51 protein-coding genes (1 of these 51 only partly in view) are annotated in these 56853 nt (G+C 67.8%); 27 read left to right on the forward strand and 24 right to left on the reverse strand.

The window, feature by feature from the left end; genetic code table 11:
- Positions 1 to 213: 213 nt before the first annotated feature.
- The gene (locus Q0Z66_RS02310; protein WP_298037270.1) at positions 214 to 795 is read left to right on the forward strand and encodes a recombinase family protein; all 582 of its coding nucleotides are present in this window, start codon (positions 214 to 216) and stop codon (positions 793 to 795) included.
- 145 nt (positions 796 to 940) lie between these two features.
- Here the strand turns inward: Q0Z66_RS02310 and Q0Z66_RS02315 are convergent, their stop codons facing one another.
- From Q0Z66_RS02315 to Q0Z66_RS02335, 5 genes are all read right to left on the reverse strand, one after another.
- Complete coding sequence (locus Q0Z66_RS02315) at positions 941 to 1516, reverse strand: hypothetical protein (protein WP_298037271.1); 576 nt, start codon at positions 1514 to 1516, stop codon at positions 941 to 943.
- 11 nt (positions 1517 to 1527) lie between these two features.
- Positions 1528 to 2871, reverse strand: coding sequence for a hypothetical protein (locus tag Q0Z66_RS02320; protein ID WP_298037273.1), 1344 nt, complete (start codon positions 2869 to 2871; stop codon positions 1528 to 1530).
- A gap of 211 nt (positions 2872 to 3082) precedes the next feature.
- On the reverse strand, positions 3083 to 3382 hold the full coding sequence (locus tag Q0Z66_RS02325; protein WP_298037276.1) for a hypothetical protein: 300 nt from the start codon (positions 3380 to 3382) through the stop codon (positions 3083 to 3085).
- A 334-nt stretch (positions 3383 to 3716) separates the two neighbouring features.
- The gene (locus Q0Z66_RS02330) at positions 3717 to 3920 is read right to left on the reverse strand and encodes a hypothetical protein (RefSeq protein ID WP_298037278.1); all 204 of its coding nucleotides are present in this window, start codon (positions 3918 to 3920) and stop codon (positions 3717 to 3719) included.
- Between the two features lie 43 nt (positions 3921 to 3963).
- Positions 3964 to 5201 (reverse strand): IS3 family transposase gene (locus Q0Z66_RS02335; RefSeq protein ID WP_298037280.1). Its coding sequence is split into 2 segments (ribosomal slippage): positions 3964 to 4916 and positions 4916 to 5201, totalling 1239 coding nucleotides; the frame shifts between segments, so codons are not numbered across the junction.
- A gap of 16 nt (positions 5202 to 5217) precedes the next feature.
- Between Q0Z66_RS02335 and Q0Z66_RS02340 the strand changes: the two genes are divergently transcribed.
- Positions 5218 to 5586 carry a hypothetical protein gene (locus Q0Z66_RS02340; protein ID WP_298037282.1) on the forward strand — a complete coding sequence of 123 codons (369 nt, stop codon included), beginning with the start codon at positions 5218 to 5220 and terminating at the stop codon, positions 5584 to 5586.
- Positions 5587 to 5761: 175 nt separating this feature from the next.
- On the opposite strand, the gene Q0Z66_RS02345 is transcribed toward Q0Z66_RS02340, so the two are convergent.
- Complete coding sequence (locus Q0Z66_RS02345) at positions 5762 to 5941, reverse strand: hypothetical protein (RefSeq protein WP_298037285.1); 180 nt, start codon at positions 5939 to 5941, stop codon at positions 5762 to 5764.
- Between Q0Z66_RS02345 and Q0Z66_RS02350 the strand changes: the two genes are divergently transcribed.
- The 6 genes from Q0Z66_RS02350 to Q0Z66_RS02375 all read left to right on the forward strand — a co-directional run bounded on the left by Q0Z66_RS02350 (position 5940) and on the right by Q0Z66_RS02375 (position 16065).
- Positions 5940 to 7142 (forward strand): ATP-binding protein, encoded by a 1203-nt coding sequence (locus tag Q0Z66_RS02350; protein WP_298037288.1) that lies wholly within the window; start codon positions 5940 to 5942, stop codon positions 7140 to 7142. The genes Q0Z66_RS02345 and Q0Z66_RS02350 overlap by 2 nt on opposite strands.
- A complete protein-coding gene (locus Q0Z66_RS02355; RefSeq protein WP_298037291.1) occupies positions 7139 to 7759 on the forward strand; it encodes a response regulator transcription factor in 621 nt (206 codons plus the stop codon). The genes Q0Z66_RS02350 and Q0Z66_RS02355 overlap by 4 nt, the downstream gene beginning before the upstream one ends.
- A gap of 102 nt (positions 7760 to 7861) precedes the next feature.
- Complete coding sequence (locus tag Q0Z66_RS02360) at positions 7862 to 8563, forward strand: DUF4822 domain-containing protein (RefSeq protein ID WP_298037293.1); 702 nt, start codon at positions 7862 to 7864, stop codon at positions 8561 to 8563.
- A 95-nt stretch (positions 8564 to 8658) separates the two neighbouring features.
- Positions 8659 to 9894, forward strand: coding sequence for an ankyrin repeat domain-containing protein (locus tag Q0Z66_RS02365; RefSeq protein ID WP_298037295.1), 1236 nt, complete (start codon positions 8659 to 8661; stop codon positions 9892 to 9894).
- A 114-nt stretch (positions 9895 to 10008) separates the two neighbouring features.
- A complete protein-coding gene (locus Q0Z66_RS02370; RefSeq protein ID WP_298037298.1) occupies positions 10009 to 10644 on the forward strand; it encodes a LysE family translocator in 636 nt (211 codons plus the stop codon).
- Between the two features lie 213 nt (positions 10645 to 10857).
- Positions 10858 to 16065: an endo-alpha-N-acetylgalactosaminidase family protein gene (locus tag Q0Z66_RS02375; protein WP_298037300.1), complete on the forward strand. Its 5208-nt coding sequence runs from the start codon at positions 10858 to 10860 to the stop codon at positions 16063 to 16065.
- 60 nt (positions 16066 to 16125) lie between these two features.
- Here the strand turns inward: Q0Z66_RS02375 and Q0Z66_RS02380 are convergent, their stop codons facing one another.
- The 9 genes from Q0Z66_RS02380 to Q0Z66_RS02420 form a co-directional block, all read right to left on the reverse strand.
- Entirely contained in the window at positions 16126 to 17721 is a 1596-nt protein-coding gene (locus Q0Z66_RS02380; RefSeq protein ID WP_298037301.1) for a GDSL-type esterase/lipase family protein, read from the reverse strand.
- Between the two features lie 119 nt (positions 17722 to 17840).
- The gene (locus Q0Z66_RS02385; protein ID WP_298037303.1) at positions 17841 to 18863 is read right to left on the reverse strand and encodes a VOC family protein; all 1023 of its coding nucleotides are present in this window, start codon (positions 18861 to 18863) and stop codon (positions 17841 to 17843) included.
- Positions 18864 to 18932: 69 nt separating this feature from the next.
- Positions 18933 to 19733 (reverse strand): phospholipase, encoded by an 801-nt coding sequence (locus tag Q0Z66_RS02390; RefSeq protein WP_298037306.1) that lies wholly within the window; start codon positions 19731 to 19733, stop codon positions 18933 to 18935.
- Between the two features lie 171 nt (positions 19734 to 19904).
- Positions 19905 to 21188, reverse strand: a complete 1284-nt coding sequence (locus tag Q0Z66_RS02395; protein ID WP_298037308.1) for an alpha/beta fold hydrolase — start codon at positions 21186 to 21188, stop codon at positions 19905 to 19907.
- A gap of 42 nt (positions 21189 to 21230) precedes the next feature.
- Complete coding sequence (locus tag Q0Z66_RS02400) at positions 21231 to 22031, reverse strand: ABC transporter ATP-binding protein (protein ID WP_298037309.1); 801 nt, start codon at positions 22029 to 22031, stop codon at positions 21231 to 21233.
- Complete coding sequence (locus Q0Z66_RS02405) at positions 22028 to 23080, reverse strand: iron chelate uptake ABC transporter family permease subunit (protein ID WP_298037311.1); 1053 nt, start codon at positions 23078 to 23080, stop codon at positions 22028 to 22030. Before Q0Z66_RS02405 ends, Q0Z66_RS02400 begins: the two co-directional genes overlap by 4 nt.
- Positions 23080 to 24162 (reverse strand): iron chelate uptake ABC transporter family permease subunit, encoded by a 1083-nt coding sequence (locus Q0Z66_RS02410; RefSeq protein WP_298037313.1) that lies wholly within the window; start codon positions 24160 to 24162, stop codon positions 23080 to 23082. Before Q0Z66_RS02410 ends, Q0Z66_RS02405 begins: the two co-directional genes overlap by 1 nt.
- 7 nt (positions 24163 to 24169) lie before the next feature.
- Positions 24170 to 25114, reverse strand: a complete 945-nt coding sequence (locus Q0Z66_RS02415; RefSeq protein WP_298037315.1) for an ABC transporter substrate-binding protein — start codon at positions 25112 to 25114, stop codon at positions 24170 to 24172.
- Positions 25115 to 25199: 85 nt separating this feature from the next.
- Entirely contained in the window at positions 25200 to 26936 is a 1737-nt protein-coding gene (locus Q0Z66_RS02420; RefSeq protein ID WP_298037318.1) for an FAD-binding protein, read from the reverse strand.
- Between the two features lie 71 nt (positions 26937 to 27007).
- Here Q0Z66_RS02420 and Q0Z66_RS02425 point away from each other — a divergent pair, with 71 nt between their 5' ends.
- From Q0Z66_RS02425 to Q0Z66_RS02450, 6 genes are all read left to right on the forward strand, one after another.
- Positions 27008 to 27937 carry a LysR family transcriptional regulator gene (locus Q0Z66_RS02425; protein ID WP_298037320.1) on the forward strand — a complete coding sequence of 310 codons (930 nt, stop codon included), beginning with the start codon at positions 27008 to 27010 and terminating at the stop codon, positions 27935 to 27937.
- Between the two features lie 124 nt (positions 27938 to 28061).
- Entirely contained in the window at positions 28062 to 29381 is a 1320-nt protein-coding gene (locus tag Q0Z66_RS02430; protein WP_298037323.1) for an extracellular solute-binding protein, read from the forward strand.
- A 64-nt stretch (positions 29382 to 29445) separates the two neighbouring features.
- Positions 29446 to 30372 (forward strand): carbohydrate ABC transporter permease, encoded by a 927-nt coding sequence (locus tag Q0Z66_RS02435; protein ID WP_298037325.1) that lies wholly within the window; start codon positions 29446 to 29448, stop codon positions 30370 to 30372.
- Positions 30369 to 31301, forward strand: a complete 933-nt coding sequence (locus Q0Z66_RS02440; RefSeq protein WP_298037327.1) for a carbohydrate ABC transporter permease — start codon at positions 30369 to 30371, stop codon at positions 31299 to 31301. The genes Q0Z66_RS02435 and Q0Z66_RS02440 overlap by 4 nt, the downstream gene beginning before the upstream one ends.
- Positions 31302 to 31306: 5 nt before the next feature.
- Complete coding sequence (locus tag Q0Z66_RS02445) at positions 31307 to 32944, forward strand: beta-N-acetylhexosaminidase (protein ID WP_298037467.1); 1638 nt, start codon at positions 31307 to 31309, stop codon at positions 32942 to 32944.
- Complete coding sequence (locus Q0Z66_RS02450; protein WP_298037329.1) at positions 32941 to 34152, forward strand: ROK family protein; 1212 nt, start codon at positions 32941 to 32943, stop codon at positions 34150 to 34152. Before Q0Z66_RS02445 ends, Q0Z66_RS02450 begins: the two co-directional genes overlap by 4 nt.
- Positions 34153 to 34161: 9 nt before the next feature.
- Here the strand turns inward: Q0Z66_RS02450 and Q0Z66_RS02455 are convergent, their stop codons facing one another.
- A complete protein-coding gene (locus Q0Z66_RS02455; RefSeq protein ID WP_298037332.1) occupies positions 34162 to 34926 on the reverse strand; it encodes a siderophore-interacting protein in 765 nt (254 codons plus the stop codon).
- Positions 34927 to 35013: 87 nt separating this feature from the next.
- Here Q0Z66_RS02455 and Q0Z66_RS02460 point away from each other — a divergent pair, with 87 nt between their 5' ends.
- The 5 genes from Q0Z66_RS02460 to Q0Z66_RS02480 are packed head-to-tail and all read left to right on the forward strand — an operon-like array spanning position 35014 to position 39623.
- A complete protein-coding gene (locus tag Q0Z66_RS02460; protein WP_298037335.1) occupies positions 35014 to 36027 on the forward strand; it encodes an ABC transporter substrate-binding protein in 1014 nt (337 codons plus the stop codon).
- A 19-nt stretch (positions 36028 to 36046) separates the two neighbouring features.
- Positions 36047 to 37066: an ABC transporter permease gene (locus Q0Z66_RS02465; RefSeq protein ID WP_298037337.1), complete on the forward strand. Its 1020-nt coding sequence runs from the start codon at positions 36047 to 36049 to the stop codon at positions 37064 to 37066.
- On the forward strand, positions 37056 to 38075 hold the full coding sequence (locus Q0Z66_RS02470) for an iron chelate uptake ABC transporter family permease subunit (protein ID WP_298037339.1): 1020 nt from the start codon (positions 37056 to 37058) through the stop codon (positions 38073 to 38075). The genes Q0Z66_RS02465 and Q0Z66_RS02470 overlap by 11 nt, the downstream gene beginning before the upstream one ends.
- A complete protein-coding gene (locus tag Q0Z66_RS02475; protein ID WP_298037343.1) occupies positions 38072 to 38830 on the forward strand; it encodes an ATP-binding cassette domain-containing protein in 759 nt (252 codons plus the stop codon). Before Q0Z66_RS02470 ends, Q0Z66_RS02475 begins: the two co-directional genes overlap by 4 nt.
- 37 nt (positions 38831 to 38867) lie before the next feature.
- Positions 38868 to 39623, forward strand: a complete 756-nt coding sequence (locus Q0Z66_RS02480; RefSeq protein WP_298037347.1) for an ABC transporter permease — start codon at positions 38868 to 38870, stop codon at positions 39621 to 39623.
- A gap of 3 nt (positions 39624 to 39626) precedes the next feature.
- Here Q0Z66_RS02480 and Q0Z66_RS02485 read toward each other — a convergent pair whose 3' ends face one another.
- The 3 genes from Q0Z66_RS02485 to Q0Z66_RS02495 are packed head-to-tail and all read right to left on the reverse strand — an operon-like array spanning position 39627 to position 41569.
- Positions 39627 to 39836 (reverse strand): hypothetical protein, encoded by a 210-nt coding sequence (locus Q0Z66_RS02485; RefSeq protein WP_298037350.1) that lies wholly within the window; start codon positions 39834 to 39836, stop codon positions 39627 to 39629.
- Positions 39837 to 39845: 9 nt separating this feature from the next.
- Positions 39846 to 40784, reverse strand: a complete 939-nt coding sequence (locus Q0Z66_RS02490; protein ID WP_298037352.1) for a DNA-3-methyladenine glycosylase 2 family protein — start codon at positions 40782 to 40784, stop codon at positions 39846 to 39848.
- Between the two features lie 56 nt (positions 40785 to 40840).
- Positions 40841 to 41569 (reverse strand): winged helix-turn-helix domain-containing protein, encoded by a 729-nt coding sequence (locus Q0Z66_RS02495; protein ID WP_298037355.1) that lies wholly within the window; start codon positions 41567 to 41569, stop codon positions 40841 to 40843.
- Between the two features lie 333 nt (positions 41570 to 41902).
- Between Q0Z66_RS02495 and Q0Z66_RS02500 the strand changes: the two genes are divergently transcribed.
- The 3 genes from Q0Z66_RS02500 (at position 41903) to Q0Z66_RS02510 (ending at position 46466) form a co-directional block, all read left to right on the forward strand.
- A complete protein-coding gene (locus Q0Z66_RS02500) occupies positions 41903 to 42211 on the forward strand; it encodes a GNAT family N-acetyltransferase (protein WP_298037358.1) in 309 nt (102 codons plus the stop codon).
- Between the two features lie 104 nt (positions 42212 to 42315).
- Complete coding sequence (locus Q0Z66_RS02505) at positions 42316 to 43470, forward strand: exonuclease SbcCD subunit D (protein WP_298037360.1); 1155 nt, start codon at positions 42316 to 42318, stop codon at positions 43468 to 43470.
- Positions 43470 to 46466: an SMC family ATPase gene (locus Q0Z66_RS02510; protein WP_298037365.1), complete on the forward strand. Its 2997-nt coding sequence runs from the start codon at positions 43470 to 43472 to the stop codon at positions 46464 to 46466. The genes Q0Z66_RS02505 and Q0Z66_RS02510 overlap by 1 nt, the downstream gene beginning before the upstream one ends.
- A 33-nt stretch (positions 46467 to 46499) precedes the next feature.
- Here the strand turns inward: Q0Z66_RS02510 and Q0Z66_RS02515 are convergent, their stop codons facing one another.
- A complete protein-coding gene (locus Q0Z66_RS02515) occupies positions 46500 to 47453 on the reverse strand; it encodes an aldo/keto reductase (RefSeq protein ID WP_298037369.1) in 954 nt (317 codons plus the stop codon).
- Positions 47454 to 47571: 118 nt separating this feature from the next.
- Between Q0Z66_RS02515 and nadE the strand changes: the two genes are divergently transcribed.
- Together nadE and Q0Z66_RS02525 are read left to right on the forward strand one after the other, a co-directional pair.
- Entirely contained in the window at positions 47572 to 48390 is an 819-nt protein-coding gene (gene nadE / locus Q0Z66_RS02520; RefSeq protein ID WP_298037370.1) for an ammonia-dependent NAD(+) synthetase, read from the forward strand.
- 69 nt (positions 48391 to 48459) lie between these two features.
- Complete coding sequence (locus tag Q0Z66_RS02525; protein ID WP_298037373.1) at positions 48460 to 51933, forward strand: bifunctional RecB family nuclease/DEAD/DEAH box helicase; 3474 nt, start codon at positions 48460 to 48462, stop codon at positions 51931 to 51933.
- 91 nt (positions 51934 to 52024) lie between these two features.
- Here Q0Z66_RS02525 and upp read toward each other — a convergent pair whose 3' ends face one another.
- Entirely contained in the window at positions 52025 to 52657 is a 633-nt protein-coding gene (gene upp, locus Q0Z66_RS02530) for a uracil phosphoribosyltransferase (protein ID WP_298037376.1), read from the reverse strand.
- Between the two features lie 81 nt (positions 52658 to 52738).
- Between upp and tadA the strand changes: the two genes are divergently transcribed.
- A complete protein-coding gene (tadA, locus tag Q0Z66_RS02535) occupies positions 52739 to 53191 on the forward strand; it encodes a tRNA adenosine(34) deaminase TadA (RefSeq protein WP_298037381.1) in 453 nt (150 codons plus the stop codon).
- 18 nt (positions 53192 to 53209) lie between these two features.
- Here tadA and Q0Z66_RS02540 read toward each other — a convergent pair whose 3' ends face one another.
- Positions 53210 to 53518 (reverse strand): cation transporter dimerization domain-containing protein, encoded by a 309-nt coding sequence (locus Q0Z66_RS02540; protein WP_298037383.1) that lies wholly within the window; start codon positions 53516 to 53518, stop codon positions 53210 to 53212.
- A 77-nt stretch (positions 53519 to 53595) separates the two neighbouring features.
- Here Q0Z66_RS02540 and proC point away from each other — a divergent pair, with 77 nt between their 5' ends.
- Positions 53596 to 54435 carry a pyrroline-5-carboxylate reductase gene (proC, locus tag Q0Z66_RS02545; RefSeq protein WP_298037385.1) on the forward strand — a complete coding sequence of 280 codons (840 nt, stop codon included), beginning with the start codon at positions 53596 to 53598 and terminating at the stop codon, positions 54433 to 54435.
- A gap of 15 nt (positions 54436 to 54450) precedes the next feature.
- On the opposite strand, the gene Q0Z66_RS02550 is transcribed toward proC, so the two are convergent.
- Together Q0Z66_RS02550 and Q0Z66_RS02555 are read right to left on the reverse strand one after the other, a co-directional pair.
- Positions 54451 to 55122, reverse strand: coding sequence for a TrkA family potassium uptake protein (locus tag Q0Z66_RS02550; RefSeq protein WP_298037387.1), 672 nt, complete (start codon positions 55120 to 55122; stop codon positions 54451 to 54453).
- Positions 55115 to 56512, reverse strand: a complete 1398-nt coding sequence (locus tag Q0Z66_RS02555) for a potassium transporter TrkG (protein ID WP_298037469.1) — start codon at positions 56510 to 56512, stop codon at positions 55115 to 55117. The genes Q0Z66_RS02550 and Q0Z66_RS02555 overlap by 8 nt, the downstream gene beginning before the upstream one ends.
- Positions 56513 to 56640: 128 nt before the next feature.
- Between Q0Z66_RS02555 and Q0Z66_RS02560 the strand changes: the two genes are divergently transcribed.
- A protein-coding gene (locus Q0Z66_RS02560; protein WP_298037390.1) for a metalloregulator ArsR/SmtB family transcription factor crosses the window boundary here: on the forward strand, positions 56641 to 56853 show its 5' portion. Its footprint extends 204 nt past the window's final position; only the first 213 of its 417 coding nucleotides appear in the window; the start codon lies at positions 56641 to 56643; its stop codon lies off the right edge, out of view.

Consider the following 56853-nt stretch of genomic DNA (forward strand, 5'->3'; position numbering starts at 1 on the left):
TCGGTGTGCTCTAACCGTTGCTAATTTCCGCCAAAGCGTTGGGCGGTGCGTGTGCGTTGAGGTGTCGCACAACCCTACGATTACGAGACGTCTCACGTGTGCGACCTCGACGCCACGTGATTTCGCAAGAGTTCTCGTCTCGCAACCATGTCTCACAACTTCGTGGTGCATGCGAAGTACTAATCTTTGGTTACGAGACACCGAGGAGGTCAAATGTCGAAACTGATCGGCTACGCGCGAGTCTCAACGCGGCAACAGTCCACAGACCGTCAAGAAGTTGACCTACTGGCCGCGGGCGTCCGTCGTGACGACCTCTACGTTGATCACGGAGCATCTGGCGCTCGAGCATCGCGCCCCCGATTTGACCAAGCACTCGCTGCTCTTCAAGACGGCGACACTCTCGTCATCACCACTCTCGACCGCCTGGGAAGATCCACACAGAACATGCTCGCCCTGGCCGAGCTCCTACGGGATCGCGGCGCCGGCCTACGCGTCCTGAACCTCGGCGGCGGCGACGTCGATACGGCAACTCCGATCGGCTCCATGCTCTTCACCATCATGGCTGCCCTCGCCCAAATGGAACACGAAATCAAACGAGAACGCGTGCTCGACGTTGTGAGCAAACGCCGAGAGGCGGGCCTCCCCCTCGGCGGCCGGCCCCGCCGTGTCACCGATAGCCAGATCCGTAGCGCCCTTCACCTCGTGAAAAACGGGGATCCAGTCACACAGGTAGCTCGAGATCTTGGCATGTCCCGAGCCACCTTCTACCGACGAGCGCGAGAACTTGCCGACTGATCTATCTGTCACAACCGAAAGCGACATGCGCGATGAATCGGAACCCCCAGCCTGCGGCGTCGGTGCTCTCAGCGCGTCAAAAAACAGCCCGGGCATGCCCCTTCTCAGGAAGAGGGCATGCCCGGGCTGGGCAGGCGAGATCTCGTTAGCCCCCAGGCGGGCCCAGTAGTACGAGCTGCTCTTCAGACAAGAGCGAGTTGTGCTGCTTGAGCCAGCCCTCGGTATCGACGTACCACGCGCCCGTTTCGACGGCTGTGATCCACAGTTCAATTCGCTCAGTGACAGTAATCCACGGAATCGTGAAGATCCCTTCGCCCCACACAGTGCGCAACGTTGGCGAGTCAGGCGCATCAGGGTCGGTCGAGTCGATCAGGAACGGATCCTGCATGGTCGAGCAAAGCATGACGAGGTTCATTTCGTCGAACTCGATCTGCTCAAGCTCCGCCGCCGCATCGGCAGCTCCCTTCCCAGACCGAATCGCCCCGGGAAGGGGAGGAAAGCTGCCATAGGGCACAATCGTTGACGCCTGCGAGGTGCGCTGGCCGCTCGGGACCGACGTTCCACCACGCCACGCCCATACCGCACGAACGTCTTGCGAGAACCGGAACCCTGCTTCCGCTTCGATGGCGTCGAGCTCTTGCGGGGTGAGCCCGTCAGCGAAATCGTTCCGGAATCCAATGCGGTCAAGTTCAGCTTCGTAGCGCCGCAGCGCGTCGGTCACACTCGCAAACGTCATTGCTCAAAGTTGTTACATACGCGGAACGTCGGTACGGAGCCGGCTGCCGCTGGAATCGGGATCGCAAGGAAGTCCATGGCCTGGCGGTCGCGCACCTTGCAGGCGGTGACAAAGGCACCATAGTAGGTCCCCTGCGCCATGTTCTGCAGATCGTTGATGGGTTTCAGCGACACAGGTGGTGCCGCGAACTGACCGCCTTGCGCTGTCGCATTGAACGGGTACTCATCACACTGCTGATCCGAACCCTTTCCGATGCAACGCGGGTCGCTCGTGTACCAGTCTGTGCGATCCCGATTCTCGTAGTTCAGCGCTACCCATGCTGGGTTCGTGGCGAGGGCTTCGATGTCATGATCGGTCGCCTCAGGGACGTCGCGACCGCTGAGGAAGATCGGCTTGCTTACGCACTCGTTATACGGATCGGTTCCCAATCGCGCGGCCGCGACTTGCTTCAAACACTCGTCCACGGCGACGGAAACTTGTTCATCCGTCAGTCCAGCGTTTCGCAGCTTCACGGACGATACGATTGCGGTCTTCCGCCAGATCGGGCCCAGCGAATCCTGATGTGCAGGTGGCGGGGTCGGAATCTGCGTCTCCGGGGCGACCGTGTTTACCCACGGCGGCGTCGCAACAACTGTCACCCCGTTGTTGATGGAGATGAAGTCCCGAGAGATCGTTGCGATCACGGCCCGACCAGTCGGCGTCGAAGCCAGGGCGCGCAGAACACTGAGCGTCGTCGCACCCGGAGCATTCGCAGCCGCCATGCAAGCGACGGTGTGGTTTGGAAGACTCGACGTCGACCGCGGCCCCGGTACCGTCGCCGTTGCAGCACACACCTCCAACGCCGTCACCGAACCCGCAACCAGCGCGGCAGCCAATGCCGTCTCATCGATCCCCTGGGTGATGGAGCTAATGCGCACGCCCGCGGGCTGTGGCGCCTCAATTGGCTGAGGTGACGAAGCGCCCCGAACGTTCGCAGCGAGCCCATTGAACCGGCCCGTCGTGACGTAGCTGTATTCCGTCGAGCCGCGCGCGTCCCGAAGCGTCGCACGCCATTGCTTGCCCGTCCCCTCAACCCAGATGTCAACCGAGTCATTCGCTCCGGGCGTCCATCCCCATCCACGCAGGCCTGCCACCGTGACGTTCTTAAAGTTGTCGCCGTTCATCATCCCGTACGAACTCATGGCATTCACCAGGTTTCGCATACTGAGGGACGCAGCGGAGTCATAGATTGTCGATGCCTGCGCCGCCACCGGCGACACAAGCCCGACAGAGAGAGCAACCACGACACCCACCCCGACGGCAACTCTCCGCCACGCAGCGCCGAATCGTTTCAACTTCATCAAAAATCTCCTTGCGAGTAGAGGTCGTCGGGAGCGTACCATCGATGTGCATATGACATATTCGACTCTGTGCAACAATCGGGACCGAGATCGCAGATTGACCACGCCGTTGCCCTCGACGGTTCGGTGGCCGTCGCCCCGCGACGAGCCTCGTCGACGGCGTTCCAGCATGTGCCGATCCAGGTTCTCCCAATAGGCGATCCTCAAACGGTCACTGTGCGAGACTCCTGAGGATGATCGGCACGAGTACGAGCGCGTCGCCAATCAGAACGATGAATGCAGCCACCGCAACCGCTTCTGGCAGAAGCACCCACTGTGCGCTCCTTGCGTGACCTGGGGTCCCGCACCTTCCCAACAGCGCCTTGGTTCGACGCTGGCAGCGAGAGAGCCCGTCCTTGTTCCATGCTCGGCATCGGGACAGTAGCCATCCCGCGACGGCGAGAGGGATCAGAAGCAGCACGATCGTGACCACGATGAATGCTGTGTTCACCGGAACGGCGTTGTTGCTCACCAGAGCTATCAGAATCACCAGGGCCAAAAGGTCGGCACCGGTAATGACTCCCCCAACCGTCGCCGGCCCGTTCTGCGCACTACGATCGCGTGACGACGTGTAGACCGATTTCGGTGCAGGGTGCCGTGGCGGTGTCTGCCACGCGGGCGTCGGTCTTGGGCTGCTGGTTGCGTATGGGCATACGGTGCCGGGCCGGTGGGTTCCGACACTGCACCTCGGTGTGTACTGACACATGTGGAGGTCTCCTGGATGTTCGAGGTCGCCCTACTCCTTGCTGCGGCCTTCGTCGTACTATGCGCGGCAGGTACGACATTCGAATCATCAGGGTGTGGTGTTACGTGCGTCCGTCCTCGAACTCACGCGGTTCGCACGCGCCGCGCCAGATCCAGCAGCGCAGCACCTCACCACCGACTGAGCATTCGACGCCAACGGCGTTATCCGTCCATCGCTTGATCTGGACGGGAAGTTGTACGTCGGCGTCACCGAATTGCAGCCAAGCTACGCCATCGAGGATCATCCCGTCCGGAACGATCGTCATCGGTTGTGCGTGCAGGCGCAATGAATCGGCCTGACTTTCGTTCCTATCGGGAGCCTTGTCCGGCAGGGGCCGGGTGGGCTGATTCCAGGCCAGCGTAATACGTGTGCTCGACCTCGACTGGGGTGCGCATGTCGAGCTCTCCGTGAAGGCGCTGGTTGTTCCACCACCACACGTATTCGAGCGTGGCGAGTTCGACTTGCTCGACCGTCCGCCAGGGGCCTCGTTGTCGGATGAGTTCGGTCTTGTAGAGGTTGTTGATCGCCTCGGCGAGGGCATTGTCGTAGCTGTCGCCGACGGTCCCGGTGGAGGGGACAGCGCCGAGTTCGACGATGCGGTCCGTGTAGACCATCGACATGTAATTCGATCCGTGGTCCGAGTGATGCGTCAGACCGGTTAGATCACCGCCGGCGTCCCACGCAGCCATATCGAGCGCCTGCATCGGCAGGATCTCCGCCTTCAGGGTCGCCGCGACGTTCCAGCCGACGATGCGCCTGGAGTAGACATCGGTGACGAACGCGACGTAAGCGAACCCGGACCAGGTGGCGACATAGGTCACGTCGCAGACCCAGAGTCGGCGAGGACCGTCAGCGGTGAACCGTCGATTGACGAGATCCGTCGGCCGCTGCAGCGCGGGATCGGACTTCGTTGCAAACACCCGCTTGGGCTTTCGGACTCCGCGGACGCCGGCGAGCCGCATGAGACGTTCGGTCTGATCCCGGCCGATGACCCATCCCTGGCGTCGCATCAGCGCATGCATCTTCCTGCGCCCGTAGACGCCGTAGTTCTCCGCATGCAGCCGGGCTATCTCGGGAACCAGCAGATCATCCTGCAACCGTCTGGCGGACGGGGGCCTCTTCACCGCGGCTCGATAGCCGCGCGAGGTGAGGAATCCTCTCACTGCTGGTCGCAGGACCTGGCAGATGAGCTCGACCCCGAAACGATCCCGGTGTTCGTTGATGAACCGGATCATCTCGTCGAGGGGTGGTCGAGCTCCTTCGCGAAAAAGATGCTCGCAGCCTTGAGGATCTCGTTCGCCTTCCGCAGCTCCGAGACCTCCTTCTGCAGCCGCTTGATCTCCGCAGCGGCCTCGGTCGTGACCCCGGGCTTCACCCCGGCGTCGACCTCGGCCCGGCGCTGCCACAGCCGCAACGTCTCCGAACTCATCCCGAGTAGCCCGGCCACATGGCGCACGGCGCTCATCATCGTCGGGTGGGACGGCCGTGTCTCCGCGAGCATCCGCAGCGCCCGCTCACGCATCTCCGGTGAATACTTCCTGTTCATCGTCTTCCATCCTTGCTTGAAGAACGGAACGAAAGTCAGGCCGATTCAGCCAGCACTACTGGAAGCTCGTAAAACAGAACCTGATCTGATGCCTACTGACGACCAAATCCGCGCAACCCTCGAGAACGCACGCACGATCGAGATCCTGGCCTCCGTAGAACATACGCGGTGGGCTCACTGGCAAAAATACGTGCACGACCAAGGTCAGCGTCAGCGCGATGGCTCGTTGCTGCTCCCAGCCGAACTAGTCGCTCGATGGGACAAGCAAATAGCCACCAGCTACCCAGATCTATCGGACGAGGAACAACAGAGCGACCAAGACCAGGTGCGTCGCTACTTACCCGCCGTCATCGAAGCGTTGACCAAAGCCAAAGACGACATCTAGCTCTGCGTTTTTAGCGACAGCCACCGTCGCGAATCACAGCGACCGCATGACACGCCGGTTGGAGACCTGCCGAAACCGCCTGCCGAAACCCAACGCGCCGAAAGGGCCGGCTCGACGTTTTCGGCAGGGTACGAGCGTGCCGCGCTCACCTCGAGGTTTCGTCGAATGATTGCGGCTACGTCGTGGCGTCGTTGTTGTCACGCACGAGCTGCCGGATTCGTAGAACGATGGCCGTAGCGAGCAGCACCATTGCGGCGACGGTCAACCACAGGGTCGGCGTCAGACCTCCGAGAAGAATCAGTACCGCGACCGTCAGGGCGAATGCGCCGACGATGCACGGTAGGTTGCCAGGCATGGGCACCGATTCTGCGACCGGTATCGCGCGCCGCTTGCGGGCGGTTGATCGTGCGGTCGATATCGGGTTCGCCATCTTGCTGGTTGTGTGCGGAATCCGATATTTCAGCAGGCATCCGCTCGAGGGCGTGGGCATCGCGGCGCTCGTGCTCGCCATCGGCGCCGGCGTGAGCTATGCGGTCGCCGTGATCGGCAAACGTGCGAGTGATGCGTCAACAGGCCTCGACGTGATCGTCTCCCGGCAGGGGCTCGGACTGCTCCTGGCTACGGGCTTCTGGCTGCCGCTCGTCGTGCTCGCACCGTCGTTCGGCTGGTGCGGGTTCGCGCTGTTCTTCGCCGTGCACCGGGTCATCCGCGGGCGCCTCGCTCTGGTGATCTCCGCCGTCATCGTCGTCGCGGTCAGTGCGGGCCTCTTCCTCATGTCGAACGGCGACGACCTCGGCCTCGTGCTCGGGCCGTTCTTCGGCGGCCTGATCCTCGCCTCCGCCTATGCGTCGCTCGACCGCGCGCTCGATGAGCAGCGGACGCTGATCGACCAGCTCGTCGAGACGAGAGCGCAGCTCGCGCGTTCGGAACGCGACGCCGGAGCCCTCGCCGAACGCGAACGCGTCGCGAGCGAACTGCACGACACCGTGGTGCAGCGCACGGCGACCGCGCTTCTCATGCTCGAATCCGACGGCCTCCGCCCCGGCGAGCAGAGCGCTGCGGTCAGCGGAGCCCGCGATGCGCTGCGCGAAGGGCTGATCGAGACGCGCCGAGTCCTGCACGGCCTGGCGGATCCGCGAACGGATGTGGTGTCGCTCACGGCGGCGCTGCGAGCGCAGTCAGCGGATGCCGGTGCGGAATTCTCCGTATCGGGCGTCGAACGCGACGTGCCCGAAAAGGTCTTGCACGCGCTCCAGCGAGTGGTGCAGGAAGCGCTCACGAATGCGAGCAAGCATGCGCGCGCAGCATCCATCCACGTCACCCTCACCTTCTTCGACGAGGAGGTCGGCGTCGATATCGCCGACGACGGCATCGGCTTCGACGCGGACGATCGGACGAGTCGGACAGAACCTGAAGGCCCGCAATCGGGAGGCTTCGGCATCCGGGCGATGCGCTGGCGCATCGAGTCCCTGGGCGGTGCGCTGACGATCGAATCGTATGCCGGCGAAGGGGCCGTCATCGCAGCCGTCATCCCGACGACCGGAGGAGAACAATGATCCGAATCCTGCTTCTGGATGACCACCCTGTGCTCCGCCACGGCGTGCGAGCGGTGCTCGACACCCAGGACGACCTCGAGGTCATCGCCGACGTCGGAACCGTCGCGGAGGCAGCCGCAGCCGCCGACGGGATCGACGTCGCTCTCGTCGACCTCGACCTCGGCGACGACCTGCCCGACGGCATCGATGCGATCCGTGCGATCCGGGCTGCGAACCCGAAGACGCAGGTGCTCGTCTTCACGGCATACGACTCCGACGCCGACATCGTGCGGGCTCTGGACGCCGGTGCCGCCGGCTACCTCGTCAAAGACAGCCGTCCGGCCGAACTCTTCCGGGCCATCCGCACCGCAGCCCGCGGCGCCGGGCAGCTCGACGGCCCGATCGGCGAGCGGCTCCTCGAGCGCATCGACCGGCCGGAAGAGGCGCTGACCGCCCGGGAGCTCGAGGTGCTCGCCCTCGCCGCGAACGGCCACTCGAACCGTGATCTCGCCCGCGAACTGCACCTCAGTGAGGCGACCGTGAAGACGCACCTGCACCATGCCTTCACCAAACTCGGCGCCGACAACCGGCAGGCCGCGATCTCCGTCGCCATCAAACGCGGCATCATCCGCCTCTGACGCTCAGGCTTCTGTCAGGCGGCTTCAACTGATCGGTTGATGTGCCTGTTCTTCCCGATTCCTAACGTGGAATGCATACCCGCTCCAGGAAGAAGGAAGACCATGACGAACCGCACGATCCTCACCGCATCCGTCCTCACCGCCGTCGCGCTCGGCGCCATCCCCGCCGGTGGCGCCTTCGCCGCCGAGCAGTCGGCCGCTCCGGTCTCAGCGTCTGTTGCAGCATCCGGATCCGACCTGCTCTCCGGCGCACCGTGGGAGACCACCGGCGCCGTCGACCAGGATGGCGAAGACGTCGCACTCACCGACGAGAACGTCGCGAACTTCGTCGGCTGGGCCTACTACAACACCGACGGCACGTTCACGATGTACAACCTCGACGACACCCCGAAGATGCAGGGTGACTGGGCCGTCTCGCCCGATGCCTCCGAGCGCACGCTCGTCGCGAAGGACGACGCCGGCGAGGTCATGTTCGAGCGGGTCGTGCCGATCACCGAGCTGACCGAAGACGTCTTCACCTACCGTGTCGTCCCCGACGAGACCGCCACCGACGTCTACTACGACATCATCCACACGCCCACCGACCACCCCGAGCCCGGAACGACCGCATCGGCCGATGAAGCCGAGACCGACGAGGATGCCGAGACCACCGCTCCGGCGGATGCCGACGCCGATGCCGACGGTGAGCTCGCAGACACCGGCAACGCCGGCCCGGTCGTCGCGGTCGTCGCCGGAGTGATCGCCCTCCTCGGCGGTGCGGCACTGATCATCACTCGCAAGGTGCGCCGCACCCGCACCAGCTGAGTGACCCAGCAGGGCCAGGCCGCGGAACACCCCCTCCCTCCGGCACCCCGCGGCCTGGCCCCTTCTCTCCCGTGCTTCTCGAAAGGACTCCGACCATGAACACCCGATTCCTCCTGGCGACGGCGACCACGGCATCCATCGCCCTGCTGCTCGCCGGATGCGCGGTCGCCGAGCCCCGACCCGAGCCGAGCATCGCTGCCCCAGCGGTCGACGATGCCGAACAGCAGGCGCTCGACGAACAACTGATCGCCGCGGCCTGGGCGAACGACATCGACGAGGCGACCCGTCTGATCGACGAAGGCGCCGACGTGAACGCGAAGGACACCACCGAGCAGAGCGCCTACCTGATCGCCACGAGCGAGGGATTCCTGCCGCTGCTCGAGCTCACCCTTCAGCACGGCGCCGACGTCGGCAGCCTCGACTCGTGGAACGGCACGGGGCTCATCCGCGCCGCCGAGCGCGGTCATGCGAACATCGTGGGACGGCTGATCCAAGCCGGCATCGACCAGGATCACGTGAACAGACTCGGTTGGGTGGCGCTGCACGAAGCGCTCGTCTTCGCGAAGGCCGAACAGTCCGACGCCTACATCGACACCGTCCGCGTGCTCGCGGCAGGAGGAGCAGATATGACGATCCCCTCAGAACAGGACGGGCTGACGCCCCTCGAGCTCGCCCAGCAGAACGGGCTCGACGCACAGGCGCGGATCATCCAGGCCGCGGTCGATTCAGAGGCGGATGCCTCCGACGCCGACCGTCGCCTCCTCGACGCCGCAGAAACCGGCGATGCGGATGCCGCGGCTCTTGCCCTTCGCGCAGGCGCCGACATCGAGGTGCGGAACGATCTGCAACAGACGCCGCTGCTGCTCGCCGCGGCGAACGACCACGTCGACGTCGCCCGACTCCTCGTCGCTCTCGGTGCCGACCCGGATGCCCTCGACCACCAGCACGACACCCCGTGGCTGGTGACCGGTGTGACCGGCAGCGTCGCGATGCTCGAAGCGCTGCTGCCCGCGAACCCCGACATGACGATCCCGAACCGCTTCGGCGGCCTCTCGCCCATCCCGGCGGGGGAGCGCGGCCACGCGGCATACATCGAGCGCGTCGCGCAGACCGACATCGACCTGAACCATGTCAACAACCTCGGCTGGACGGCACTGCTCGAAGCCGTCATCTTCGGCGACGGATCCGAACGCTACGTCGACATCGTCACGACCCTCGTCGACGCCGGCGCCGACATCTCCATCCCCGACAAGAACGGCGCCACCGCGCTCGACCACGCCCGCGACCAGGGCCAGACCGGGGTCGTGCGGGTGCTGGAGTCCGCCGGCTGACGAGTGCGGCGGGTGCTGACCGTGCCGCTGCGGGTGCTCTGGGGAGCATCCGCAGCGACAGGTGCCGGGGCAGGGCCGGTTCGGCGGGGTGGGGCGCGGAGATATTCTGAGGGGATGACCATCGGCGAAGCGATCCTCGGATTCACGGTCGTCGCCGCGATGCTCACCGTCATCCCCGGTCTCGACACCACGCTCGTGCTGCGCTCCGCACTCGTGCGCGGCCGGGCGGATGCTTTCGCCACGGCCCTCGGTATCGTGAGCGCCGTGCTGCTCTGGGGTGCGGCCGCCGCTGTGGGCGCTGCGGCGCTGCTCGCGGCGTCCGAGGTGGCGTACCGCATCGTCACCATCGGCGGGGCGGCCTACATGGCCTACCTCGGGGCATCGATGATCATGCGCAGCTTCACCCGCACGGCGCTCGCCGTCGACGAGACAGCCCAGCCCGTGCGCGGCTCGTCGTGGCGCTCGTTCGGCACCGGCGTCGGCACGAACCTGCTGAACCCGAAGATCGGCGTGTTCTACATCGCGACGATCCCGCACTTCATCCCGCCCGATGCCGCACCGCTGGCGATGGGGCTGCTGCTCGCCCTCGTGCACGATGCGCTCGGCATGATCTGGTTCGCGCTCATCATCTTCGGGGCGGTCTGGGCCCGCAAATGGCTGGCGAGCGCCCGATCGCTGCGCATCATCGACCGGATCGCCGGCAGCGTGCTCATCGGCTTCGGTGCGAAGCTCGCCCTCGAGCAGCGCTGAGACGGGCGGTACGCCGGATCCCGTGATCCGTGCCTGAAGCGTGCTCCAACACCCACGCTTCAGCGTGTTCGATTCTGAAAATGTTTGCGCCAAATCAGTCAGAAGTCTTCACTTTTCAGTGCTGACCTGACTAGCGTGTGTGCGGAAACATCCCGTCGGCGCTGCTCGGATGCGCCGGAGGGTACCCGCGCACCACTCGAAGGAGAGCAGCCCGTGACGCACGAGAGAACCAGAAGATCCGCCCGGCCCCCGAAACTCCTGGCCTCCGCGCTCGTCGGGACGCTCATGTGCGGCGGGATCATCACCGGCGGCATCCTCCCGGCATCCGCTGCTGACCTCATCGACGTCCCGAAGACCGACTACGAGCTGCTCGGTGTCTCGAGCGAGTCCGACGCCTGGCCGGCACCGCCGGCACTCGACGGCACCGCGCTCGCCGCATTCGACGGCGACTTCACCACGCAGTGGACTTCGCGCTACGCCGACGAGGCGCCGTTCCCGCACTGGCTGGCCCTCGACCTGCAGCAGTCGCTCTCGATCGCCGGGGTCGACTACTCCGTGAAGAAGGGGCAGAAGGTCGCGGCGTCCGAGGTCGCCGTCTACGTCACCGACGACGCAGAGGCCGCCGCAGGTTCGCCCTCCGACGGTGGCTGGGGCGATCCGGTCGCGACCGCGACGCTCAACGCTCCAACCGCGGACGACGAGCAGCAGCGCATCGAGTTCGACGAGGCCGTCACCGGCCGGTACGTCGCCTTCGAGATCCGCACCGCGCAGGGCACGACCGGCGGTGGGATCGGCGAGCTTTCGGTGCTCTCCGATGAGGCCGTTCCGGCGTTGCCGGAGCCTGAGCCCGATCCGGAGCCCGAAGAGCCCGGCGAACCGATCGGCGACGTCTTCGAGATCTCGAACGGCGGCACGACCGCGATCCTCGCGCAGGGGTTCCCGACGATCAACGGCTACCGGGTCGGCGACGCCGAGCTCGGCGGACAGACCGGTTACTCGAAGTGGGTCGTCGACGGCACCGAGCGCACCGCGACGACGACAGCTGAGGTCGAGGAGGACATCGTCCGCTACGTCTCGGTTCTCGACGGCGTCGACGCGACCATCCGCAGCGAGATCCGCGTCGACGACGCCGGCGTCGTGCGCTTCGAGGTCACCGAGGTCGACGGCACCGTGAACACCCTCGGGCTGAGCGGGAATGCGTTCCTGACGGCATCCGTCGGCGACGGCGAGGTCGTGCTCGACCGCACCGTCGTCAGCCCCGACTCGCGCACCTCCGCCGATGAGCATCTGCCCGTCACTGCCGAGACGGTGAAGGCATCGGCGAACGCGGCCTATGCGTTTCTCGGCGACGGCGACCTCGTCGGCGGCGTCGTCACGAACGCCACCACCCAGGCGAGCAACGGCACCGCGTCCTGGAACACCCGTCTGACCACGTCGGTCTCGGGTACGGGAGCCGCGATCGGCTCGAGTGCCTGGCTCATCAACCCGACCTCGGCCGTCGACGAGCGCGCCGTCGAGTACGAGCTGCCGCGCGTCACCGTCGTGCTCGCGACAGACCGCAACGACGACGGCTCCGTCGACTGGCAGGATGCCGCGATCGCGCAACGTGAAGCGACTGGCACCCGCTACGGCGGCGAGCGGGTCGCCGACCGCGTCGTCAACCGCATCCCCTTCAACTTCGCCTCGAGCGCGACGAACCCGTTCGACCTCGTGCTCGACAACACGCAGCGCATCGCGAACCAGACCGACGGCCTCGGCCAGTGGGTGCTGAACAAGGGCTTCGGCAGCGAGGGCCACGATTCGGCGAACACCGACTACGGCGGGAACCACAACGAGCGCGCCGGTGGGCTCGACGCGCTGAACGGGCTCGTCGAGCAGGGCAAGGCTCTGAACGCCGACATGTCGGTGCACGTCAACGCCACCGAGGCGTACCCGCAGGCGAACTCGTTCGACCCGGCGACCCTCACCGGCAGTGCGCCGTTCAACCCCGGATGGAACTGGCTGGATCAGTCGTTCTACATCGACCAGCAGAAGGATCTCGGCCAGGGGCTCGTCCTCGACCGGTTCCAGCAGCTCGCCGACGAGGTGCCCGGGCTCTCCGGCGTCTACATCGACGTGTACTACTCCAACGGTTGGGTCGCGGAGGAGCTCGCCGATGAGCTCAACGCCATGGGGCTCGAGGTCGCCACTGAATGGGGCGACCGCTTCGTCGACAACGCGGTCTGGGCGCACTGGCCCACCGACCTGAACTACGGCGGCGTCGAGAACAAGGGCATCAACTCGACGATGGTGCGCTTCATGCAGAACGGCGAGGCCGATATTTGGAACGCCGATGCGCTGCTCGGCCACCAGGACCTCGTCGATGCCGAAGGATGGGCCGGCAACAGCAACTGGGACGGCTTCATCGGCAACGTCTGGGAGGTGAGCCTGCCGACGAAGTTCGTGCAGCACTTCGACCTGCTCAGCTACGAGCAGGACGTCGTCGCCACCCTCACCGACGGCGTCGAGATCACGATCGACGACGGCGTGCGCACGATCACCATGGGCGGCGCGACCGTGCTGCGCGGCGACTCGTATCTGCTGCCGTGGCAGTCGCTCGAGTCGAGCGACGAGACCGGCAGCCCCGTCGACGCCGACAAGATGTACTTCTACTCGGCATCCGGCGGCGAGCACGCCTTCGACCTCACGGCCGCCTTCGCCGGCGCCGAGGAGTTCGTCGTCTATGAGCTCACCGATCAGGGGCGCGAGCGGGTCGGCACGGTTCGGGCATCGGATGCTGCGCTCACGCTCACCGGCGAGGCGGGCACCGCCTACGTTGTGGAGCCCACCGCGGCATCCGCCCGCGCAGCGGTCGAGTACCGCAGCGGCGGCATCGACGACCCTGGCTTCAATGCCGGAACGCTCGACGCCTGGAACCCGCGCGGCGACGTCAGTCTCGCGCGCACCGACGAGGGCGGCCGCAAGGCCGACCCGACCGGCGACAACATCGTCGTGCTCGGTTCGGGTGAGGCGTCGATCTCGCAGCAGCTGACCGGACTCACCCCCGGCCAGGCGTACACGTTCTCGGCGCAGGTCGAGATCGAGGCGACCGAGCAGCGCAACGTCACGATCGCCGCCGACACCGGCACCGGTACGGCGGAACGCCGCTGGAGCCTCTCGCCGACGGTGAACTACATGCGGGCCGATTCGAAGGCGGCGCTGCGCTATCAGCGCGGGTCGGTCGCATTCGTCGCTCCCGAATCGGGCGAGGTCACGGTCTCCATCGCGGCCGCGGACGGCGACGCCGCGGTGTCGATCGACAACGCCCGCGTCATGGTCGACACGACCAGCCCCACCGCATCCGGTGCGGTGTACTCGAACGACTTCGAGGGGAACCAGCCCGGCTGGGGGCCGTTCGTGAAGGGCGATGCCGGCGGCATCGAGGACCCTCGCACGAGCATCTCGCAGCGCAATGATCCGTACACCTCGAAGGAGTGGCGCAACACCGCGGCCCCGCACGCGAGCGGTGCGGTCGCAGGCCTCGCCGTCGACAGCGTGCTCTCGGGCGAGCATTCGCTCATGTCGAACAGCGAGAACAACGGCATCGTGTACCGCACGGATCCGACGCTCGTCGCTCTGCAGCCCGGGCACACCTATGAGATCGCGTTCGACTATCAGGTCGGTGCGACCGGCTCGTACCGCTGGCTGCAGGGCATCGACACGCTCGCCGACGGCGACGTGCGGTCGACGACGCTGCAGGCGACTCGTCTCGAGCAGGCGCTCGAGACGACGAAGTTCTCGCACGAGCTGACCGTCGGATGCGGCGACGCATCGTGGGTGGGCCTGGAGCGCATCGGCGGTGCTGCGGTGAGCTTCGTCCTCGACGACTTCACCGTCACCGATCTCGGCGAGACCCCCGGCGGCACGGCCTGCGCCACGGTCTCGGCGCGCGATGCGGCGCTCGCGCCGGGCGTTTCGACGGTCTTCGAGACGACGTTCACGAATGCCGAGGACATCGCGGTCGAGAATATCGGCGTCGCGCTCGACGTGCCCGAGGGCTACGAGGTGCTGGTCGCCGACGACTCGTCGAACCTCTTCGACGAGGTCGCATCGGGAGAGTCCGTCACCACGACGTGGCTCGTCACGGCGCCGGCGGATGCCGCGGGCACGAGCGCCCGCATCGGCATCTCTGCGACGTACCTCGCCGACTGCGACGTGCGCACGACGGCTGTGACGGTCAACGCCGACGTCGCCTCGCGCGCTCGGATCCCCAACGGGCAGATCTCGGTGACCGCGAGCTCGGAGGAGACCGCCGCCGGGGCGAAGGAGGGGCCTGCCGAACTCCTGCTCGACGGCGACGCGTCGACCATCTGGCACACGCAGTACAACGGGGCGAGCCCCGATTACCCGCACGAGCTCGTCTTCGACCTCGGATCGATCGAGCAGGTCGAGGGCATCGGGTACCTGCGCCGCCCGGCCAACCGGAACGGCCCGATCAAGGGGTACACGGTCGAGGCCTCGACCGATGGGTCCGAGTACGCGGTCGTCGCCGAGGGGGAGTGGGCAGACAGCGCCGACTGGCAGGACGTCGTCTTCGACGCCGTCGACGCGCGCTTCCTCCGAGTCACGGCGGTCTCGCCGATCACCGACGGCACACCGTTCGCCGCCGCCGCGGAGATGGCCGTCTACGGAACCCCGTCGACGGCGCCCGCCGGCCACGCCCCCGCGGTGCGGCCGGATGACGAACTCGGCGACTGCGACACCGCGGTCGACCCGCTGCTGATCCTCGGTTCTTCCTCGGTCCCGGCCGGTGGCAGGGTCTCGACCGAGCTGAGCGGGTTCGCGCCTGATTCGGCGGTCTCCTTCTGGCTCGATGACCGGCGTCTGGCGGGCTCCGCTGTCGACCGCGACGGAGCACTGCGCACCGACGTCCTCATCCCCGCGGATGCAGCCGCCGGCGACTACACGCTGAGCGTGCGCGACGCGGCGGGGGAGACCGCGGCATCCGCTGCGCTCGAGGTGACCGCGGCCGTGGATCCGGCCGGACCGGAGGTCATCCTCGGGGTCGACTCGATGCGCGCGGGCGGCTCGATCGATGTGCAGCTACGCGGCTTCGACGCCGGTGGCGCGGTGCAACTCTGGCTGCATTCCGACCCGGTGCTGCTCGGCCAGGTGGTCGTCGGTGCAGACGGCACGGCACTGGCGACGGTCACCATCCCCGTCTCGACCACGGCCGGGCAGCACGCGCTCGTCGTGACCGACGCGACCGGTGCTGAGATCGCCCGGGCCGATCTCATCGTCAGCGCTGCGGTCGATGCGCCGGACGGCGGCTTGGCGATCACGGGGCTCGACGGAGCGCGTCTCGCGGTCGTGCTGCTCGCGGCGATCGCCGCGGCAGTCGTCGGGATGCGTCTGCGAGTTCGCTCGCGCCGCGGAGTCTGACCCCGCGGTGACGACGGTGCGGTCGCCCTCGGGCGGCCGCACCGTCGTCGTGACCGGCGGTCAGTCGAGCGCCTCCCGCATGACCTCCGCGAGCACCCGGTATCCCTCCGAGGAGAGGTGGATGCGGTCGCCGCTGTCGTTCGCGGGCAGGAGGCGCGTCGCATCGGCGGGGTCGGCGACGGCTGCCGAGAAGTCGAGCACATCGTCGTAGAGGGGGCTCGAGAGCATCCATTCATTGGCCGTCGTGCGCACCGATTCCCGTTCGGCGGTGTACGAGCCGACGCCGTTGAACGGGGTCATGGTCGCGCCGATGACCTGCAGGCCGGCGTCGCGCGCCTGCTGGACGAGGGATTCATAACCCGCGATGAGCTGCGGTGCGCTCACGCCGTCGCCGACGTCGTTGATGCCCTCGAAGAGCACGACGGTCGTCACGCCCGGCACGGATGCGACGTCGTAGTCGAAGCGCTCGACCGCGCTCATTCCCCGGGCGAGGGTCGCGGACGTCGAGTCGATCGTCACCCGGTTCGACGAGATGCCGGCATTCACGATGCCGCGCTGTGCGCCATCCGCGTGCAGGCGCTGCGCGAGCTGAGCGGGCCAGCTGGTGAAGCCATCGCGGGTGGATCCGAAACCATCCGTGATCGAATCGCCGAGCGTCACGGTCGTGCCCGAAGCGGTCGCCGAGATGACGTCGATGCTCTTGAGGAAGAAGAACGACGTGGAGGTCGTCGTGAACGGGGCCTCGGAGCTCGAGGACGCCTGGTCTCCCGCGGCGATGCCGTTGGATGTGAACGCCATGCTGTGGAACGTCGACGTGGGCACATCGCCCTGCACGTAGACGCTCACGATGAGGTTGCGGTCGGGCGAGATCGCCACGTTGACCGGGTCGCTGATCACTTCAGCGCCGACGGGGATCGTCACGCTCGTGCTGCCGCCGAACCGCACGGCGGCCGGCGTGCCGGTCGTTGACAGGCCCATCGCCTGCGGTGCGACCGAGGCGGCGCCGATCGTGAGGGGCGCGCTGCCGAAGCGGTTCGAGAACGTGAGGCGCTGTGCGTTTCCGGTGACCGTCGGGCGAACGACCATGCGCACGGTCTGATCCGAGAATGCGGGACCTCCGGCGGTCAGCGAGGTGCCCCAGGCGGCGACACGGGCGAGGCGGTGGGGTGCGATGACCCACCGCTGGTCGGCATCGCCGGTTGTCGTCGCCGAGACGACGCCGGTTGCGGATGCCGTGAGCATCCGCCCGCTTGCCCGGTTCTGCACCTGGAAACCGGTGCCGTCGGCGACGACCTGCCAGAGCTGGTCATCATCGCCCGTGCAGCTCTGCTGTGTGAGAGCGCCGCCGGTGGCCGCGGCATCCTGCAGGCAGAGCCCGCTGTTCACATTGCTGATGCGGTGAACACCTGGGGAGACCTGCGCGAACCACCAGGACTGGGCGGCCGAACCGCGCTCCGCGGAGGTGATGGCGCGGGCCCCGGCGGAGGTCGAGATGCCCGCGATGTCGAGTTGGGCATGCGAGGGGGAGGCGCTCAGAGAATAGGCGCCGGGGGTGATCTGCACGGTTTCCTGCGCCGGTGCGGCCGCTGCTGTGCTCAGAGCCACTGCTCCCATCATCATCACGGCGGCGAGTGCCGCCGACATCCATCGCTTCATGTGCGCTCCCTCGTCTCGGTCACGACGTCGCGAGCGGGTGAAGCGTCGTCGATTCTGACAGCACAGTAGCAGGAGATCGGACGTCAGATGTCTAATGGCGAGAAAGAGGCGCGGCGCGATCAGCGCACGACGAAGCGCACCGTGTTCCCCCAGGGGTCCGCGGTGACGAGAGCGGGGCCCGACGAATCGTTCTCGACGCCGGCGTCCGTCAGCCGGGAGGCGATGTCGTCGATATCGGATGCGGCAGGAACCGTGACCGTGAGCGCGCGGAGGCCGGCGGTCTCGCCGCGCTCACCCGCGCCGCTGCTCTGCCATGTGTTGGTGGCCACGTGGTGGTGGTACCCGCCCGCAGAGTAGAACAGGGCGCCGTCGCTGGCAGCCGTCACGTCGAACCCGAGCACGCCGGAATAGAAGGCGAGAGCCTCATCGAGATCTCCGACTCGAAGGTGCACATGCCCCATGGTCGCGGTGCCGACGGCGTCATCGGCTAGGTTCTCGTCGATGAACTGGTTCGGGTCGAGGAAGGCGCTGCCCATGACGACCTCGCCGTTCTCCCACACCCACTCGTCCTCGGGGCGGTCGATGTAGAGCTCGACGCCGTTGCCCTCGGGGTCGCCGATGTAGAACGCCAGGCTCACGGCGTGGTCGGCGCTGCCCTGGTAGGACTGCGGTGAGAGCTGCGCGATGCCGGCCAGGGTCTGCGCGAGAGAAGCGGCATCCGGGTAGAGCAGCGCCGAATGGTAGAGCCCTGCGCTCGTCGGATCATCGGCCCCACCCGTCGTCGCGGTCAAGCGGATCAACGACTCGTCGTGCCCGAGCGAGACCGACTCATCCGACTGCTCGAGGATCTCGAGGCCGAGGATGTCCCGGTAGAAGGCCGTCATCGTCGGCAGGTCCTGCACGGCGATCTCGATCTCGCCCATGGCGGTCGCCTCGGGAAGCCGCGCGGCCGGATCCGTGATGACGGGGCCGGCTTCGACGGGCCCGGAAGACTGTTCCGATGTCGGCTGGGCCGTCGGTTCGGTCGATCGCTCGGAGAGCGCCAGTCCGATGATGAGGACGGCGAGGGCCGCGATGATGATCGTCGAGCCGAAGATCCATCGAGCGGTCGGGGAGAGGCGAGTGCTGGTCGGGGCGGTCACGTCGGAATGGAACGACCGTTGCCGCGGAATTGTTCCCGCGGCAACGAAATTCGATCGCGAGTGTTCGGATCAGTACCAGTTGACGGCCTGCGAGTGGCCCCAGGCCGAGCACGGGGTGCCGTACGCGCGGGAGATGTAGTCCAGCCCCCACTTGATCTGCGTCGTGGCGTTGGTGGCCCAGTCGTCGCCGAAGCTGGCCATCTTGTTGCCGGGGAGCGACTGCGGGATGCCGGTCGCGCCGCCGTCGTTGTTATAGGCCTGGTAGTTCCAGTTCGACTCCTTGTTCCACAGGGAGTTCAGGCACGAGAACTGGTCGGCGCCCCAGCCGTACTGGTCGGCGGCGATCGTCTGGGCCGTGCGGCGAGCGCCGTCCGGCGTGTTCGCGGCGGCGAGGGCAGCGGCGGCCGCTTCGGCTGCTGCGGCCTTCTCGGTGGCGGCATCGATGCGGCCACGAAGGGCGGTGGTCTGAGCCTCGACGAGTTCGGTCTGCATGGACATGGCGGCGGTGGCCACGGCGTGCGCGAACGCGTCATCGGCATCGGTCGCGCCGTCGAGGGCGCCGACGAGTCCGTCGGTCTGGATCGTGATGGGTTCGGCGCCGAGGTCGAGATCGGTGGATGTGGCGTCGAGAGCCGTGGCGGCGGCGGAAGTGAGCGCTGCCCGCGCGGTGGTCGCGGTGACGGCGCCGGTGGCGGCGTTCAGTCCGACCTGCGCGCTTTCGGCGATGGTCGTGCGAGCGGATTCGGATGCCGCAGCGGGTGCGATGCTGGCGAGTCCGAGGGAGGCGATCAGGCCCAAGGCGAGGCCGGCGGTGACGGTGAGGACGGTGGTGCGGTGACGGGGCGTGGAGAGCGAGTGGGTTTCGAGCATGACGAACGTAACGATCCTTTGAGGTATCCGAGAGCCGCGTCGTGGCGGCAGTCGCGCCGTCGGGGTGGGCGCGCAAGGTAACGATTCTGCATCATCCCGGCTGAATGCTTGATCCGTGAACGCTGGATGTGCAGTGTGAGCGCCCTCGCTCGATCGTCGTATGCGCCCCGCTCAGCGGTCGGGGAGCTCCCCGCCGTGGTCCCGCACCATCGCGCGCAGACGCCGGAAGACCTCGGGGGTCGCGATGCCGTCGTGCTCGAACTCGTTCGTCACCCAGTTCTGCGCGTTCCCGACCTTCGAAAGGGTGTCCAGCTGCAGGCCCGAATCGACGTACATATCGTCGAAGTACACCGCCGCGGCCAGGGGTACTTCGTTGGCGGCCAGTCGGTCGAGGTCGTACAGCGCCGGCCACTCGCCGCGCTCGTGCAGGGCGTGCACGGCGGATGCTGCCGGGCGCAGCAGACGCACCTGCTCGAACATCCAGGGGAACGACATCTCGCCGGTGAACAGCAGCGGCCTCTCGGCAACGCCGAACTGCGGACGCCGGTCGCGCTCGCGCTGCGCCGACCAGGCGGTCGCGCCGCGGGTGCCATCGGCGTAAATGCTCTCCTGCAGCGACCAGTACAGCGGGCCGCCGGCCGAGGACGTGCGCGCCTGGACACCGGCGAGGAACGCCTCCGAGAGGCGGCCGGGCCGGATGAAAGCCTCATCGATCAGCCAGTGCATCCGCTCGAAACCGGGCTTCATGCCGAAGTCCGAACCGAGCGACTGGAAGCGCTCGACGGTGAGCCGGTCGCCGTCCGCGAGGTGCACGTCGCTGCCGGCGAGGACGTCCGCGATCGCCGCCACCGTGTCGACATCGTGCGGGAAGCGGCGACGGTACTCGGCGTTCTTCTGCTCGGTGCGGGTGAACGTGCGCCGGTAGACCTCGTCGACATCGGCCGGGATGCCGGGGATGCCGCCGCACACATACGACGCGGTGATCGCCTCGGGCGCGTAGCTGAGATAGGCCATCGTCAGCCATCCGCCGTAGCTCTGCCCGAGCGTCGCCCAGCGGCGGGAACCGTAGACCTCGCGGCGCACGAGTTCAAGGTCGCGTACGATCGAGTCGGCGCGGAAGCAGACGAGGAATTCCCCGCCGCGCTCGCCGCGTTCGGCGATCATGGTCGCCTCGAGCGGGGTGCTGCGACCGGTGCCGCGCTGGTCGACGAGAACGATGCGGTAGTCCTTCAGCGCCTCATCGATCCACCCGGACCGGCCGGTCGGGCGCGGGTTCGCACCTCCCGGGCCACCCTGCAGGAACGTCAGCAGCGGCAGATCCTGCGTGCGGCGATCCGGGTCGACGAGTTCGCGCACGAAGACCTCGATCTGCTCACCCTCTGGATCGTTCCAATCCAGGGGAGCGGGGAGCGTCTGCTCGCGCACGAAGATTCCGGGCAGGTGGTACTCGATCACAGCGGTGCGCGTCCTTCTCTTGCAGTGGGCTCCGGCGCGAGTCTAGCCCGCCTGCGCGATGGCATGCCGCCAGCGCGGCACCACGAGGGGGCTCTTCGATTCGGGGTCGAGGATCACCCGAGCATCCAGCCCGAAGACGTCCGAGACGAGCGATTCGGTGATGACCTCGTCCGGCGATCCGGTCCTCACGATCGTCCCGTCCTTCATCGCGATGATGTGGTCGGCGTAACGGGCCGCCTGGTTGAGGTCGTGCAGCACGGCGACGAGGGTCGTGCCCTGCGCGCGATTGAGCGATCGGCAGAGCTCGAGCAGCTCGATCTGGTGGTTCAGGTCGAGGTAGGTGGTCGGCTCGTCAAGGAGCAGGATCGACGTTTGCTGCGCGAGCGCGACCGCCATCCAGACGCGCTGACGCTGGCCACCGGAGAGCTCGTCGACGAGGCGTCCGGACAGCTCGCGGATGCCCGTTGCGTCCATGGCCTGCGCGACTGCCACCTCGTCCTCCGGCGACCAGGGAGTGAACAGGCGCTGGTGCGGGTAACGACCGCGCGAGACGAGGTCGATCACACGGATGCCGTCCGGGGCGCTCGGCCCCTGCGGCAGCAGGCCGATCTCGCGGGCGATGGTCTTCGTCGGCATCCGATGCACCGATTGCCCGTCCAACAGCACGCTGCCGCTGCTTGGCGGCAGGAGCCGCGTCAGGCTCTTCAACAGTGTCGACTTGCCGCACGCGTTCGGCCCGACGATCACGGTGAACGCGCCGTCCGGGATCGACACCGAGACCTCGGCGCAGATGATCTTGTCGGCATATCCCAGGGCGGCTTCGTGCACGCGCAGTCTGGTCATTTCTTCTTTCCCTCTCGCAGGAGAAGCCACAGGAAGTACAGTCCGCCGATCGACACGGTCACGATGCCGACGGGCAGGGGGGAGTCGGGATGGACGCGCTGCGCGATCACGTCGGCGAGCAGCAGGAGGAAGGAGCCGACCGCGGCGGTCGGTCCCAGTGCCAGGCCGTCCGAGTGCACGAGGCGACGCGCGATCTGCGGCGCGGCCAGCGCGATGAACGAGATCGGACCGGCGGTGGCGGTGGCGACCGTGGTCAGGCCGACGCCGATGAAGATCGCCGTCACCTGCAGGCGGCGCACGTTCTGGCCGAGCGCGGTCGCGAACGGGACGCCGATCCGCGTCAGCCGCATGGGCCGTGCGAGCAGGCACGCGGCGCCGATCAGCAGCACCGAGCATCCGAATGCGGTGAGGAACGCCGGCCAGGAAGTGCCCGACAGGTTCCCGGCGCCCCACAGGCTCGCCATGATGGCATCCTCGACGGTCGCCGTCAGCAGGATCCACACGTTCACCGATGCGAGCATCGCGCTCACACCGATGCCGACGATGATGAGGCGCACGCCGCGGATGGAGCCGCGCTGAGAGGCGAGGAAGAACACCACGAACGCGGTGACGACCCCACCGGTCAGGGCGCCGACCATCGTCGCGGTCGCTCCGCCGCCCAGGAGCAGCATCACGACGATCGCGCCGGTGTAGCTTCCCGTCTGGAATCCGATCACATCGGGCGAACCCAGCGGGTTCGCGGTGAGGTTCTGGAAGATCGCGCCGCTGAAGGCGAGGCATGTGCCCAGCAGGACCGCCATGAGGATGCGCGGCGCCCGCCATTCGAGCACCACCATGTTCGTGTAGTCATCGCCGAGGCCCACCAGCGCGCGTGCCGCCTCGAGCGCCGTGATCTGGGCGGAACCGGTGAGCACGGCGATGAATGCGAGGGCGACCGTCGCGATCCACAGGCCGGTGCACAGGCGCGCGGAGCGCGCGTCGACGATGAGGAACGGGCTGCCTGACGGACCGATCCGGTGCATCCGGCGGCCGAAGTCGAGGGCGGTCATCATGCCTCCGAGACGCGGAATCGGCGGACCATCGCGATGAGCACCGGGGCTCCGATGAACGCGGTGACGACGCCGACGGGGACTTCTCCGGCGATGATCACGCGGCCGACGACGTCGGCGAAGCCGAGCACGATCGGAGCGATGAGCACGGAATAGGCCATGATCCAGCCCTGGTGCGGCCCGACGATCATGCGGGCGACGTGCGGCGCCAGCAGGCCGATGAAGCCGATCGGGCCGGCGGCGGCGGTCGCGCCGCCGGCGAGCAGAGCGATCGCGATGAGGACGACGAGCCGGATGCGGTTCGGATGCGCGCCCATCGCGACGGCGGATGCCTCGCCGAGGGAGAGCACATCCAGCGAGCGCGTGCTCAGGGCTGCGATGACGAGGCCGACGATGATCAGCGGGGCGATCGACCAGGTCGCATCGAGCGGCTGCGAGGCGGTGGTGCCCGCCGACCAGCCGCGCATGCGCTGCAGCACATCGGAGTTCGTCAGCAGCACGGCGGACGAGAACCCGGCGAGCACGGCGCCCAGCGCGACGCCGGACAGCGTCATGCGCACGGGGTTGCCCCGGGCGGCGCCGGAGTTGCCGATGATGAACACCAGCACGGAGGTCGCCAGGGCGCCGGCGAACGACCACCACATGTACTGCGAGATGCTCGTGACGCCGAAGAACGCCAGGCCGACCACCACGGCGAGCGATGCGCCGGCGTTGACGCCGAGGATGCCGGGGTCGGTCATCGGGTTGCGCGTGACGGCCTGCATGAGGCCGCCGGCGACGCCGAGCGCCGCACCGGCGAGCAGGATGAGCACGGTGCGCGGAACGCGGGAGAGCCAGACGGTCTGCGAGATCGGGTTATCGGCATCGGGGTGCGCAAGCGCGTTCAGAACCTCCGTGGGAGGGATGCTGCGCGAGCCGACGAGCATGCTGGCGATCAGTGCGAGAGCGCACAGGGCGATCAGCGGGATGAGCAGCAGGCCGCGTCGCGGTGCGCGCGCGTGCGGCTCGGTGCTCGGCGGATCCGCGGCGGCCGGCGTTGCTGCCGGCGCCGCGGATCCGCGCGAAGCGGAATCGATCGACATGGATCGGTCAGGAGACCTTGTCGGATGCCGTGACGAGAGCCGTGAGGTCGTTGAGCCACGCCGCATAGTTGCTCGAGGTCATGGCTCCCTTGGAGCCCCAGGCGCCGAGCTGATCGGCCTTGACCGCGGGGAGGACGTCCCACAGGTCGGTGGTGAAGGCGTAGTCGTCTCCGTAGCCCTCGATGAGGATCACGTCCGCGTCGTAGGAGGAGGCATCCTCCCAGGCGATCTGACCCCAGGGGTTCCCGGTCGCGGGCGGCTCGGCGCCGACGATCGTCGCACCGAGCTCTTCGAGCAGGTCGGCCTGCACGAGGCCGACGCCGGTGTAGAGCATCTCCTTCGACGGGCTCGTGAGCATGACGTTCAGGCCGGTGCCGTCGATCGCCGCGCGGAAGGATTCCTTGGCCTCGGCGAGGTCGTCATCGGAACTCGTGATGGCGTCGGAGGAGACGTCCGCGCCGAGGAATTCCGCGACCTCGCGCACGAAGGCGATGCTCTCGTCGACCGAGGTGCCCTTGGGCAGCGGGATGAAGTCCGCGACACGGGTCACCTGGGCGTTGACGTCCTCATCGAACCAGGACCATCCGTCGGCCGTGCCCTGGCCGATGATGGCGTCCGGGCGCAGCTCGGCGAGCTTCTCGACGTCGATCTCTCCGTCCTTGCCGACGAAGTCGATGCCGGAGGTGTCGATGTCGCCCATGACGAACGGGTTCTCGCAGTCGAAACCGAAGAGCGCGTCGGGCTCGAGGCCGTACTCGTGCAGGGCGCTGTATGCGTAGCAATCCATGACGAGGCTCGCGGGTCGGGTGTCGAACGATAACTCCAGGCCGTCGATGCTGGGGTGCGCGAACGTGACGCCGTCGGCGCCTTCCGGCGTCTCCGCTGCGGAGCAGGAGGTGAGCAGCAGGGCCGTCGCGGCGAGGCAGGCGGGGAGGATGAGGCGGCGGTTCACAGAAGACCGTTTCTGTCGATGGGGAGGGACGCGACGACGTTAGCACGACCTAACTAAGGTGAGCCAAACCTTAATCCAGAGGATGCTATTCGACGAGCTTGCCCTCGGAGGAGACCGCATGGATGAGGGCGGCGATCTCCGCGGGAACCGGCGGGATCTCCTCGCGGGTCACGCCGGCCGTCGGCGACCAGATGAGATTGACCTGCAGCGTCGGGTCCTCATCCGGGAAGTCGCTGCGGTTGTGGCATCCGCGGGTCTCGCGCCTCTCGAGCGCCGCTTCGAGCGTCGCTCGTGCCGCGAGCGCCGAGGCCTTGAGGTCGAAGGCGTGCGCAAGATCCTGGAAACCGGCGATGTCGGGATGGATGCCGATGTCCTCCATGCGCCCCTCGATGAGGTCGAGGTCGGCGAGCCCCGCGCGCAAGCCCTGCTCGGAGCGCACGACACCGGCATGCTCGGTCATGGTGTTGCGAATCGCGCGCTGCAGCGCGCGCACATTCTCGCGCCCCTCCGACGCCAGCAGGCCTTCGATCTCGGCCCGCGCCATCTCCACGGCCTCCGCCGACCGGCGCTGCGCGCTGAGCCCCTGGGAATGGGCGATGGCGGCCTGCCCGACCAGGCGCCCGTAGACGAGCAGCTCGATGAGCGAATTGCCGCCCAGGCGGTTTGCGCCGTGCAGGCCGCTCGAGGCCTCGCCGATCGCATAGAGCCCGTCGACATCCGTGCTGTGGTCATCCGGACGCACCCAGACGCCGCCCATCGAATAGTGCGCCGTCGGTGCGATCTCGATCGGATCGGTCGTGATGTCGAGCATCTGCAACTCGAGCATCGTCTGGTACACCCGGGGGAGCCGGGTCATGATCGTCTCGCGCGGCAGGTGCGAGACGTCGAGCCAGACCCCGCCGTTCGGCGTGCCGCGCCCCTCGGCGATCTCGGTGTAGGCCGCGAGTGCCACCCGGTCGCGCGTCGACAGCTCCATGCGCTCCGGATCGTATCTCGCCATGAAGCGCTCGCCGCGGGCGTTGCGCAGGATCCCGCCCTCGCCCCGGGCAGCCTCCGAGATGAGGGTTCCCGCCGCGTTCTCGGGTTCGATGATCCCGGAGGGGTGGAACTGCACGAGCTCGGGGTCGCGCAACCGGGCTCCCGCGTCGACCGCGAGGCGGAACGAATCGCCCGTGTTCTCGTCGCGTCGCGATGAGGTGCGGCGCCAGATGCGGTTGTGTCCGCCCGCGGCGAGGATCACGGCATCCGCATGGATCAGGTATCGCGTGCCATCGGCCTGATCGAAGCCGTAGGCGCCGAAGACCGTGTTCCCCTCGACGAGCAGGCGGGTGATGTAGACGCCATCGAGGATCGGGACATCGAGCTGTTCGGCGCGTCGCACGAGCGTGCGCTGGATCTCGAGGCCCGTGTAGTCGCCCGCGAACGCCGTGCGGCGGAAGGTGTGTGCGCCGAAGAACCGCTGCGAGATGCGGCCGTCGTCCTCGCGGGCGAAGTCCATGCCCCAGCGCTCCAGGTCGCGGATGCCGCGTTCCGCGCCCCGCGCGACGATCTCGACGGTGTGGGGGTTGGCCAGGCAGTAGCTCTCGGCGATGGTGTCGGCGGCGTGCTGCTGCCAGGTGTCATCGGGGTCCATGGTCGCCAGCGCGGCGTTGATGCCGCCCGCAGCGAGCGAGGTGTGCGCATCGTCTCGGTGTCGTTTGCCGACCGCGAGCACGTCGACGCCGCGCTCGGCGACCTCGATGGCGGCGCGCAGGCCGGAGCCGCCCGTGCCGATCACGAGCACGGTGGTGGAGATCTGTCGTTCGCCGGCTGCAGCAGTCATGGGCTCCACGCTAGAAATGCGCCGCCGATAACTCCAATGCATAATCCGACTGCGGTTGATACGCTGAAAGCATGAATCTCGAGCAGCTCCGCGGCTTCGTCGAGATCGCCGAAGTCGGTCATTTCACGCGTGCCGCCGAGAACCTCCATCTTGCACAGCCGAGTCTGAGCCGCCAGATCTCCGCTCTCGAGGTCGAGCTGGGCAGTGAGCTGTTCCATCGGGCCCGCGGCAATATCTCGTTGACCGCTGCGGGGGAGACGCTCCTTCCCCGGGCGCGACGCATGCTGGCGGATGCTGAAGCGATCCGCTCCGAGATGGCCGAGCTCGCGGGACTGCAGCGCGGGCGCGTGCGCCTCGGGGCCGCACCCACGCTCTGCATCAGCCTGGTTCCCGAGGTGCTGAAGACTTTCCACGCAGCCCATCCCGGGATCGATCTGCAGCTGATCGAGGGCGGATCGAACCGGCTCATCGAGGAACTCGCCGGCGGCACGGTCGACATGGCGCTGATCACGATCTCGGAGCGCCTCCCGGCGGCGGGTGCGTCGCTGGTGCGCCGCCCATTGCTGAGCGAGGAGCTCGTCGTCGTGTCATCGGCTGCGCAGCCGGCAGTGGGGGAGGGGCCGATCGATCTCGCGGCCGTCGCCGATCTGCCGCTGATCGCCTTCGCCGACAGCTACGATCTTCGGGCGACGACGGATGCCGCTTTCCGGGCGGCGGGCCTGCGCCCGACGATCGTCGTCGAGGGCGGCGAGCTCAACGCGGTGCTCCGCTTCGTCGAGCGCGGCCTCGGGGTGGCGATCGTGCCGGCCACGGTTCCCGTCGACCGACCCGAACTGCGCTCGGTGCGCCTGGTCGCTCCTGTTCTCATGCGCACGATCGGCATCGCGCACCGCTCCGACGTGAACCCGACGGCTGCGGCGCGGGCCATGTCGCGGGTCATCCGTGAGGCGGCGGAGTATCTTGCGGCCCGAGCCCCCGAGACGCTGCATCTGACGGCGTAGCGCGGGCGCAGCATCCGGAAGTCTCGATTTCGTCTCGTCTCTTGCGCTCCAATTAATAAGTGTGGATTATTAATTAATCCACCGTGCGCGGTGGGCCCACCAAGAGACTCACAGAGGAGTTCAGATGCGTAAGATCATGCGCGTGGCAGCCTTCGCCACGGCGGGAATGGCAGCGCTGGCGCTGTCCGGTTGCGGTTCGAGCGGGAATAACGCGGGCGGCGAACTGCCTGACTCGATTCCAGAGAGCGTCGATGCCGCGGGGCAGAAGCTCACCGTCTGGATCATGCAGGACGACTACAACGACGAATCGATCGCCGCGATGACGGAGAAGTTCGAAGAGCGCACCGGCGCGACCGTCGACGTCCAGATCCAGCAGTGGGACGGCATCGGAACCAAGCTCTCCACGGCGCTGGGCACCTCCACCCCGCCGGATGTCGTCGACATCGGCAACACCCAGGTCGCCGGCTACGCTGCCAACGGCGCGCTCATGGACGTCACCAAGTACAAGGCCGACCTCGAGCAGGGCAACACCTGGCTCGCCGGCCTCGAAGACCCGGCCACCATCGACGGTCAGCTCTACGCCGTGCCCGGATTCGCCGGCAACCGCGCCGTCATCTACAACAAGACCCTCTGGGCCGACGCCGGTGTCACCGCAGCCCCCACCACCTGGGATGAGCTGACCGCAGCCCTCGACAAGGTCCAGGCGGCCAACGACGCCAGCGACTTCTCCGCTCTGTACCTGCCGGGCCAGCACTTCTACGTCGGCCTCCAGTTCATCTGGGACCACGGCGGCGAGATCGCCGTCGTCGACGAGGACGGCAACTGGACCTCGACCGCGAGCGAGAACATCGAGGCTCTCGAGGCCTGGAAGGAATTCCAGGACACCTACTCGGTGGCATCCTCCGACACCGTCTTCACCGACAGCCCCGAGCAGGAGCAGATCATCGCCGACGGCAAGGCCGGCGCGATCGTCGCGACCAACGGTTCGATCAACTCGATCATCGCCGCCAACCCCGACCTGACCGAGGACGACCTCGGCAGCTTCCCGATCCCCAGCCAGAACGGCGACGGCACGCAGCCCGTCATGCTCGGCGGCTCCGACTGGGGCATCGCTGCCAAGAGCAAGAATCAGGAGCTCGCGCTCATCTGGGTGCAGATCGCGACCAGCGATGAGATCCAGGTCGACCACGTCTTCGGCGGCCAGGGCCTCATGCCCAACTCCGTCGAGAACGGCGAGAAGGTCACCGCCGACGTCCCCGCGAACCGCGTCGGCTTCTTCGAAGCCGCGCTGACCTCGCGCGCCACCCCGGCGTCGCCGAACTGGACCGACATCGAGGGAGCCGGAATCCTCAAGGACATGTTCTCCACCATCGCCTCCGGCAAGGCGACTCCGGAGGAGGCCGCGGCGACCTACGACGCCAAGGCCAACGACTACCTGAAGTGACCCACAGGGGCGGGCGCCGATCCTGCGCCGCCCGCCCCTTCTGCACACCTACCCGGAGACCGCTGTGACCCAGACCAAACGCTCGTCGCGTGCCTTCGCCGACCGGCGACTGCCCGCCTTCCTGCTGATGACGCCGGCAGGCCTGCTGCTCACGGCAGTCACCCTCATCCCGCTCGTCGTCATGGTGTGGATGGCATTCACCGACTACGACAAGCGCTCCCTGTTCACCGGGGCGTACGAGATCGTCGGCTTCGCGAACTTCGCCGACATCCTCACCGACTCCGCATTCTGGGGCTCGTTCTTCCGCACCATCTGGTTCACCGCCGCACTCGTCATCGGCAGCCTCGTCATCGGCGTCGGCATCTCGCACCTCATGACCCGGCTCGGCTCGAAGATGCGCACCGCCGTTACGATCGTGCTCGTCTTCACCTGGGCGATGCCGAACGTCGCGGCATCCCTCGTCTGGAACTGGATGTTCCAGCCCGGCTACGGAGTCCTCAACTGGATCCTCACCCAGTTGCGCATCTTCGGAGACATGACTTCCACCGACTGGGGCACGAACACCGCCCTGGCCTTCACCTCGATCTGGCTGCTCGTCGTCTGGCAGGCCGTCCCCTTCATCGCACTGACCGTCTACGCCGCCGAGACCCAGGTCGGCCAGGAGTACAAGGAAGCCGCACGGCTGGACGGCGCCAACGAGCGCCGCATCTACTTCAACGTCACCCTGCCGTTCCTGAAGCCCACGATCCTGCTGATCACGATCCTCTCCGTCATCTGGGACTTCAACGTCTTCAACCAGATCTGGCTCGTCTCCCGCGGCGGCCCGGACGGATCGACCTCGACGCTCGGGGTCTTCACTTACATCACCGCCTTCGTCAGTTTCGACCTCGGCACCGGTGCGGCCCTCGCGCTCATCACTGCGCTCCTGCTCGCCGCACTCACCAGCGTGTACATCCGCCATCTCATCCGCTCGGGAGAGGACGAACTGTGAGCATCTCGACCCCCGCCGCCGCGGAGATCACCGCGGAGGGATCCGCGACCCGCGCCCTCGTCACCGCCGGCTCCACCGATAAGAAGGCCCGTCGCCGCAGCCGCCTCAACGCGCCCTCGCCGATCTCGAACATCATCGCGCTCGTCTTCTGCATTCTCTGGGCCTTCCCGATCTACTGGATGGTCAAGACCGCGTTCACACCGCGCCGCGACGCGCTGCAGGCGACTCCGCAGTTCATCCCGACCAGCCCCACCCTTGACAACTTCAACACCGCGCTGTTCCAAGCCGGCTTCTTCGACAACCTGAAGAGCTCACTGATCGTCGTCAGCGGTGCCGTGGTCTTCGCGATCCTCACCGGCCTGTTCGCCTCGGCCGCGCTGTCGCGCTTCCGTTTCAAGGGCCGCCGCACGATCCTCGTGATGATCCTGCTGATCCAGATGATCCCCGGCGGGGCGACCCTCATCCCGCAGTACCTCGTCTTCAACGAGACGGGCCTGCTGGGAACCTACTTCGGGCTCATCCTCGCCTATGTCTCGGCGACCCTGCCGTTCTCGATCTGGATGATGCGCAGCTTCTTCCTCGCGCTGCCCGCAGAACTCGAGGAGGCCGCGCAGATCGACGGTGCGACGACCTGGCAGGTGCTGTGGCGCATCCTGTTCCCGCTCGTGCTGCCCGGCGTCCTCGCCACCAGCGTGTTCACGTTCATGAACGCCTGGAATGACTACCTCATCGCGTACACGTTCATGCGCGACCAGTCGATGTACACCCTGCCGGTGTGGCTGGCGTCGTTCTCGTCGCCGATCACCGGCACCGATGTGAGCGGTCAGATGGCGGCATCCGTGCTGTTCTCGCTGCCCGTCGTGGTGTTCTTCGTATTCATGCAGCGCAAGCTGGTGACCGGGATGACCGCGGGAGCGGTGAAGGGCTGATGAGCATGCACACGATCATTCCTCGGCCGCGACAGGCGGAGTTCGGGCAGGGAAGTTGCGCGCTGACCGGATCTGTGTCCGTGACGGCACCGGTCGAGGCGGCGGACGCCACGGCATTGCTGACCGAGCACCTGTGGGCCGGCGCGCGGGTGCGCGTCGACATCACCGCGGGGGATGCCGGCAGCATCCGCTTCGAGCTTGATGAGTCCCTCGCGGCCGAGGCCTACCGACTCGACGTGGCCGAGGACGGCATCGTCATCGCCGCGGCCGGCTCCGCGGGCTTCCGTCACGGCGTCGTCACCCTGCTGCAGCTGTGCGGCGAGGGCATCTGGCGCGCAGCATCCGCACTCCCGCGCACCATCACGATCCCCGCCTGCCGCATCGAGGACGAACCCGCCTTCGCCTGGCGCGGCGTCATGATCGATGTCGCCCGACACTTCCTGCCCGTGCGCGAGATCCACCGCATCGTCGACCTGCTCGCCATGCACAAGCTCAACCGCCTGCACTTCCACCTCACCGACGACCAGGGATGGCGCGTGCAGATCAACGCCTACCCGCGTCTCACCGAGATCGGCGCCTGGCGAAACCGTACTCAGGAGGGCGCCGCCGATGCGACCGCCCCCGAGGTGATCCGCCCCCACGGCGGCTACTACACGCAGGACGACATCCGTGAGATCGTCGCCTACGCGGCGGCGCGCGGCGTCGAGGTCGTCCCCGAGATCGACCTGCCCGGCCACTCGCAGGCCGCGATCGCCGCTTACCCCGAGCTCGGCGTCCCCGGCTCCGACGGCGCGCAGCCGCAGGTCGAGGTGTACCCGCGGTGGGGCGTGAGCGCCTATCCTCTGAACGCCGAGGAATCCACCGTCGACTTCTTCCGCACAGTGCTCGACGAGCTGCTCGACCTGTTCCCCTCCGCCGACATCGGGCTCGGTGGGGATGAGGTTCCCGCAGGGCCCTGGGAGGCAGACCCCCGCTCGCAGGAGCTCGCCCGCGAGCGCGGGCTCGGCGGCCCGCGCGAACTGCAGTTCTGGTTCCTCGAGCAGCTGCGGCAGCACATCGACAAGCGGGGTCGTCGCATGCTCGCCTGGGACGAGGTCCTCGAGCACGAGGTCACCAGCGACGTCACGGTCCTCGGCTGGCGCGGTGACGCGGGAATCGGCGAGGCCCTCCGCCGCGGCGTGCCCGTCGTCGCCTGCCCCGACAACAAGATGTACTTCGACTACCGCCAGTCGGATGACCCCCGTGAACCCATCCCCGTCGGCGTCGTCGTCGGTGTGGAAGAGGTGTACGGATTCGAACCGGTGCCCGCATGGGCGACGCCCGAGCAGGCCGCGCTCGTGCGCGGAGCGCAGGCGAACCTCTGGGCCGAGCACCTGGACTCCGGCCGCAACCGCGACTACATGCTCTGGCCGCGCGGCTGCGCTCTAGGAGAAGTGCTCTGGAGCGGCACCGGAGGGGACTTCGCAGAGTTCTCCGAGCGTCTCGCGGTGCACCTGACGCGCTTGGATGAGCGCGGTGTGGAGTACCGGCGCGCCGATGGCCCGCTACCGTGGCAGGAGCGCCCGGGGGTCAGTTCTCGGGTGCAGAACCAGGCGGAGCGCCAGCAGGAGATCGACGAGCTGACGTCCGCGATCGTTCGGTGAGCGCACCGGGAGAGCAGGACGAGGTGGCAGGACGACGCCCCGGCGATGCCCGCTCGCGTCTGAGCGGGCTGCTGTCGCTCGATTCGGAGGAGCTGCAGGCGCTGCGCCGCGGCCCCCAGCAGCTCGGCGGCGCGGCCCACCGCAACACCCGTCGGCACAACCTGTCGGTCATCCGTCGATTGCTTTTCGGGAAGGGCCCGCAGACGCGCCCGGAGTTGGCGCGCCTGAGCGGGCTCTCGCTACCGACGGTCGGCGCGCTGGTGGCCGAGCTCATCGAGTCGGGGCTCGTGCATGATGCGGGCATCGTCGCCGAATCCCGCGTCGGAAAACCCGCCTCGCGCGTCGCCCTGGACACCACCGGCAACGTGTCGATCGCCCTCAACCTCACCCAGCCGGATCGGTTCATCGGCGCCGTCGTCGATCTCGACGGCGCGGTCGTCGAGCGCGCCGAGCTGGGCATCGAGGGACTCTACGAGGATGCTGCGCTGGAGCGCGTCGTGGAGCTCGTCGAGCTGTTGCTGCAGCGCACGACAGCGCGCGTCGTCGGAATCGGCGTCGCCTCTCCCGGCCTCGTCGACGAGTCGGGGCAGGTGCGCTTCGGTGATCGCCTGCGCTGGCAGGAGATGCCGCTGGCGGAAGAACTGCGCGCACGCACCGGGATCCCCGCGGCGGTCGGCAACGACGTCAACCTCCTCGCGCTCGGCCTCGGCCGATTCCGCAACGGATCGGGACGGGACGCCATCGTCATCGCCCTGGACAACGGCGTCGGCGGCGCCGTGCTCGAAGGCGGAGACCCCGTGCTCGGCGAGCAGTTCGCCGCGGGCGAGATCGGCCACATCACGGTCGACCCCGGCGGAGAGCTGTGCCGGTGCGGGGATCGCGGATGCCTCGACATGGTCGTGGGCGCACCGCACCTGCAGCGACGCCTCGACACCGAGGGCGAGTCTGCGCTGGAGCCGGCCGGGCGGATTCTGGGAGAGACGATCGCCCCGATCGCCATCATGCTCAACATCAACGTCGTCGTCGTCGTCGGCCCCGAGCAGCTCGTCGCCGAGCCCTTCGCGGCGGGCGTCGTCGACGGCATCCGCTCGCGCGTGCGCCCGCCCGTCTTCGACGGCATGCGCATCGAGGTCGAGCCCAACGACCCCGACTTCGAGCTGCTGGGTGCCGCGTCGCTGATCATGGAATCGGAGCTCGGCGTCTTCTGACCCGCTCGATCAGTGCGGGGCGTGGTACTCGGCCTCGCCGCGCTTCCAGTAGCCCTTGACGACCGCCTGGGCGGGATCGATGCCCCAGCGGGCGAGAAGCGCACGCCCGGGCTTGACGATCGACTGCTCGGCGGCGATGAACACGAACGGCGCCTCGCCGACGGCATCCGCCTCATCCAATGACTCCAGGAGAGCGATGAGCTCCGAACCCGCCGGTGCATCGCCGCGGTGCAGCCACTCGACGGCGACGGGGGCCTCGATCTCGACCTCGTCCTCGGCACCGCGCACCTCGATCACGATGCGCGCCGGCGCATCACCGATCCGGGCGGCGAAACGACGGATCGCGGGGATCGCGGTCTCGTCTCCCACCAGCATCCACGAACCCGGCCGGCCCTCGATGAGCATCGAGCCGCGGGGACCACCGACGCCGATCTTCGCGCCGATCGGGGCGTTCGCCGCCCACATCGCTCCGACACCGGAGTCTCCGTGCACCGCGAACTCGACCTCGAGCCAGTTCTCACCCCACACGAGAGGGGTGTACTCGCGGCTCGGCGCCGCCCGCAGCTCCTCGACGGTGTCGGGCATCTCCTCGGGGAAGAACAGGCGCATGTGGTCGTCGCATCCGGGGGAATCGAAACCGAAGAGGTCATCGCCCTCCAGGCGCACGCGCACATAGTTCGGCGCCAGACGCTCGCGCGCCGTGAGCGATACGGTGCGGAACACGAGATCCGTCATCTGACGGCGCAACTCGAAAAGAGAATTTTCATCGGCCATGAACTTAGGCTAACCTCTCTAACTGTGCGCTCAGGTAAGGCTTACCTTGTGAGCCATCGCCTCTCCCCATCCAACAAGGAGTTCTCTATGTCTTCGCGCCGCGCCTTCGCCGCCGCATCATTCGTCCTCGTCTCCGCACTCGCCCTCGCGGGATGCGCAACCTCGGCGGAGGCCGAGCCCGAGGAGAAGCCCGCTGAGGAGACGCTCACCTACAGCTGGGAGCGCAACATCGCGGGCGAGGACGAGGAGCCCGAGTACGTCACCGAGACGGTCGAGGTTCCGCGCAACCCGGAGAAGATCGTCGCGTTCGAGATGTCGAGCGTCGACTACATCGGCGCACTCGGCGGCGAGGTCGCCGGCGCACCGCTGGACTCCGTTCCCGACTACCTGCAGGACAACCTCGCCGACGACGCGTTCAACGCGGGCACGCTCTTCGAAGCGGACCTGATCGAGATCGAGGCGCAGCAGCCCGACATCATCATCATCGGCGGACGCTCCTCCGGCATGTACGACGAGCTGAGCAAGATCGCTCCGACCGTCGACCTGGGCATCACCGGCAGCTACATGGACACCCTCGAGCGCAACACTGAGTTCTTCGGCGAGCTGCTCGGCGCACAGGACGAGGCCGCCAAGCAGCTCGCCGCGCTCGAAGAAGGCATCGAAGAGGCGCGCGCGCTCACCGCTGAGACCGGCAACGGCCTGGCGCTGATGGTCTCCGGCGGCGAGCTCAAGGCCCAGTCGCCCGCTCCCTCCGAGGGCGGCAGCTCGCAGGTGCGCGGTGGACTCGTCTACGACGTCTTCGGCGTCGAGCCGGCCATCCAGGACATCAAGGCCGCGACGCACGGCGACCCGATCTCGTTCGAGTTCCTGCTCGAGCACAACCCCGACACGCTCTGGGTCGTCGACCGCGACTCGGCGACGGGCTCGGCTGAAGAGGGAACCGCCGCCGCGCAGGTCCTCGACAACGACATCATCAAGAAGACCAAGGCCTACCAGGACGACAACATCGTCTACCTGAACCCGACGGCCTGGTACATCGTCTACGGCGGTCTCGAGACCACGCAGGTGATGATCGACGACGTTCTCTCGATCTCGAAGTGATCGCGAACCGAATCAGGTCGTGACCGCGCTCGCAACCGCGTCACCGAGCACCCCCACCCAGCCCCGGCCCCGCCGGACCTGGGTGGGGGTGCTCATCGGTGTCGCACTCGTCATCCTCAGCGGGGTGAGCCTCTTCGTCGGGGTCTCCGACATCACCCCCGCTTCGCTGTTCTCCGGAGAAGAGGACAGCAACGCTGCATTCCTCTTCATCGCGAGTCGCATCCCGCGCACCGTCGCGATCCTGCTCACCGGAGCCTCGCTGGGCATCGCCGGCCTCATCATGCAGATGCTGGTGCGCAACAAATTCGTCGAACCCAGCACCACCGGCGTGACCGAATTCGCGACGTTCGGCATGCTGCTCGTGCTGATCTTCGCCCCGGGGATGGCGCTGTTCGGCAAGATGGGCGTCGCAGCCGTCTTCGGGCTCATCGGCACCTGGGTGTTCCTGCAGGTCGTCAAAGCCGTCCCGGTGCGACAGCTCGTCCTCGTCCCCCTGGTCGGGATCATGCTCGGCGGTGTCATCGGTGCCGCGACCAGTTTCTTCGCCTACCGTCTCGACCTGTTGCAGTCGCTGGGCACCTGGTCGCAGGGCAGCTTCGCCTCGATCATGCAGGGACGCTACGAGTTCCTCTGGATCGCGGGCGCCATGGTCATCATCGCCTGGCTCGCCGCCGACCGCTTCAGCGTGATCGGCCTGGGGGAGGAGTTCGCGACGAACCTCGGCTTGGATTACCGCAAGGTCGTCGCGATCGGCATGGTCATCATCGCCATCATCACCGCGGCCGTGCTCGTCACGGCCGGCATCATCCCGTTCCTCGGACTCGTCGTGCCGAACGTCGTGAGCATCATCATCGGCGACAACGTGCGCCGGGCGATTCCCTGGGTCGCGGGTCTCGGCGCCGTTTTCGTCCTGATCTGCGATCTGATCGCGCGTACGGTGCGCTTCCCGTACGAGATGCCGCTGTCGGTCATCGTCGGGGTGTTCGGCGCGATCCTGTTCCTCTGGCTGCTGCTGCGAAAGAAGAGCCATGCCCACTGAGACACTCCTTCGCCCGGCGGCCGCTCCGGCTACCGCTCCGTCGTTGATCGTTCGCCTGTGGGCGAAGCCCGCGAACCGGATCGTGCTGCTGGTCGTCGTCATCGTCGGCCTCGCCGCTGCCTACCTGTTCACCGACATCCCCGGTTCCGTCCTGTTCGCCCTGAAGATCCGCGGGCTCACGGTGGGCGCGATGCTCGTGGTCGCCACCGCTGTCGGCGTATCGACGGTGGTGTTCCACACCATCACGCAGAACCGCATCCTGACGCCGTCGATCATGGGGTTCGACTCGTTCTACATGCTGATCTCGACGCTGATCGTCTTCTTCCTGGGATCATCCGCGTTCCTCAAGGCCGACCAGATCACGCTGTGGGTCGTTCAGGTCGTCGTCATGATCGCCTTCAGCGTGCTGCTGTTCACGTGGCTCTTCGGCGGCAAGCGGCGTTCGCTGCACCTGATGCTGCTCGTCGGCATCGTGCTGGGAACGTTCTTCCGGGGGTTCACCGAGTGGATGCAGCGCATGCTCGATCCGCTCGACTTCCAGGTGCTCTCGGACGCGATGTTCGCATCGTTGACGCGCCCGGATCCGACACTGCTGACCTTCACCGCGGTGCTCGTCGGCCTCGGGGTCATCGCCGTCATCCCGCTCGTGCGGACACTGGATGTGCTCACGCTCGGCGAAGCCGCGGCGGTCGGGCTGGGCGTCAATCACAAGCGCACGGTGATGATGCTCTTCACGATCGTCTCGGTGATGATCGCGGCATCCACTGCTCTCGCCGGGCCGATCCTGTTCTTCGGGCTGATCGTCGCGAACCTGGCCTACTCCTATGCCGGAACCTTCCGGCACACGTGGACGCTGCCGGCGGCGGCCCTCATCGGCGTCGGTTTCCTGCTGCTCGCTCAGCTCATCCTCGAGAAGCTCTTCGGCTTCGGCGGCAGCCTCTCGATGGTGATCGAGTTCGCCGGCGGACTGTTCTTCCTCTACCTGGTCCTCAGAAAGGGGGCGCGATGATCGCGCTCGACAGCGCCAGCAAGCGCTATGGCTCCCAGACGGTTCTCGACGATGTCTCGGTGACCCTCGGCGACGAGGGCGTGACGGCGCTGATCGGTCCGAACGGCGCCGGAAAGTCGACGCTGTTCGGGCTCGTCGGCCGGCTCATCAAGCCCGAGGCGGGGAGCGTCCACGTCGACGGAATGGACGTCGCGACGGCGCCCTCACATCAGCTCGCGAAGATCCTCGCGGTTCTGCGCCAGGACAACCACATCGCTGCCCGGCTCACGGTGCAGGACCTCGTCGAGTTCGGTCGTTTCCCCCATTCGAAGGGCCGCCTGACGATCGTCGACCGCGAGCACATCGATCGCGCGATCGAGTATCTCGCCCTCGGCGAGTTCCGGGAGCGCTTCCTCGACGAGCTGTCGGGAGGTCAGCGCCAGCGCGCCTTCATCGCCATGGTGCTCGCCCAGGACACGAAGTATGTTCTCCTCGATGAGCCGTTGAACAATCTCGATCTCAAGCACATGACCGAGATCATGAAGCTGATCCGGCGCATGGCGGATGAGCTCGGAAAGCGCGTGATAGTCGTCCTGCATGACATCAACTTCGCGGCGACCTATGCGGACCGCATCGTCGCGATGCGGGATGGGCGCATCATCGCCGACGCGCCGGCCGACGAGATCATGGATCCCGCCGTCCTGGAGCAGGTGTACGGCACGACGGTCGACGTCCGCGAGATCGACGGCCAGAAGCTGGCTCTGTACTACAGCTGATGCCTCCCGTGGGGAAGATCCCCGAGCGGATGCCGTGATGACGACGCTCACGTGGACGGACCTCGTTCCGTCGCTGGTCGGCATCATCGCGCTCACGGCCCTCGCGACGGCGGTCCTCGGGCTCTCCCGCATCCCCCATCTGCGGGCTCCCGCACTCGCCGTGCTGCGCGGGACCGTGCAGTTGGCCGTGATCAGCGCGCTGCTGTCGGGGATCCTCACCGATCCGAGGGGAATCGCCGCCGCACTCGTGGTGATGTACGTCGTCGCGACAACGGTCGCCTCCGGCCGGATCGGACGCACACGGCGCACGGTCGCGGTGATGGCCGTGTCGATCGCGGCCGGCGTCGTCGCCGCACTGTCGATCGTCTTCATGACCGGGGCGATCGATTTCACGCCGCGCTACGCGCTGGCGCTCGGCGCGATCGTCATCGGCAACACGATGGGGATCGCGGCTCTGACGGCGCGCATCTTTCACCGGTCGTTGCACGATCACTGGGACGAGGCGGAGGGCTGGCTGGCGCTGGGAGCGACGGCGCGCGAGTCCACCGTGCTACGAGCACGGGAAGCCGTGCGGGAAGCGCTGATCCCCTCGATCGATCAGACGCGCACGACGGGGCTCGTGGTGCTGCCGGGTGCTTTCGTCGGGGCGATCTTCGGTGGTCTGTCTCCCTTTGAGGCCGGGCGCTTCCAGATCGTCGTGCTCGCGGCGATCATCGCGGCGGGGTCGATCACCGCCGTGCTCGTGGTGCGTGGGCTCGGAGACGTCCGCACGCGGCCGCAGGCCATGCGCTGAGCGCTACAGCTCGATCCCGTGGGATTCGTCATTCACACCGGTGTTGCCGCCCTTGCGCGACTCGGCGGCGATGAGCCACACGACCGAGACGACGAGGGCGAGGAGAAGCCCCAGCCATACGTTCTCGAGGATCAGCCCGATCACGATTCCGACGGCGAACAGCGCCACCGTTCCACCGAGCCAGGTCCACCGCTGCTTCTTCGTCGCCGCCATGCGGCCAGCCTAGCGGCGGCGGTGATCCTCCGGTGCGAGGCGCGGGCCGCGGCGCGCTTCGACGGCACCGCCGGCGAGGATGAGCCGGATGACGCGCTGGCGATGGCCCCGCCACGGCTCGAGCAGCTCCAGCATCCCGTCGTCGTCGACGCGCCGCCCGATCAGCGCGAAGCCGACTTGGTGGGAGAGATGGTAATCGCCGACGCTGACGGCATCGGGATCACCGAGGGCGCGGATGCGGGTTTCGGATGCCGTCCAGGCGCCGATTCCCGGCAGGCTGGTGAGCACCCGGTCGCGGGCGGAGGGGGAGTCGGCTGCGAGAACGGCCGTGGCGAGGCGCTCACCGCGTTGGGCGTTGTGCACGATGGTGCGTGACTGCGGGGGCTCGACGCCGGCGCGGTGCCAGGCCCACGACGGGATGCGGCGCCACCCGTCGACGGCGGGCGGCGCGAACAGGGGCCGCGGCGCGGGCCCCGGGGCGCGTTCACCGAATCGCGACACGAGGGCGCGCCAGGCACCGAAGGCCTGGAGCGAGGTGACCTTCTGCTCGAGGACGGCGCTCGCGAACGCGTCGAAGACCAGGTCGGTTCGGGTGAGTCTGGTTGTGGCGTGCCGGCGGGCGAGGCCTGCGAGTGTCGGATGCTGCGACACGTCGAATCCGGTCGCATCGTCGTCGGCGCCGCACAGCCGAGGAAGCTGATCGAGAGCCCACTCGGCGCCCGGCCCCCAGGCGGTCGCGTGCACGCCCTCCGTGCTCTGCCGCAACGCGAGCGTTGTGACGCCCTGCGGGGTGCGCGATGCGCGCCACAGGGTTTGACCGTCGACGACCGTCGTCGGATCCTTCGCGCCGCGCGCGAGGAAACCGACCGTGCGGAACAGGTTCAGCGCATCGCGGGGACGATATGTCGACTGCAGGGGGACGGCGGGGTCCTCTGCATCGGTCGGCATGCGGCCACTCTACGTCCGGGGGCCGACAGTGCGCCGAAGAACGCTGTGCGAGGCGATCAGAAGCGGTCGGGCGAGGGCGTGCCGTGGCCGTAGCGGATCACGACATCGGCGTGGCGGTCGAAGCGGTATCCGACGCCGCGCACGGTGCGCACGATGTCCTCGTAACGGCCGAGCTTGGCACGCAGGCGACGCACATGCACGTCGATCGTGCGCTCGCCGGGAGTCTCGTCCTCGGGGGACTGCCAGAGCGCCTCGACGAGCTCGGAGCGCTCGATCGTGCGCCCCTCGCGCAGCACGAGGTACTGCAGCAGCTCGAACTCCTTGTACGTGAACGAGGCCGAGTCGCCGTCGATCAGGACGCGCTTGCGGGAGATGTCGACCGTGACGCCGTAGTCCTCGTCCTTCTCGTCCTCCTCGGCGGCTTTGGAGCGCGCGATCGCGCCGGGTTCCTGGAGGGCCAGCCGGACGACATCGAGGTCGCGGCCGCCGGAGCCGTGCGGTGCGAGGGCGACGGTGGCGTGGGTCTCCGCGCCGGGGGCGAGCTCGGCGAGCGTGCGTCGGAGGGCGTCCACGAGGAGGGGGAGGCTGACGCCGGCTTCGGCGGCCTTGATCTCGTCGAGGCCGACGTAGAGGGCGAAGCCGCGCGGGGAGCGGGTGGCCGGAAGATCGGCGGCGGACGGCGCTGCGGGGGCGGCGAGCGGCTCCTCGTAGCGGGGCACGGCGCGCAGGTGCGGAGCGCGGGCAGCAGCGGAAGCGGGACGCTCGAGGGTAGCGATGTTCGACATGATGATGAGTCCTTGAAGAGTGCTGAACCGGTCGACGGTTCGGTGGTGTTGCACGAATGACCGAGAAGGCCGTGTACGAGCACGCAGGTGGATGCTCGGGGACACCGACGTCGCAGATCGCGAAAGAGTCGGGTCAAACGGGTTGACTGGGTGGGGTCAGCTACACATTCGGCAACACATGCCAACGCAGCCGGGCATCATCATCCCGGCAGTCCTGTTCGCCTCCTGGGCGGACAAAGGGCGTGCGTTGGTGGTCATGGGGGGATTATGTCTGAGGATGACGCTCCATGTCAAAACGAGACCTCGTGTGACGCGGTGGCCTAGCGTGGAGGCATGACCTCTTCGACGACCATCGATGGCTTCATCCTCACGGACGAGAAGGATGCCTCGCGCTACACGCTCATGCGTGACGGCAAGCTCGTCAGCGTGCTCGACTACCGCGACGACGGGAGCACGATCGCCCTCACCCGCGCCTTCACGATCCCGACTTTCCGGGGACAGGGGCATGCTGCGCGCATCACCGCGGGCGCCGTCGCCGACATCGAGTCGCGTGCGGATCGCCGCATCGATCCGGTGTGCTGGTATGTGGCCGAGTGGTTCGAGCAGAACCCCGGCAAGCAGGTGCTGCTGCGTCGACGCTGACCGCGTCGGCGTGTGACGTCGTGTTACGGCGCCGCCGGGCTCCTACGGGGGCTGAAGCGGCACGTCGGGGGACCGATGTCGGTGGTCCTGCGTAGCGTGTGAGTATGCGAATCCTGCACACCTCCGATTGGCACATCGGTCGAACCTTCCACGGTCATTCCACGCTCGTCGCGCTCGGCGAGGTGCTGTCGGCGATGGTCGAGCAGGTGCGTGAGAACCACGTCGATGTCGTGATCGTCGCGGGCGATGTGTTCGACTCGGCGACGCCGGCAGGGCCGGCCTACACGCTGCTCGGCGACACGCTGGTCGGGCTCCACGAGGCGGGCGCACGCGTGATCGTCACGAGCGGCAATCACGATTCTGCCGCACGGCTCGGGTTCCAGGCGCGACTGCTGCGCGACGGCATCCATGTGCTGACCGATCCGCTGGCGATCGGCGATCCGATCGTGGTCGACGATGCCGATGGCGCCGTGCACTTCTACGGCATCCCCTATCTCGAGCCCGCGATCGTTCGTCGTCACTGGCCGGACGCGCCGCTGCGCTCGCAGGCGCAGACGATGGCTCACGCCATGGGGCTCGTGCGTGAGGCGATGGAGGAAAACCCGGGGCGCTCGGTGGCGATCGCGCACTGCTTCGCCGCCGGGGTCGAGGCGACTGACGGACTCGAGCGCGAGGTGCGTCAGGGCGGTCTCGACGTCGTGCCGCTCAGCGTCTTCGACGGGCTTGACTATGTAGCCCTCGGCCATATCCACGGGCGGCAGAAACTCACCGAACGGGTCCGATATGCGGGCGCGCCCCTGCACTACAGCTTCGGCGAACAGCACAAGGAGCGAGGGTCCTGGCTCATCGACCTCGGCCCGTCCGGAGAGCTCCAGGCGCGGTGGCTGCCGCTTCCAGTGCCCCGTCGACTCGTGACGCTGACCGCACCGCTGGACGAGATCCTCTCCGAGGAGAACATCCGCGAGCACGTCGACGATTGGGTGTGCGCGGTGTACACCGACACTCTGCCGCAGACCGAGCCGATGCGCCGGCTCAAGGAGCGCTTCCCCTTCTGCGCGATGGTGCAGCACGCCCCTGCCGTCACCGCGGCCCAGGACGAGCGCTCCTACGCGATGCGGCTGAGCACGGCGGCGACGGACGCCGAGCGCATCGAGGCGTTCCTGGGGCACGTGCGCGGCGGCGAGGGGCCCAGCGATCGCGAGAGCGAGCTCATCGGCGATGTGCTCGATGAGCGCGTCGCGGCCGAGGCGGTGGCCTGATGCGTCTGCACCGTCTCGACATCCAGGGATTCGGGCCTTTCCTCGACCGGCAGACGGTCGACTTCGATCGTTTCGCGGACGACGGCATCTTCCTCATCGCCGGGCGCACCGGCGCCGGTAAATCGAGCATCCTCGACGCCGTGTGCTTCGGCCTCTACGGCGGTGTTCCGCGCTATGAGAGCGGCGACAAGCGGCTGCGCAGCGATCACTGCGCTCCCGAGCACGTCAGCGAGGTGGTCGTGGAGTTCAGCACGGCTGCCGGCCGATTCCGGGTCACCCGTTCGCCGGAGTACCTGCGCCCGGCCAAACGCGGCGGCGGCATGACCAAGCAGGCGCCCGCCGTCGCCCTCGAACAATGGATCGATGACGCGTGGGTCGGTCTGGCCGCGCGGGCCGTCGACGTCGCCGGAGAGCTCGACGGCATTCTGCAGCTGAGCCGTGAGCAGTTCCTCCAGGTGATCCTGCTCGCCCAGAACCGCTTCGCGCGGTTCCTGCTCGCCGACAGCAAGGAGCGGCAGTCCTTGCTGCGCAAGCTCTTCGGAACCGAACGCTTCGATGACGTGCAGGCGCGATTCGAGGCGCGTCGGCGCGAAGCCGAGAACGCGTTGACGGGGCGCACGGCGACCATCGAAGCGGGCCTCGCCCAGGCCGAGCGACTCGTCACGAACGCCGATCTGTGGGGCGGGCACGACCCCTCCGGCAGCGCGCAACCGGCCCCGCAACGGCTCGACGGTCTCCGAGCAGCGCAACAGCGCGCCGATGACCGGGTCGTGCGCACGGCGAGCGGGCGCGATGAGGAATCAGTGCGGTTGAACGCGGCAGAGTCGGCAGTGGCGCGGGCCCGTGAGGTGCGCGCCGCGCAACAGGAGCGCGAAGCGGTCCGTGCGATCATCGCCCGGCTCGACGCGGCGGAGCCGGAAGTCGTCCTCGCCCGGTCGACTCTGAAGCGTGCGCGTGAGGCCGAGGCGCTTCGCGCTGTGCTCGACGCGGCACAGCGCGCGGAGCGGGAGAGCGAACGGACGCTCCAGGGCGAGGCCGTAGCCCGGGAGGCCTGGCAGCGTGATCACGGGAGCTGCGGCGATGACGACCTCGATACGCACGAGAACGACCCCGCTCGGCTCGAGGGCTACGCCGATCGATGCACGACGCAGAGCGGCACCTGGCAGCGCGCGGCCGATCTCGAGAAGGCTTCCTCCGCCCGCGCCGCCGAAATCGAGGCCGTGCAGAAGCAGATCGACTCCGCGTCCGCTCGGCTCGAGGCCCACGACGGCGAACGGGCGGGGCTTCCCGAACGCATCGCGGCGCTCACCGTGCAGCGAGACGACGCCCGCCGCGCAGCCGATCGACTCGATGAGCGTCGGCGAGAGGTATCCGTCGCGACTGCTCGCCGCGATGCGGCGCTCGAAGCCGAGAAGCTTGGTGCCGAAGCGGAAGCCGCAGAACGCTCCGTCGTCGATGCCGGCGAGACCCTAGCCGCGGCGCAGAGCGCCCTCGCCGTTCTGCGCCGTCGGCGGCTCGAGGGATACGCCGGTGAACTGGCAGCGTCCCTCCTCCCCGACGAGCCCTGCGCCGTGTGCGGGTCCCGAGAGCATCCGGCGCCCGCCGAGCACAGCGACCCCGTCTCGCAGACGGACATCGACGCGGCCGAGAACACCCGCGATGAGGCCGCTCGGGCTGAGCGCGTCGCTCTCGACCGACTCTCGACGTCGCGCAGCGATCATGCCGCGCGCCTCGCGGTCGCCGATGGGCGCACCCCGCAGTCGGCGGCCGTCGAGCTGGAAGAGCTGAGCGCCGCGCTGAATGCCGCGCGGAGCGCTGTCGGCCTCCTGGCCGAGACCGATGATGAGCTGGCTCGAGTCATCGCCCGCACCGAGGAACTCGAGCACGACCGCGCCGCGCTCGTCGACGCCCTGACGGCGGCGAGAGAGGCACGGGCGCTGATGCAACAGCGCCATGCCGACGCCGAGCAGACGATCGCCGAAGCGCTCGGTGGGTTCGCTTCGGTCGCGGAGCGGCTCGACATCGTGAGCACTCGCATCAGCGCCGCCCGGGCCCTCGCCGGGGCTCTGCGCGAGGTGCAACGGTCGAAGAAGGCCGCTGTCGAAGCCGCTGAGGCCCTCGAGATCGCTCTGGCGGCCTCCGACTTCGCCAGTGCGGACGCCGTGCGCCAGGCGCTGCGCAGCAGCGTCGAACAGCAGGAGTTGGATGAGCGGATCACGGCGCACACCGTGCAGCGCGAGACGCAGCGCGAACGCCTGCACGCGCTCGACGAGCGCGCCCTGCCTGATGAGGAGATCGACCTCACGGCGATTCAGCAGACGCAGACGGAGGCGCGTGATGCCTGGACGACGGCTCTCGACGCGGCGGCACGTGCCGAGAGCATCGCGGAGCAGCTTCGCGATCTGATCGCGGCGGCCGACGCGGCGCATGCTGAGAGCGCGCGCGAGCACGAGGATTTCAACGTGCTGCGCGGACTCGCCGACACGATCGCGGGGCGCGGTCCGAACACGCACAAGATGGCGTTGGAGACCTTCGTGCTCGCCGCCGAGCTCGAAGAGATCGTCCGCGCGGCCAACCGCCGCCTCAGCGACATGTCCACGGGCCGCTACCAGCTGCGTCACTCCGATGCGCTCGCGGCACGCGGAGCAGCATCCGGGCTCGGCATCGTCGTCTACGACGCGTTCACGGGGCAGGAGCGTCCGGCGCAATCGCTCTCCGGCGGAGAGACTTTCCTCAGCTCGCTGGCGCTCGCGCTCGGTCTCGCCGAAGTCGTCACGGCCCGCGCCGGCGGGATTCAGCTCGATACCCTGTTCATCGACGAAGGATTCGGATCCCTCGACGCCGACACGCTCGAGGTCGCGATGCGCACGCTCGATGAGTTGCGCAGCGGCGGCCGCACGGTCGGCGTCATCAGCCACGTGGAGAGCATGCAGGAACAGATCCCCGCGCAGATCATCGTCGCTCAGAGCGAGCTGGGACCCAGCATCATTCGGTGAGGGATGCCGCGGCATCCCTCACGGGTACCGGCATCAGTCGGCTGCGGGGCTCCAATCCGAAACGCTGCGCAGCACGGTCAGGTCTTCATCCGACAGCTGCAGGCGTGCTCCGTTCAGGAGACCGGCGACCTGGTCGACCCGTGACGCGCTCGCGATCGGGGCGATCACGGTCGGCTGAGCGCGCAGCCAGGCCAGTGCCACCGCGGGGATCGACGTCCCGTGCTCGTCGGCGATCCGCTCGAGCTCGCCGACGACGCGCAGTCCGTGCTCCGTGGCGTATTTCGCGGCACCGGCTGCACGCGGAGTATCCACGGCCGCGGCATCCGTCGACCGGTACTTCCCGGTGAGGAATCCGGCGGCGAGGGCGAAATAGGGCACGAGGCCCAGGCCGCGCTCCTCGGCGAGGGGGATGATCTCGGCCTCGACATCGTTGCGGTGCACGAGGTTGTAATGGGGCTGAATGGCGATGGGCCGTGCGACGCCGAGTTCGTCGGCGAGCGAGATCCATGCACGGATGCGGTCGGCGGAATAGTTCGACACGGCGATGTGGCGCACGAGTCCGTCCGCGACGAGCGCGCCGAAGGCGGCGACGGTCTCCTCGAGCGGCGTGGCCGGGTCATCGAAGTGCGCGTAGTACAGATCGATCGTGTCGGCGCCGAGCCGCTTCAACGAGGCCTCGGCCGCGGCGCGCACGTTCCCGGCCGACAGGCCCGGGAACTCGGGGTGCTGGCTGACCTTCGTCGCGACCGTCACGCCGGACGGCCTGCGGGCAGCGAGCCACTCGCCGATGATCCGCTCGCTCTCGCCGCCGCTGTGCCCGGGGACCCAGTGGCTGTAGGAGTCGGCGGTGTCGATGAAGTTTCCTCCGCCGTCGACGTAGGCGTCGAGGATCGCGAAGGACGCGTCGCGGTCCGCCGTCCAGCCGAACACGTTCCCACCGAGTGCGAGGGGGAAGACGTCGAGGTCGCTGGTGCCGAGGAGGGTCATGATGCTCGCTTTCGATGGAGGACGTGTCACGAGGGGCAGCGCTGGTGTGCGCCACACTATTCCCCCGCTTTGTCAACCGTGTCATCGGTCGGTAACACGGGACGGTAATACTGGAGGCATGACGCTTCAGCAGGAGATCGCCCAGGCCCTCGGCGTGAACGCCGACATCGATGCGGCAGACGAGATCGAACGCCGTGTGCAGTTCCTCGTCGACTACCTCGACCGCACGGGTGCCCGAGGATTCGTCCTCGGCATCTCCGGAGGACAGGACTCGACGCTCGCCGGCCGTCTCGCACAGCTCGCCGTCGAGCGCATGAGAGCGGGCGGGGGAGACGCGGACTTCATCGCCGTGCGGCTGCCGTACAGGGTGCAGCACGACGCGGATGACGCGACGGCCGCGGTCGAGTTCATCGCCCCTGATCGGCTGGTCGAGGTGAACATCGAGGGCGGAGTCGACGGCGTCGAGAGTGATATCGAGCGGGCCGCCGGAGCATCCATCTCGGACTTCAACCGAGGCAACATCAAGGCCCGCATCCGCATGGTGACGCAGTACGCGCTGGCCGGCCACGACGGTCATCTGGTGATCGGCACGGATCACGCAGCCGAAGCGGTCACCGGCTTCTACACGAAGTTCGGCGACGGCGCAGCGGATGTCCTGCCGCTCGCCGGTCTCACCAAGCGTCAGGGCAAGGAGCTGCTGCGAGCGCTCGATGCCCCCGACCGTCTGTGGCTGAAGGTGCCCACCGCCGACCTGCTCGACGACCGGCCCGGTCGCTCGGACGAAGACGAACTGGGCATCGCCTACGAGCAGATCGACGATTATCTCGAGGGCAAGCCGGTGGATGCCGATGCTGCGGCCCGTATCGAGGAGAAGTATCTGCGCAGCGAGCACAAGCGCCACCTGCCGGTGGCTCCGGCGGATACCTGGTGGCGCTGATCGGCTGAGGATCGTCCGCCGCGGAGGGGCGTCGGGGGCAGTGTCCGAGCCCACGGCTACGCTCGAACCATGCGGATCGACTCTGTGGCGCAGCGCGTCATCTTCAGCGCCAGCGACCTGAAGGCGGCGGCCGAATGCGAGTTCGCCTGGGCCCGGGCGATCGATGCGAAGCTCGGGCGCGTGCCCGTCGTCGACGAGCCCGAGGACGCGACGCTCGAGCGGGCGGCGCGTCTCGGCGACCGGCATGAGGAGCGGGTGCTCGCCGCCTATCGCGAGAGCCTCGGCGCCGATGCGGTGCACGAGGTCTCGAAGGTATCGTCGGCGGATCCTGCCGCTCTGCGCGCCGTCGTCGACGAGACGATCGCTGCTCTGCGCTCCGACGCGCGACTCGTGTTCCAGGCCGCCTTCTCGACCGACGAGTTCGTCGGCTTCGCCGACTTCCTGCTGCGCGATGACGACGGACGTTGGCGTGTGCAGGACTCGAAGCTCGCCCGCACGGCGCGGGTGACCGCGCTCATGCAGTTGGCGGCATATGTCGACCAGCTCGACGGGCTCGGCATCCCGCGCTCCGACGAGGTCGATCTGCTTCTCGGCGACGGAACGACCTCGACGCACCGGGTCGAAGATCTCCTCCCGCTCTTCCACGTCCGTCGCGCACGCCTGCGCGCCCTGATCGCCGACCGCGATGTCCCCGCGGGAGCAGCCGGCGCTCCGCTCGCGTGGGGCGATGACCGCGGCGACCTCGCCGTCATGGCGTGCGGCCGCTGCGCGACGTGCACCGAGCAGGTCGACGCGGCGCGCGATCTTCTGATGGTCGCCCGTATGCGGCCCGTCCAGCGCACGCGTCTGCGAGCGGCGGGCATCCGCACGATCGACGATCTCGCCGTCGCCGAGGTGGCGCCGCGCGGCATGAACGCCGATGTCTTCGCGGCGCTGCGCGCACAGGCCCGGCTGCAGCTGCAGGCCGAGAGCGGTGACGAACCGACCTTCGAGGTCTACCACCCGGGGGCCATCCACACACTGCCGCGACCGAGCCACGGCGACATCTTCTTCGATTTCGAGGGCGACCCGCTGTACACCGAGCAGACCGCGGAACGGCCGCCGCAGTGGGGCATCGACTATCTCTTCGGCTGGGTCGACAACGCCGATCAGTACACGCCGCTGTGGGCCCACTCCTTCGACGAGGAGCGCCGCGCCCTCGAGACGTTCCTCGACTTCATCGCTGCACGCCGTGCGGCGCACCCCGACATGCACATCTACCACTACGCGCCCTACGAGACCGCGCATCTGGTCACTATGGCGGCGCGCTACGGCGTTCGTGAGGGCGAGGTCGACCGGCTCCTGCGCGAGGGGGTCTTCGTCGATCTCTATCCGCTCGTGCTGCGCACCGTCCGTGTGGGGTCGCGGTCGTACTCGATCAAGAAGCTCGAGCCCCTGTACATGGGCGCCGATGTGCGTACGAGCGACGTGCAGAAGGGCGACGATTCGATCGTTCAGTACGTCGCCGCACGCGAGCTTCTCGCAGCGGGGGAGCCGGCGGAGGCACAGTCCGTCCTCGACGACCTGGCCGACTACAACCGATACGACTGCGTGTCGACGAGACGGTTGCGCAACTGGCTGATCGAACTCGCGCAGAAGTCCGGAGTCGTGCCGGCGCCGCCCGACCAGAACGAAGAGTTCGTGTACGAGCCGTCGCAGCGTTCCGTCGCGCTGCTCGCCGACGCCGAGAGCGATGTCGAATCCGGGGGGACGGGTGAGGCGCATCGAGTCGCCGCTGCGGCTCTGGACTACTACCCGCGCGAGGCGAAGGCATTCTGGGTCGGACACTTCCAGCGTCTGCGCGAGCCCGTGGCGATGTGGGACCAGACCCGCGATGTCGTGCACATCGACGCGGGCTCCTCGACGCTGCGGCGCGACTGGAGCGTCGAGGAGGGGCGCCGCGTCATGTCGCGTGAGATCGAGGTTCGGGGCGAGGTCTCCCCGGGGACGACGCTCGGCGAGGGTGCGCAGCCGTTCGCGCTGTATCCGAGCCCCGCCCCCTTCGACGCCGAGACGGTGTCGCGGGCCGTGCACGTGCCACGCGTGGTGGCGGTCTCCGAGGTGCTCGACGACGGATACCTGATCGTCGAGTCGGCGGTGGACGGCCAGACCTGGGACGAGTTGCCGATCGCGCTGACTCCCGCGGCACCGCCGCGGGTGGTTTCGTTGCAGGGGGCGATCGACGAGTGGGCGGATGCCCTGCACGCGGCGACACCCGGATTCCCGCGCGACGCGGCCACCGACATCCTGCGCCGCCTCGAGCCCCGAACGCTCTCCGGCCGGGGGATTCCCGAGGCGGCCGGCGACACGATCGATGCCATCGTCCGCGCCGTGCGCGACCTCGATCACAGCTACCTCGCGGTGCAGGGTCCTCCCGGAACGGGCAAGACCTACACCGGTTCGCACGTCATCGCCCGACTCGTCCGGGAGCACGGCTTCCGCATCGGCGTCGTCGCGCAGTCGCACACGATCATCGAGACCCTCCTCGAACGCGTGATTGAAGCGGGGGTGCCCGCGGGCCAGGTCGCGAAGGCGCCGAAGGATCGCAACGCAGACCCCGCCTACACCGTCATCCCGAAGGCGGGCATGGCGTCATTCCTGCACGAGCGCGCGGGGCAGGGCGTCGTCGTCGGCGGAACGGCGTGGGACTTCAGCAACATCAGCCGCGTGGATCGGCGCGGGCTCGATCTCATCGTGGTCGATGAGGCGGGGCAGTTCTCGCTCGCATCGACGATCGCCGTCGCCGCCGGGGCGAAGAACCTGCTGCTGCTGGGAGACCCGCAGCAGTTGCCGCAGGTGAGCCAGGGCGCACATCCGGAACCCGTCGACACCTCTGCCCTCGGCTGGGTCATGAACGGCGAGGCCGTCGTGCGCCCCGAGCACGGTTATTTCCTTCCCTGCAGTTGGCGCATGCATCCGGCCGTCGCCGAGCCGGTGTCCCGCCTGTCCTATGCGGGCCAGCTCGCCTCGGCGCCCGGGACCGAGCGTCGTGCGATCGAGGGCATCGAACCGGGCCTGCACGTCGTGCCCGTCCGGCACCGCGGAAATGCCACTGAGTCACCGGAGGAGGCCGCCGAAGTCGTGCGGCTCGTGCGTGAACTGCTCGGGCTCTCCTTCAGCGATATCGACCCGGTGACCCCCGTGCGCCCGCTCGTCGAAGAAGACATCATCGTCGTCGCCCCGTACAACGCGCAGAAGCAGCTGGTGATCGATGCGCTCGCCGCGGCCGGGCTCTCCGGGGTCCCGGTCGGAACGGTCGACAACTTCCAGGGCAAAGAGGCGGCGGTGTCCATCACGACGCTCGCGGCCTCGAGCGGTCGAGACGCGCCGCGCGGGCCGGAGTTCCTGCTGTTGCAGAACCGGTTGAACGTTGCGATCTCGCGGGCTCAGGTCGCCGCCTATCTCGTCCACTCGCCGGCACTGCTCGACGACCTGCCCTATACGGCTGATGGCGTGGCCCGGCTCAGCGCTTTCGCCCGTCTCGTCGGCGCCGACCGCGACTGATCGGGAGTCCGCCCCGAGAACGACGTTGGCGCTGCAGAAGGATCTGCAGCGCCAACGGGAAGAGAAAGCCCGAGGAATTCGCGCCGTGGGATCAGACGGTGCCGTAGAGGCGGTCGCCGGCGTCGCCGAGTCCCGGAACGATGTACCGGTTCTCGTCGAGACCCTCGTCGAGGGCGCCGAGCACGATCGTGACATCGCGGTCGCCGACGAGGTCCTCGATGGCCTTCAGACCCTCGGGAGTGCCGAGAAGGCAGATCGCCGTGACGTCCTTGGCCCCGCGGTCGAAGAAGAACTGGATCGCCGCGGCCAGCGAGCCGCCGGTGGCGAGCATCGGGTCGATGGCGAAGCACTGACGGTCGCTGAGGTCGTCGGGGAGACGCTCGGCGTAAGTCATCGGCTCGTAGGTCGTCTCGTCGCGGACCATGCCGAGGAAGCCCACCTCGGCGGTCGGCAGAAGCTTCACGAGGCCTTCGAGCATGCCGAGGCCGGCGCGCAGGATGGGGACGACGATCGGTCGCGGCTCGGAGATCTTGACACCCATGGTCGTGGTGACCGGGGTGGTGATCTCGATCGGGGTGACCTTGACGTTGCGCGTCGCCTCGTAGGCGAGCAGCGTGACGAGTTCTTCGGTCAGCTGGCGGAAGACAGGCGACGGGGTGCGCTGGTCGCGCAGCACCGAGAGCTTGTGGGTGATGAGGGGGTGGTCGGCGACGTGAACACGCATGCTCTTAGGATAATGCGCCCGCCCTCGGGAAACGGAGGAACTTCTCTCAGGAACGGGCGGCGCGGCGGATACGCTCGAGTCATGGCTGGTGATGACGAGGGGATGCTGCGCGCGCTCGCGCTCGCTCGGGAGGCGTCCGATGCCGGAGAAGTGCCCGTCGGAGCCGTCGTGCTCGACGGGGACGGCGTGATCATCGCCGAGGGCCGTAACACCCGCGAGGAGACGCACGACCCGACCGGTCACGCGGAGATCGTGGCGCTTCGCGCCGCAGCCGCACGGATCGGTTCGTGGAACCTCGAGGGTCACACGCTCGTCGTCACGCTGGAGCCGTGCGTGATGTGCGCCGGTGCGATCCTGCAGTCCCGCATCGGTCGCGTCGTGTTCGGCGCCTGGGATGACAAGGCAGGTGCTGCCGGTTCCATGTACGACGTGCTGCGCGATCGGCGGCTGCCGTATCGGGCGGAGGTCGTCGGAGGAGTGGCTCCGGATGCCGCGATCGCCGTGCTGCGGGACTTCTTCGAGCAGCGGCGCTGAGCCGGCGCCGCCCGAGCGTCAGTCCTCGGACTTGAGGACGAAGACGTCGGTCGAGGGCTCGGGGTCGAGCGACGGCCGGTAGATGTCGGGCTGGATGTAGACCGAGCGCACGCCCGGCACCGTGGCGCGGATCCCGGTCTCGATCTCATCGATCCGGTCGGCGACCTCGCGCACGGTGCGATCGCCCGGCAGGGCCACCTTCGCGGCGACGACGAGACCGTCATCGGTGGGCAGGGTCTTCAGATTGATGAGCTTCTCGACGTCGGCGCACCCGATGATGGCATCCATGATGAGGTCGAGGGTCTTCTTATCGGTCGGTGCGCTCATGCCGCGAGTCTAGTTCGCAGGGTGCGCGAGTGCACGGAAGCCGGGGCGGATTCGGATGCCCCGCATAGGATGTCCGCATGGCTGATTCGCTTCCCTCGCTCGCGTTCCTCGGTGCCGGTTCGATGGGGGGCGCGATCCTGCACGGCGTCGTCGCCTCGGGCCTGCCGACCGACGGCGGCATCATCGCCACCAATCGGACTCCGGAGAAGGCTGCGGCACTCGCCGAGCTCGGCGGTGTGCGCGCCATCGCCCTCGAGCATGAGCCCGCGGGGAACACCGAGGCCGCGGCATCCGCACGGGTGGTCTTCGTGGGGGTCAAACCGGCCATGGTCCCCGATCTGCTGCGCGAGATCGCGCCCGTGCTGCGCGAGGACGCCATCGTCGTGAGCCTCGCCGCCGGCATCACCCTCGACACGTTCTCCACGATTCTCGGCGATCGCGTGAGCGTCATCCGGTCGATGCCGAACACTCCGTCGACCGTCGGCAAGGGCGTCACCGGCCTGGCGCGCGGTGCGGCTGCATCCGAGGATGATCTCGCAGTCGTGCGCCGCCTCTTCGAGCTCGTCGGCGCCGTGATCGAGGTTCCCGAGGGCCAGATCGATGCGCTGTCGACGATCTCCGGGTCCGGTCCCGCGTACGTGTTCCTGCTCATCGAGGAGCTCACCAAGGCCGCGATCGGCAAGGGCTTCAGCGAGGCGGATGCCCGGCTCATGGCCGAGCAGACCTTCATCGGGGCGACGGCGCTGCTGGCAGCATCCGATGACGAGCCGGCGGAGCTGCGCCGACGCGTGACGAGCCCGAAGGGCACGACCGAACGAGCGGTCGCCGTGCTCCAGGACGCGAAGCTCGATCAGGTGTTCGCCGAGGCGACGGATGCGGCTCTCGCACGGGCCAAGGAGATCGCCGTCGGGAAGTGATCCGCGCGGCGACGCTCAGCGGGCCAGGCCCGCGAAGCGCTCGATATCGCCGTTGGTGCCCGAGACGATGATGAGGTCGTGGTTGGTGACGACCGTGTCGGCCTCGGCATAGCGGAAGGGCTTGCCCGGGCTCTTCACGCCCACGACGGTCACCTTGTACTTCGAGCGCACGCCCGATTCGTTCAGACCGACTCCGCGGATGAACTTCGGCGGGTACATCTTCGCGAGCACGAAGTCGTCGTCGAAGCGGATGAAGTCCAGCATCCGGCCGCTGACGAGGTGCGCGACGCGCTCGCCGGCCTCGCGCTCGGGGTAGATGACGTGGTTCGCGCCGACGCGGGCGAGGATCTTGCCGTGCGACTGCGACACGGCCTTGGCCCAGATCTGGGGGACCTTCAGGTCGACGAGGTTCGCCGTGATGAGCACGGATGCCTCGATGAGGGAGCCTACAGCGACGACGGCGACCTGGAAGTCCTGGGCGCCGATCTGCTTGAGCGCATCGATGTTGCGGGCATCGCCTTGCACGGTGTGGGTGACGCGGTCTGACCATTTCTGCACGAGTTCGAGGTTCTCGTCCATCGCCAGGACCTCGCGGTCGAGACGGTCGAGCTCGCCCGCGCAGGCCGCGCCGAAGCGTCCGAGTCCGATGACGAGGACGGGGGCGTCGCCCCGGAGGACATCAACCAACGATCGGCCTTTCGACGGGCAGCGAGTAGAGCTGCGTTCGCGTCGTCGCGGCGATCGCCGCGGCGAGTGTCACTGTACCAACGCGCCCCATGAAGATCGTGACGGCCATGACGTACACGGCAGGATCCGGGAGCGACTCGGTGAGCCCGGTGGTGAGGCCGACGGTGCCGAACGCCGAGATCACGTCGAAGAGCACGTGCTCGACCTCCGCCTTCGTTATCTGCGTGATGATGATCGTCGACAGGGCGACGATCGTGGCGCCCCACGCGACGACGCTGAGGGCGACGCGCTGCACGTCGCTCGGGATGCGACGGCCGAAGGCCTGCACGGACTGGCGCCCGCGCGCCTCCGACCAGACCGCGATGGCGAGGACGGCGAGGGTCGTCACCTTGATTCCGCCGGCGGTGGAGGCGGACCCGCCGCCGACGAACATGAGCATGGATATCGCCAGGGTCGACGAGCCGTTGAGGTCATCGATCTCGATGACGCTGAAGCCTCCGGAGCGGGTCATCGTGGACAGGAAGAACGACTGGAAGACGGTGTCGCCGGCGTCCATCGATCCGAAGGAGCGGGGGTTGTTGTACTCGAGGACGATCAGCACGGCGGCGCCGGCGACGAGCAGCAGCGACGTGGTGATGAGCGTGAGCTTCGAGTGCAACGACCAGCGCTTCACGTGCCAGTGGTGCTTGGCGAGCGTGTAGATGACGGGGAAGCCGATGCTGCCGAGGAACACCCCGATCATCAGGACGGCGAGCACGAAGTAGTCGTCGATGAATTCCACGACACCCGTCGCATTCGGGGCGAAACCGGTGTTCGTGAACGCCATCGCCGCGTAGTACGGAGCCTCCCAGAGGGCCGCCAACGGGGGGATGCCGGCCATGACGAGCCCCGGGTAGAGCAAGCCGGCCACGACGAGCTCGATGACGATCAGCGACAGGGCGACCGTCTTCAGCAACTGTCCGACCTCGCCGAGGCGCACCGTCTGGCCCTCGTTGACGACGCCGCCGTGCGCGCGAAGCGGGTTGCTGTCGCCGGCGGCGAGCAGCTTCGCTCGCAGACCCAGCTTCTTCGAGATCACGAGTCCCAGGACGGACGCGAGTGTCAGCACGCCCATGCCGCCGATGTTCACCCCGAGGAAGATGAGCACATGTCCGAAGGGCGACCAGTGCGTCGCCATGTCGACGGTTGCGAGTCCGGTGACGCAGATCGTGGACACCGCGGTGAACAGTGCATCGCTGATGTGCGTCGCCTCTCCCGTGGCCGAGGCGATCGGCAGGGAGAACAGCGCCGTGAAGACGAGGATCAGCGCTGCGAAGATGAGGATCGCGAAGCGGGACGGCGATGATGTGACGATGCGTCGGATGCCGTGCCAGATCGCGCGCAGGCCGATCGCGGAGGACGAGGAGGATCCGATGATGGACACGTCGCCCCTCTCCCGACTCGCTGACGCCGTCCGCCGGGAACGCCCGGCGGGCCTCCGTCATGGTACTCCGGCCCGCGGGCGACTAGCCTGAAGCCATGACCGACATTTTCGACGTGATCGCAGACGGCACGAGGCGCGACATCCTCCAGCTCCTCCTGCGGCGGTCGAGTGACGGTGAGAACGGCACGAGCGTCTCGCAGATCGTCAGCGAGCTGGGCGCGAGCCAGCCCACCGTCTCCAAGCATCTCAAGGTGCTCCGCGAAGCCGAGCTGGTCAGTGTGCGCGAAGACGGACAGCGTCGTTTCTAC

The organism is uncultured Microbacterium sp., from assembly GCF_947632095.1.
GTDB lineage: Bacteria > Actinomycetota > Actinomycetes > Actinomycetales > Microbacteriaceae > Microbacterium.

What these genes read in the sequence shown, in the direction of transcription:
- Q0Z66_RS02310 (WP_298037270.1), top strand. Translation starts at nt 214, where the DNA reads ATGTCGAAACTGATCGGCTACGCGCGAGTCTCAACGCGGCAACAGTCC.
- Q0Z66_RS02320 (WP_298037273.1), bottom strand. Translation starts at nt 2,871, where the DNA reads ATGAAGTTGAAACGATTCGGCGCTGCGTGGCGGAGAGTTGCCGTCGGG.
- Q0Z66_RS02330 (WP_298037278.1), bottom strand. Translation starts at nt 3,920, where the DNA reads ATGACGATCGTTCCGGACGGGATGATCCTCGATGGCGTAGCTTGGCTG.
- Q0Z66_RS02350 (WP_298037288.1), top strand. Translation starts at nt 5,940, where the DNA reads ATGGGCACCGATTCTGCGACCGGTATCGCGCGCCGCTTGCGGGCGGTT.
- Q0Z66_RS02345 (WP_298037285.1), bottom strand. Translation starts at nt 5,941, where the DNA reads ATGCCTGGCAACCTACCGTGCATCGTCGGCGCATTCGCCCTGACGGTC.
- Q0Z66_RS02355 (WP_298037291.1), top strand. Translation starts at nt 7,139, where the DNA reads ATGATCCGAATCCTGCTTCTGGATGACCACCCTGTGCTCCGCCACGGC.
- Q0Z66_RS02360 (WP_298037293.1), top strand. Translation starts at nt 7,862, where the DNA reads ATGACGAACCGCACGATCCTCACCGCATCCGTCCTCACCGCCGTCGCG.
- Q0Z66_RS02365 (WP_298037295.1), top strand. Translation starts at nt 8,659, where the DNA reads ATGAACACCCGATTCCTCCTGGCGACGGCGACCACGGCATCCATCGCC.
- Q0Z66_RS02370 (WP_298037298.1), top strand. Translation starts at nt 10,009, where the DNA reads ATGACCATCGGCGAAGCGATCCTCGGATTCACGGTCGTCGCCGCGATG.
- Q0Z66_RS02380 (WP_298037301.1), bottom strand. Translation starts at nt 17,721, where the DNA reads ATGAAGCGATGGATGTCGGCGGCACTCGCCGCCGTGATGATGATGGGA.
- Q0Z66_RS02390 (WP_298037306.1), bottom strand. Translation starts at nt 19,733, where the DNA reads ATGCTCGAAACCCACTCGCTCTCCACGCCCCGTCACCGCACCACCGTC.
- Q0Z66_RS02400 (WP_298037309.1), bottom strand. Translation starts at nt 22,031, where the DNA reads ATGACCAGACTGCGCGTGCACGAAGCCGCCCTGGGATATGCCGACAAG.
- Q0Z66_RS02405 (WP_298037311.1), bottom strand. Translation starts at nt 23,080, where the DNA reads ATGACCGCCCTCGACTTCGGCCGCCGGATGCACCGGATCGGTCCGTCA.
- Q0Z66_RS02410 (WP_298037313.1), bottom strand. Translation starts at nt 24,162, where the DNA reads ATGTCGATCGATTCCGCTTCGCGCGGATCCGCGGCGCCGGCAGCAACG.
- Q0Z66_RS02420 (WP_298037318.1), bottom strand. Translation starts at nt 26,936, where the DNA reads ATGACTGCTGCAGCCGGCGAACGACAGATCTCCACCACCGTGCTCGTG.
- Q0Z66_RS02425 (WP_298037320.1), top strand. Translation starts at nt 27,008, where the DNA reads ATGAATCTCGAGCAGCTCCGCGGCTTCGTCGAGATCGCCGAAGTCGGT.
- Q0Z66_RS02430 (WP_298037323.1), top strand. Translation starts at nt 28,062, where the DNA reads ATGCGTAAGATCATGCGCGTGGCAGCCTTCGCCACGGCGGGAATGGCA.
- Q0Z66_RS02445 (WP_298037467.1), top strand. Translation starts at nt 31,307, where the DNA reads ATGCACACGATCATTCCTCGGCCGCGACAGGCGGAGTTCGGGCAGGGA.
- Q0Z66_RS02455 (WP_298037332.1), bottom strand. Translation starts at nt 34,926, where the DNA reads ATGGCCGATGAAAATTCTCTTTTCGAGTTGCGCCGTCAGATGACGGAT.
- Q0Z66_RS02460 (WP_298037335.1), top strand. Translation starts at nt 35,014, where the DNA reads ATGTCTTCGCGCCGCGCCTTCGCCGCCGCATCATTCGTCCTCGTCTCC.
- Q0Z66_RS02470 (WP_298037339.1), top strand. Translation starts at nt 37,056, where the DNA reads ATGCCCACTGAGACACTCCTTCGCCCGGCGGCCGCTCCGGCTACCGCT.
- Q0Z66_RS02475 (WP_298037343.1), top strand. Translation starts at nt 38,072, where the DNA reads ATGATCGCGCTCGACAGCGCCAGCAAGCGCTATGGCTCCCAGACGGTT.
- Q0Z66_RS02480 (WP_298037347.1), top strand. Translation starts at nt 38,868, where the DNA reads ATGACGACGCTCACGTGGACGGACCTCGTTCCGTCGCTGGTCGGCATC.
- Q0Z66_RS02485 (WP_298037350.1), bottom strand. Translation starts at nt 39,836, where the DNA reads ATGGCGGCGACGAAGAAGCAGCGGTGGACCTGGCTCGGTGGAACGGTG.
- Q0Z66_RS02490 (WP_298037352.1), bottom strand. Translation starts at nt 40,784, where the DNA reads ATGCCGACCGATGCAGAGGACCCCGCCGTCCCCCTGCAGTCGACATAT.
- Q0Z66_RS02495 (WP_298037355.1), bottom strand. Translation starts at nt 41,569, where the DNA reads ATGTCGAACATCGCTACCCTCGAGCGTCCCGCTTCCGCTGCTGCCCGC.
- Q0Z66_RS02500 (WP_298037358.1), top strand. Translation starts at nt 41,903, where the DNA reads ATGACCTCTTCGACGACCATCGATGGCTTCATCCTCACGGACGAGAAG.
- Q0Z66_RS02505 (WP_298037360.1), top strand. Translation starts at nt 42,316, where the DNA reads ATGCGAATCCTGCACACCTCCGATTGGCACATCGGTCGAACCTTCCAC.
- Q0Z66_RS02510 (WP_298037365.1), top strand. Translation starts at nt 43,470, where the DNA reads ATGCGTCTGCACCGTCTCGACATCCAGGGATTCGGGCCTTTCCTCGAC.
- Q0Z66_RS02515 (WP_298037369.1), bottom strand. Translation starts at nt 47,453, where the DNA reads ATGACCCTCCTCGGCACCAGCGACCTCGACGTCTTCCCCCTCGCACTC.
- nadE (WP_298037370.1), top strand. Translation starts at nt 47,572, where the DNA reads ATGACGCTTCAGCAGGAGATCGCCCAGGCCCTCGGCGTGAACGCCGAC.
- Q0Z66_RS02525 (WP_298037373.1), top strand. Translation starts at nt 48,460, where the DNA reads ATGCGGATCGACTCTGTGGCGCAGCGCGTCATCTTCAGCGCCAGCGAC.
- upp (WP_298037376.1), bottom strand. Translation starts at nt 52,657, where the DNA reads ATGCGTGTTCACGTCGCCGACCACCCCCTCATCACCCACAAGCTCTCG.
- tadA (WP_298037381.1), top strand. Translation starts at nt 52,739, where the DNA reads ATGGCTGGTGATGACGAGGGGATGCTGCGCGCGCTCGCGCTCGCTCGG.
- Q0Z66_RS02540 (WP_298037383.1), bottom strand. Translation starts at nt 53,518, where the DNA reads ATGAGCGCACCGACCGATAAGAAGACCCTCGACCTCATCATGGATGCC.
- proC (WP_298037385.1), top strand. Translation starts at nt 53,596, where the DNA reads ATGGCTGATTCGCTTCCCTCGCTCGCGTTCCTCGGTGCCGGTTCGATG.